The organism is Litoreibacter meonggei (genome assembly GCF_003663885.1).
In the GTDB taxonomy this organism is placed as follows: Bacteria; Pseudomonadota; Alphaproteobacteria; order Rhodobacterales; family Rhodobacteraceae; genus Litoreibacter; species Litoreibacter meonggei.
Map to the genome: position 1 here is coordinate 1 of NZ_RCCE01000005.1, position 54,399 is coordinate 54,399.

General features: G+C 58.5%; 58 protein-coding genes and 1 tRNA gene (1 of these 59 only partly in view). 25 read left to right on the top strand and 34 right to left on the bottom strand.

Annotation, left to right across the window (positions count from 1 at the left end; genetic code table 11):
• Nucleotides 1-75: 75 nt before the first annotated feature.
• A tRNA-Gln gene (locus BCF46_RS13935) sits at nucleotides 76-150 on the bottom strand.
• A gap of 92 nt (nucleotides 151-242) precedes the next feature.
• On the opposite strand from BCF46_RS13935, the gene BCF46_RS13940 reads away from it, so the two are divergent.
• A complete protein-coding gene (locus BCF46_RS13940; RefSeq protein ID WP_121025447.1) occupies nucleotides 243-1,418 on the top strand; it encodes a BaiN/RdsA family NAD(P)/FAD-dependent oxidoreductase in 1,176 nt (391 codons plus the stop codon).
• Nucleotide 1,419: 1 nt separating this feature from the next.
• On the opposite strand, the gene kdsA is transcribed toward BCF46_RS13940, so the two are convergent.
• From kdsA to BCF46_RS13970, 6 genes are all read right to left on the bottom strand, one after another.
• On the bottom strand, nucleotides 1,420-2,253 hold the full coding sequence (gene kdsA / locus BCF46_RS13945; RefSeq protein WP_121025450.1) for a 3-deoxy-8-phosphooctulonate synthase: 834 nt from the start codon (nucleotides 2,251-2,253) through the stop codon (nucleotides 1,420-1,422).
• A gap of 4 nt (nucleotides 2,254-2,257) precedes the next feature.
• Complete coding sequence (locus BCF46_RS13950) at nucleotides 2,258-3,856, bottom strand: KpsE/RkpR family capsule polysaccharide export protein (RefSeq protein ID WP_342768433.1); 1,599 nt, start codon at nucleotides 3,854-3,856, stop codon at nucleotides 2,258-2,260.
• A gap of 52 nt (nucleotides 3,857-3,908) precedes the next feature.
• On the bottom strand, nucleotides 3,909-4,568 hold the full coding sequence (locus BCF46_RS13955; RefSeq protein WP_121025456.1) for an ABC transporter ATP-binding protein: 660 nt from the start codon (nucleotides 4,566-4,568) through the stop codon (nucleotides 3,909-3,911).
• Nucleotides 4,569-4,771: 203 nt separating this feature from the next.
• A complete protein-coding gene (locus BCF46_RS13960; protein WP_121025459.1) occupies nucleotides 4,772-6,070 on the bottom strand; it encodes a Na+/H+ antiporter NhaA in 1,299 nt (432 codons plus the stop codon).
• A 65-nt stretch (nucleotides 6,071-6,135) separates the two neighbouring features.
• A complete protein-coding gene (locus BCF46_RS13965; RefSeq protein ID WP_121025463.1) occupies nucleotides 6,136-7,158 on the bottom strand; it encodes a permease in 1,023 nt (340 codons plus the stop codon).
• On the bottom strand, nucleotides 7,151-7,483 hold the full coding sequence (locus BCF46_RS13970; protein ID WP_121026544.1) for an ArsR/SmtB family transcription factor: 333 nt from the start codon (nucleotides 7,481-7,483) through the stop codon (nucleotides 7,151-7,153). Before BCF46_RS13970 ends, BCF46_RS13965 begins: the two co-directional genes overlap by 8 nt.
• A 64-nt stretch (nucleotides 7,484-7,547) precedes the next feature.
• Here BCF46_RS13970 and BCF46_RS13975 point away from each other — a divergent pair, with 64 nt between their 5' ends.
• Both BCF46_RS13975 and BCF46_RS13980 read left to right on the top strand, forming a co-directional pair.
• Nucleotides 7,548-8,144 (top strand): uracil-DNA glycosylase family protein, encoded by a 597-nt coding sequence (locus BCF46_RS13975; RefSeq protein ID WP_121025466.1) that lies wholly within the window; start codon nucleotides 7,548-7,550, stop codon nucleotides 8,142-8,144.
• A complete protein-coding gene (locus BCF46_RS13980) occupies nucleotides 8,141-8,920 on the top strand; it encodes an SseB family protein (protein WP_121025469.1) in 780 nt (259 codons plus the stop codon). The genes BCF46_RS13975 and BCF46_RS13980 overlap by 4 nt, the downstream gene beginning before the upstream one ends.
• Nucleotides 8,921-8,922: 2 nt before the next feature.
• On the opposite strand, the gene BCF46_RS13985 is transcribed toward BCF46_RS13980, so the two are convergent.
• The 6 genes from BCF46_RS13985 to BCF46_RS14010 are packed head-to-tail and all read right to left on the bottom strand — an operon-like array spanning nucleotide 8,923 to nucleotide 15,523.
• Nucleotides 8,923-9,855 (bottom strand): 2-hydroxyacid dehydrogenase, encoded by a 933-nt coding sequence (locus BCF46_RS13985; protein ID WP_121025472.1) that lies wholly within the window; start codon nucleotides 9,853-9,855, stop codon nucleotides 8,923-8,925.
• Nucleotides 9,856-9,861: 6 nt separating this feature from the next.
• Complete coding sequence (gene rodA / locus BCF46_RS13990) at nucleotides 9,862-11,001, bottom strand: rod shape-determining protein RodA (RefSeq protein ID WP_121025475.1); 1,140 nt, start codon at nucleotides 10,999-11,001, stop codon at nucleotides 9,862-9,864.
• Nucleotides 10,998-12,941: a penicillin-binding protein 2 gene (mrdA, locus tag BCF46_RS13995; RefSeq protein WP_121025478.1), complete on the bottom strand. Its 1,944-nt coding sequence runs from the start codon at nucleotides 12,939-12,941 to the stop codon at nucleotides 10,998-11,000. The genes rodA and mrdA overlap by 4 nt, the downstream gene beginning before the upstream one ends.
• Nucleotides 12,938-13,537 (bottom strand): hypothetical protein, encoded by a 600-nt coding sequence (locus tag BCF46_RS14000; RefSeq protein WP_121025481.1) that lies wholly within the window; start codon nucleotides 13,535-13,537, stop codon nucleotides 12,938-12,940. The genes mrdA and BCF46_RS14000 overlap by 4 nt, the downstream gene beginning before the upstream one ends.
• A complete protein-coding gene (gene mreC / locus BCF46_RS14005) occupies nucleotides 13,530-14,435 on the bottom strand; it encodes a rod shape-determining protein MreC (protein ID WP_121025484.1) in 906 nt (301 codons plus the stop codon). The genes BCF46_RS14000 and mreC overlap by 8 nt, the downstream gene beginning before the upstream one ends.
• A 47-nt stretch (nucleotides 14,436-14,482) precedes the next feature.
• The gene (locus BCF46_RS14010; RefSeq protein ID WP_121025487.1) at nucleotides 14,483-15,523 is read right to left on the bottom strand and encodes a rod shape-determining protein; all 1,041 of its coding nucleotides are present in this window, start codon (nucleotides 15,521-15,523) and stop codon (nucleotides 14,483-14,485) included.
• A gap of 155 nt (nucleotides 15,524-15,678) precedes the next feature.
• Between BCF46_RS14010 and BCF46_RS14015 the strand changes: the two genes are divergently transcribed.
• Complete coding sequence (locus tag BCF46_RS14015; protein WP_121025490.1) at nucleotides 15,679-16,455, top strand: 23S rRNA (adenine(2030)-N(6))-methyltransferase RlmJ; 777 nt, start codon at nucleotides 15,679-15,681, stop codon at nucleotides 16,453-16,455.
• Between the two features lie 135 nt (nucleotides 16,456-16,590).
• On the opposite strand, the gene BCF46_RS14020 is transcribed toward BCF46_RS14015, so the two are convergent.
• Nucleotides 16,591-18,147 (bottom strand): 2-isopropylmalate synthase, encoded by a 1,557-nt coding sequence (locus BCF46_RS14020; protein ID WP_121025493.1) that lies wholly within the window; start codon nucleotides 18,145-18,147, stop codon nucleotides 16,591-16,593.
• Between the two features lie 12 nt (nucleotides 18,148-18,159).
• On the bottom strand, nucleotides 18,160-18,513 hold the full coding sequence (locus BCF46_RS14025; protein ID WP_121025496.1) for a cupin domain-containing protein: 354 nt from the start codon (nucleotides 18,511-18,513) through the stop codon (nucleotides 18,160-18,162).
• Between the two features lie 199 nt (nucleotides 18,514-18,712).
• Between BCF46_RS14025 and BCF46_RS14030 the strand changes: the two genes are divergently transcribed.
• The 6 genes from BCF46_RS14030 to BCF46_RS14055 all read left to right on the top strand — a co-directional run bounded on the left by BCF46_RS14030 (nucleotide 18,713) and on the right by BCF46_RS14055 (nucleotide 23,943).
• Nucleotides 18,713-19,378: an SDR family NAD(P)-dependent oxidoreductase gene (locus tag BCF46_RS14030; protein WP_121025499.1), complete on the top strand. Its 666-nt coding sequence runs from the start codon at nucleotides 18,713-18,715 to the stop codon at nucleotides 19,376-19,378.
• Nucleotides 19,372-20,901, top strand: a complete 1,530-nt coding sequence (locus BCF46_RS14035) for a cryptochrome/photolyase family protein (protein WP_121025502.1) — start codon at nucleotides 19,372-19,374, stop codon at nucleotides 20,899-20,901. The genes BCF46_RS14030 and BCF46_RS14035 overlap by 7 nt, the downstream gene beginning before the upstream one ends.
• A 229-nt stretch (nucleotides 20,902-21,130) precedes the next feature.
• Nucleotides 21,131-21,334 carry a hypothetical protein gene (locus BCF46_RS14040; RefSeq protein WP_121025505.1) on the top strand — a complete coding sequence of 68 codons (204 nt, stop codon included), beginning with the start codon at nucleotides 21,131-21,133 and terminating at the stop codon, nucleotides 21,332-21,334.
• Nucleotides 21,335-21,496: 162 nt separating this feature from the next.
• Nucleotides 21,497-21,865, top strand: a complete 369-nt coding sequence (locus BCF46_RS14045) for a hypothetical protein (protein WP_121025507.1) — start codon at nucleotides 21,497-21,499, stop codon at nucleotides 21,863-21,865.
• 54 nt (nucleotides 21,866-21,919) lie between these two features.
• On the top strand, nucleotides 21,920-22,579 hold the full coding sequence (locus tag BCF46_RS14050; RefSeq protein ID WP_121025510.1) for a response regulator transcription factor: 660 nt from the start codon (nucleotides 21,920-21,922) through the stop codon (nucleotides 22,577-22,579).
• Nucleotides 22,579-23,943: a sensor histidine kinase gene (locus BCF46_RS14055; protein ID WP_121025513.1), complete on the top strand. Its 1,365-nt coding sequence runs from the start codon at nucleotides 22,579-22,581 to the stop codon at nucleotides 23,941-23,943. The genes BCF46_RS14050 and BCF46_RS14055 overlap by 1 nt, the downstream gene beginning before the upstream one ends.
• On the opposite strand, the gene BCF46_RS14060 is transcribed toward BCF46_RS14055, so the two are convergent.
• Nucleotides 23,940-25,355 (bottom strand): MORN repeat-containing protein, encoded by a 1,416-nt coding sequence (locus BCF46_RS14060; RefSeq protein WP_121025516.1) that lies wholly within the window; start codon nucleotides 25,353-25,355, stop codon nucleotides 23,940-23,942. The genes BCF46_RS14055 and BCF46_RS14060 overlap by 4 nt on opposite strands.
• 156 nt (nucleotides 25,356-25,511) lie before the next feature.
• On the opposite strand from BCF46_RS14060, the gene BCF46_RS14065 reads away from it, so the two are divergent.
• Nucleotides 25,512-27,170 (top strand): NAD+ synthase, encoded by a 1,659-nt coding sequence (locus BCF46_RS14065; RefSeq protein ID WP_121025519.1) that lies wholly within the window; start codon nucleotides 25,512-25,514, stop codon nucleotides 27,168-27,170.
• 64 nt (nucleotides 27,171-27,234) lie between these two features.
• Nucleotides 27,235-28,035 carry a CE1 family esterase gene (locus BCF46_RS14070; RefSeq protein ID WP_121025522.1) on the top strand — a complete coding sequence of 267 codons (801 nt, stop codon included), beginning with the start codon at nucleotides 27,235-27,237 and terminating at the stop codon, nucleotides 28,033-28,035.
• Nucleotides 28,036-28,048: 13 nt separating this feature from the next.
• Here BCF46_RS14070 and BCF46_RS14075 read toward each other — a convergent pair whose 3' ends face one another.
• Both BCF46_RS14075 and BCF46_RS14080 read right to left on the bottom strand, forming a co-directional pair.
• Nucleotides 28,049-29,140, bottom strand: a complete 1,092-nt coding sequence (locus BCF46_RS14075; protein WP_121025525.1) for a PAS domain-containing protein — start codon at nucleotides 29,138-29,140, stop codon at nucleotides 28,049-28,051.
• 122 nt (nucleotides 29,141-29,262) lie between these two features.
• Entirely contained in the window at nucleotides 29,263-30,177 is a 915-nt protein-coding gene (locus BCF46_RS14080; protein WP_121025528.1) for an MBL fold metallo-hydrolase, read from the bottom strand.
• 147 nt (nucleotides 30,178-30,324) lie between these two features.
• Between BCF46_RS14080 and gltX the strand changes: the two genes are divergently transcribed.
• Nucleotides 30,325-31,650, top strand: coding sequence for a glutamate--tRNA ligase (gene gltX, locus BCF46_RS14085; protein WP_121026547.1), 1,326 nt, complete (start codon nucleotides 30,325-30,327; stop codon nucleotides 31,648-31,650).
• Between the two features lie 212 nt (nucleotides 31,651-31,862).
• On the opposite strand, the gene BCF46_RS14090 is transcribed toward gltX, so the two are convergent.
• From BCF46_RS14090 to BCF46_RS14105, 4 genes are all read right to left on the bottom strand, one after another.
• A complete protein-coding gene (locus BCF46_RS14090) occupies nucleotides 31,863-32,306 on the bottom strand; it encodes a GAF domain-containing protein (RefSeq protein ID WP_121025530.1) in 444 nt (147 codons plus the stop codon).
• Complete coding sequence (locus tag BCF46_RS14095; protein ID WP_121025533.1) at nucleotides 32,303-33,895, bottom strand: ABC transporter substrate-binding protein; 1,593 nt, start codon at nucleotides 33,893-33,895, stop codon at nucleotides 32,303-32,305. Before BCF46_RS14095 ends, BCF46_RS14090 begins: the two co-directional genes overlap by 4 nt.
• 82 nt (nucleotides 33,896-33,977) lie before the next feature.
• Nucleotides 33,978-34,139, bottom strand: a complete 162-nt coding sequence (locus tag BCF46_RS19870; protein ID WP_211332823.1) for a hypothetical protein — start codon at nucleotides 34,137-34,139, stop codon at nucleotides 33,978-33,980.
• Nucleotides 34,140-34,417: 278 nt separating this feature from the next.
• Nucleotides 34,418-34,975: a TlpA disulfide reductase family protein gene (locus tag BCF46_RS14105; RefSeq protein WP_121025536.1), complete on the bottom strand. Its 558-nt coding sequence runs from the start codon at nucleotides 34,973-34,975 to the stop codon at nucleotides 34,418-34,420.
• Nucleotides 34,976-35,000: 25 nt separating this feature from the next.
• Here BCF46_RS14105 and argH point away from each other — a divergent pair, with 25 nt between their 5' ends.
• The 4 genes from argH to BCF46_RS14125 all read left to right on the top strand — a co-directional run bounded on the left by argH (nucleotide 35,001) and on the right by BCF46_RS14125 (nucleotide 38,190).
• Nucleotides 35,001-36,401, top strand: a complete 1,401-nt coding sequence (gene argH, locus BCF46_RS14110; protein WP_121025540.1) for an argininosuccinate lyase — start codon at nucleotides 35,001-35,003, stop codon at nucleotides 36,399-36,401.
• A complete protein-coding gene (locus tag BCF46_RS14115) occupies nucleotides 36,398-36,547 on the top strand; it encodes an argininosuccinate lyase (RefSeq protein ID WP_121025543.1) in 150 nt (49 codons plus the stop codon). The genes argH and BCF46_RS14115 overlap by 4 nt, the downstream gene beginning before the upstream one ends.
• A gap of 124 nt (nucleotides 36,548-36,671) precedes the next feature.
• Nucleotides 36,672-37,142 (top strand): transcription elongation factor GreA, encoded by a 471-nt coding sequence (greA, locus tag BCF46_RS14120; protein WP_121026550.1) that lies wholly within the window; start codon nucleotides 36,672-36,674, stop codon nucleotides 37,140-37,142.
• A gap of 25 nt (nucleotides 37,143-37,167) precedes the next feature.
• Entirely contained in the window at nucleotides 37,168-38,190 is a 1,023-nt protein-coding gene (locus BCF46_RS14125) for a hypothetical protein (protein ID WP_121025546.1), read from the top strand.
• A gap of 83 nt (nucleotides 38,191-38,273) precedes the next feature.
• Here BCF46_RS14125 and BCF46_RS14130 read toward each other — a convergent pair whose 3' ends face one another.
• Genes BCF46_RS14130 through fdhD form a run of 5 tightly spaced genes read right to left on the bottom strand, consistent with a single transcriptional unit; the run spans nucleotide 38,274 to nucleotide 42,910 of the window.
• A complete protein-coding gene (locus BCF46_RS14130) occupies nucleotides 38,274-38,855 on the bottom strand; it encodes a GNAT family N-acetyltransferase (RefSeq protein WP_121025549.1) in 582 nt (193 codons plus the stop codon).
• Entirely contained in the window at nucleotides 38,855-40,942 is a 2,088-nt protein-coding gene (locus tag BCF46_RS14135; protein WP_121025552.1) for a molybdopterin-binding protein, read from the bottom strand. Before BCF46_RS14135 ends, BCF46_RS14130 begins: the two co-directional genes overlap by 1 nt.
• Nucleotides 40,939-41,430, bottom strand: a complete 492-nt coding sequence (mobB, locus tag BCF46_RS14140) for a molybdopterin-guanine dinucleotide biosynthesis protein B (RefSeq protein ID WP_121025555.1) — start codon at nucleotides 41,428-41,430, stop codon at nucleotides 40,939-40,941. The genes BCF46_RS14135 and mobB overlap by 4 nt, the downstream gene beginning before the upstream one ends.
• Nucleotides 41,427-42,029, bottom strand: coding sequence for a molybdenum cofactor guanylyltransferase MobA (gene mobA / locus BCF46_RS14145; protein ID WP_121025557.1), 603 nt, complete (start codon nucleotides 42,027-42,029; stop codon nucleotides 41,427-41,429). Before mobA ends, mobB begins: the two co-directional genes overlap by 4 nt.
• Nucleotides 42,026-42,910, bottom strand: a complete 885-nt coding sequence (gene fdhD, locus BCF46_RS14150) for a formate dehydrogenase accessory sulfurtransferase FdhD (RefSeq protein ID WP_121025560.1) — start codon at nucleotides 42,908-42,910, stop codon at nucleotides 42,026-42,028. Before fdhD ends, mobA begins: the two co-directional genes overlap by 4 nt.
• A 58-nt stretch (nucleotides 42,911-42,968) precedes the next feature.
• Between fdhD and BCF46_RS14155 the strand changes: the two genes are divergently transcribed.
• Entirely contained in the window at nucleotides 42,969-43,667 is a 699-nt protein-coding gene (locus BCF46_RS14155) for an AzlC family ABC transporter permease (RefSeq protein WP_121025564.1), read from the top strand.
• Complete coding sequence (locus BCF46_RS14160) at nucleotides 43,664-43,993, top strand: AzlD domain-containing protein (RefSeq protein ID WP_121025566.1); 330 nt, start codon at nucleotides 43,664-43,666, stop codon at nucleotides 43,991-43,993. Before BCF46_RS14155 ends, BCF46_RS14160 begins: the two co-directional genes overlap by 4 nt.
• On the opposite strand, the gene BCF46_RS14165 is transcribed toward BCF46_RS14160, so the two are convergent.
• Both BCF46_RS14165 and BCF46_RS14170 read right to left on the bottom strand, forming a co-directional pair.
• Nucleotides 43,990-44,550, bottom strand: coding sequence for an NYN domain-containing protein (locus tag BCF46_RS14165; protein WP_121025569.1), 561 nt, complete (start codon nucleotides 44,548-44,550; stop codon nucleotides 43,990-43,992). The genes BCF46_RS14160 and BCF46_RS14165 overlap by 4 nt on opposite strands.
• A 10-nt stretch (nucleotides 44,551-44,560) precedes the next feature.
• Entirely contained in the window at nucleotides 44,561-45,022 is a 462-nt protein-coding gene (locus BCF46_RS14170; RefSeq protein ID WP_121025572.1) for an Lrp/AsnC family transcriptional regulator, read from the bottom strand.
• 136 nt (nucleotides 45,023-45,158) lie between these two features.
• Between BCF46_RS14170 and ald the strand changes: the two genes are divergently transcribed.
• The gene (ald, locus tag BCF46_RS14175; RefSeq protein ID WP_121025574.1) at nucleotides 45,159-46,277 is read left to right on the top strand and encodes an alanine dehydrogenase; all 1,119 of its coding nucleotides are present in this window, start codon (nucleotides 45,159-45,161) and stop codon (nucleotides 46,275-46,277) included.
• 60 nt (nucleotides 46,278-46,337) lie between these two features.
• Here the strand turns inward: ald and mscL are convergent, their stop codons facing one another.
• On the bottom strand, nucleotides 46,338-46,769 hold the full coding sequence (gene mscL / locus BCF46_RS14180; RefSeq protein ID WP_121025577.1) for a large conductance mechanosensitive channel protein MscL: 432 nt from the start codon (nucleotides 46,767-46,769) through the stop codon (nucleotides 46,338-46,340).
• Between the two features lie 153 nt (nucleotides 46,770-46,922).
• On the opposite strand from mscL, the gene BCF46_RS14185 reads away from it, so the two are divergent.
• Entirely contained in the window at nucleotides 46,923-47,621 is a 699-nt protein-coding gene (locus tag BCF46_RS14185; protein ID WP_121025580.1) for a glutathione S-transferase family protein, read from the top strand.
• 264 nt (nucleotides 47,622-47,885) lie between these two features.
• Here BCF46_RS14185 and BCF46_RS14190 read toward each other — a convergent pair whose 3' ends face one another.
• A complete protein-coding gene (locus BCF46_RS14190) occupies nucleotides 47,886-48,335 on the bottom strand; it encodes a YtoQ family protein (RefSeq protein WP_121025583.1) in 450 nt (149 codons plus the stop codon).
• 37 nt (nucleotides 48,336-48,372) lie between these two features.
• Nucleotides 48,373-50,763, bottom strand: coding sequence for a phenylalanine--tRNA ligase subunit beta (gene pheT, locus BCF46_RS14195; RefSeq protein WP_121025586.1), 2,391 nt, complete (start codon nucleotides 50,761-50,763; stop codon nucleotides 48,373-48,375).
• 219 nt (nucleotides 50,764-50,982) lie between these two features.
• Here pheT and BCF46_RS14200 point away from each other — a divergent pair, with 219 nt between their 5' ends.
• On the top strand, nucleotides 50,983-51,177 hold the full coding sequence (locus tag BCF46_RS14200; protein WP_121025589.1) for a hypothetical protein: 195 nt from the start codon (nucleotides 50,983-50,985) through the stop codon (nucleotides 51,175-51,177).
• A gap of 96 nt (nucleotides 51,178-51,273) precedes the next feature.
• Nucleotides 51,274-51,939: a hypothetical protein gene (locus BCF46_RS14205; protein ID WP_121025592.1), complete on the top strand. Its 666-nt coding sequence runs from the start codon at nucleotides 51,274-51,276 to the stop codon at nucleotides 51,937-51,939.
• Here BCF46_RS14205 and BCF46_RS14210 read toward each other — a convergent pair.
• Together BCF46_RS14210 and pheS are read right to left on the bottom strand one after the other, a co-directional pair.
• Nucleotides 51,909-52,301, bottom strand: coding sequence for a hypothetical protein (locus tag BCF46_RS14210; RefSeq protein ID WP_121025595.1), 393 nt, complete (start codon nucleotides 52,299-52,301; stop codon nucleotides 51,909-51,911). The two genes, BCF46_RS14205 and BCF46_RS14210, sit on opposite strands and share 31 nt — an antisense overlap.
• A gap of 1 nt (nucleotide 52,302) precedes the next feature.
• Entirely contained in the window at nucleotides 52,303-53,376 is a 1,074-nt protein-coding gene (gene pheS, locus BCF46_RS14215; protein WP_121025598.1) for a phenylalanine--tRNA ligase subunit alpha, read from the bottom strand.
• Between the two features lie 219 nt (nucleotides 53,377-53,595).
• Between pheS and BCF46_RS14220 the strand changes: the two genes are divergently transcribed.
• Together BCF46_RS14220 and BCF46_RS14225 are read left to right on the top strand one after the other, a co-directional pair.
• Nucleotides 53,596-53,805 (top strand): hypothetical protein, encoded by a 210-nt coding sequence (locus BCF46_RS14220; protein ID WP_121025601.1) that lies wholly within the window; start codon nucleotides 53,596-53,598, stop codon nucleotides 53,803-53,805.
• A gap of 21 nt (nucleotides 53,806-53,826) precedes the next feature.
• Nucleotides 53,827-54,399: the 5' portion of an OmpA family protein gene (locus tag BCF46_RS14225; protein ID WP_121025604.1), read on the top strand. Its footprint extends 225 nt past the window's final position; only the first 573 of its 798 coding nucleotides appear in the window; the start codon lies at nucleotides 53,827-53,829; its stop codon lies off the right edge, out of view.

A 54,399-nucleotide genomic window follows, 5' to 3' on the forward strand; every position in this document is an offset into this window, starting at 1 on the left:
ACGTGGGGCATTCCTTGGGGCACTTTCAGCCCAACGATGGCCCGGAGGCCTGTTGTTCTATTGCTCAGAGGAGGTTGGCTGGGATGGTAGGATTCGAACCTACGATCTACTGTACCAAAAACAGTTGCCCTACCGCTAGGCCACATCCCAATACCGAACTGTGATTTAATGCGCCTTTCTCCATGCTGCAACCCCAAAATCGCGACTTGTGGCAATGCTGAGTGCCGTTTAAGTCCGACCTCATGGATGCACAGGTCGTAATTATTGGCGCTGGGGCCGCGGGCATGATGTGCGCGATCGAAGCGGGCCAGCGTGGACGGTCAGTTTTGCTTTTGGATCACGCCAAAGCAGCGGGCGAGAAGATTCGCATATCTGGCGGTGGCCGCTGCAACTTCACTAATCTCGACATTCAACCAGACCGTTTCTTATCACGAAACCCGCGCTTCGCATTGTCGGCGTTGAAGCGATACACGCAGTGGGATTTTATCGCGATGGTCGATGCTGCTGGCATCCCATGGCACGAAAAGACCTTGGGGCAACTTTTCTGCGATCGGTCCGCAAAGGACATCATCGCCATGCTGCTCGACCACATGGAAAAAGCCGGAGTTTGCGTGAAACTGGGCGTTTCGGTTACGTCAGTCGCGCGCAAGCACGAAGGCTTTAAAATCGAAACCTCGTCTGGTCCGCTTCAATGCGAAAGCCTGGTGATTGCCAGCGGCGGGAAATCAATTCCCAAAATGGGGGCGTCCGGCTTCGGTTATCGCGTAGCCGAGCAGTACGGCTTGTCGATCGTCGAAACCCGACCAGCACTGGTCCCTTTGACGTTCGCGGAGCAGGAACTGGAGCAAACGCGCCCTCTCACGGGGACTTCCGTGCAAGCCAATGTTTCATGCGGCGCAGCTAATTTCAGCGAAGGGCTTTTATTTACACATCGCGGGCTATCTGGTCCGTCCATCCTCCAGATCTCGTCGTATTGGCGAGAGGGTGATACGTTAAACGTCAACCTCGCGGCTCCCGCCAACGTCGCGGAAGAGCTGAAAGCCATGCGATCAGAGTCGGGACGCGTTTCCATCAAGAATGCGCTGGCGCGGGTAATCCCTGAAAAGCTTGCCACCATCGTGATCGCCGAGACCGGACTAACCGGTAACTTAGCGGATCAGAACAACGCGGCGTTGGAGGTATTGGCCCAGCGGGTTCACCGCTGGCAAATCAAGCCCGTTGGGTCAGAAGGCTACCGCACTGCGGAAGTCACGCTAGGCGGGGTCGATACTGATGCTCTCGACGCCAAAACGATGCAGGCCAAAGACGCGCCCGGCCTTTATTTCATCGGCGAGGTCGTCGATGTTACCGGCTGGTTAGGCGGTTACAACTTTCAATGGGCGTGGTCGTCAGGTTGGGCCGCAGGGCAGGCCGTCTAGCTTAGATCCTGCATGGATCAGCCTTCGCCAACGCGTCGAATTGCATCAAGCTTTTGATCAACGCGGGCATTTGATCCAGCGGGATCATATTCGGCCCATCAGATGGTGCACGATCAGGGTCTTCGTGGGTCTCGATGAACACACCGGCAACCCCCAGAGACACCGCGGCACGAGCCATCACCGGGGCAAACTCGCGTTGTCCACCGGTAGAGCCGCCCTGCCCGCCTGGTTGCTGCACCGAATGGGTTGCATCCATAATCACAGGATAGCCCGTCTTCGCCATCGTTGGCAGCGACCGGAAATCAGCGACCAAAGCGTTGTACCCAAAAGAGGCCCCGCGCTCGGTCAGCAGAATGTTTTCGTTGCCCGTACTCTCCACCTTGGAGATGACATTGGGCATATCCCACGGGGCCAAAAACTGACCCTTCTTGATATTCACAACAGCACCCGTTTCACCAGCGGCAACGAGCAGATCCGTCTGGCGGCACAAAAATGCAGGAATCTGCATGACGTCAACGGCTTGTGCCACCGCAGCGCAATGCTCGGGCGAATGCACGTCGGTTAGGGTGGGGCAACCAATTTCGGCCCGGACCTCATCCATCACACGAAGCCCTTCGTCGATACCAAGACCGCGCATTCCAGATAGCGACGTTCGGTTGGCTTTATCATAGCTGGCCTTGAACACATAACCCGCACCTGCGTCGGCACAGGCTTTTGCCATCGCTTCGGCAATCATCAGGGCGTGATCGAGGCTCTCCAACTGACACGGACCAGCAATGAGGGTTAGGGGCAGGTCATTGCTACATTCAAGGGCGCCGATATGGATAGTTTTCATAGGGTTATACCTGTTCACGAAGGATGGAAGCCGTTAGCGAGACCATCAAGTAAATGCCTGCGAAGATCAAGAACGCCAGAATAGTGTTCTCGAACGAGCGCGGATAGGTCGGCTCATCAGGAGCCACAGGACTGACGCTTACAGACAAGTAGCGGACCTGACGATTAGCTTCGAGGCGCGCCGCTTCGAACTGGGCTTCAGCAGCGGCGAGGAATTCTTGCCGCATCGCCAAGTCCCCTTGTGCCACCATCAACTCGCCCGAGATACGCGCCAGAGACCCGGTATTTGCGTTGCTTTCGGTCAGCTGCCCACGGTACTCAGCGATCAGCTTTTGAAGCTCCGCGATCTTATTTTCCGATGCGCCAACCTTGGCGTTATTTGGTCGTGGATTTGCAAGAAACTGCTGCAACGAAATCCGTTCTGTCAGCAATTCAGTTTCTAATTGGGTGATTTGGCCAAAGATCGCTGCCACTTCACTGCCAGGATCCAGCACACCGCGCTTCTCTTGAAGCTCCACGATACGGTCCTGCGCCGCGCGCATTTTCGCCTCGGCATCGATGCGACTTTCCTCTGCGCCAGACATCTGGTCTTTGCGCAGTTCAGTTGTCTGCGCGTCCACGCGCTCTTCGGCATAGTCGATCAACTTTTCAGAAAAGCGCGCCGAGGTCTCAGCGTCAGCTGCGCTAACTTCCATCTTGATCACACCCTCGGCCGGGTCATAGCCGATCCGAACATGCTTTTGAAAAAGCGAGTAGGCAGCCTCGTTGGAGCTATCAAGCTCTATGCGCTGCAACGCATCAATGTTCGGCTGAGAGAAGTGGGCTTTGAAACCCTCGTCGGCATCAAGACGCAACATAGCTTCCCGGGACTGTAAAAAACCCTGAGCCTGAATGCTGTCTTGAGAATTGGCGAGCCCGGTTCCCGAGAATAACCCACCAAGCTGGCCACCACCCGCGCCGTCGGACGTCTGGATGACGAACTCAGATTTGGTCGCATACATCGGCGTCGCAACGACATAGTAATAATAACCCGCCACAAAAGTCGGCAAGAGCACGAAAACCATCATGCGAATGGCCAGCAACGTCGCGCGGCGGCGGCGGCGTTTGGCAATGTCGCGCTGGATTGCCATGATTTCCGTTGCGCGGCGGTCTTCCGAAATCACTTCGGTCGATGGCAAGGACGGCTTGGCAGTGACAGTGGACGGAAGCTGCGCTTTAGTTTCAGATCCAGCGCCGTCGCCCTTCGGCACCACCAGTTCCAGCATGTTGGAGCGCTTAAAGGGATCGACCCCTTTCTCGCGCAGCAGACGCACAGCATCATAGTCAGATACAGGCGCAAGCCCCTGCTTTTGCGCCACGCGGCGTGCCATGCGAAGTTGGCGTCCCGTCAATCCCTCGCGGCGAATGGCGTCAATCACCTCAGCAGGGTTTTGCGGTTTGGCCTGCGTTTGTGTTTCCGGCTCTGCCTGAGTCTTGGCTTGAGGGCGGAAATCTTGACCACCAAAACCGTCATCGGTCGTCGTGGCGAACATCATCTCTTCTTTTTGCAAAACGTCGGCAACCGCCGCGTTAGTGCTCTCGGGCGCTACGGCGACTTTTGGCATAGCCGGGCGCGCCGAGGAAGACGGGCTTTCGCTACGCCGCAGGCGATACTTTTTAGCTTTGGGTTTCGTAGTCATACATTCGCTTCGCTTCTTCCAATGTGTCGAACATGATCAGCTTGCCTCGGCTTAGCACCGCTGCGGATCGACAGAATTTTTCCAGCGTTTCAGCTTGGTGCGATACCACGATCACCGTGGCTTTTTTCAATCGGTCTTTCAGAATCGAGCCCGCTTTACGGTTGAACTCTACATCCGTCGTGGCAGGCATCCCCTCGTCAATGAGGTAAATATCAAACTCCAGTGCCAGCATCAGCGCAAAAGTGAACCGCGCCTTCATGCCTTGGCTATAAGTTCCGACCGGCATGTCGAAATATTCCTCAAGTCCGCACAAATAGCGGCAAAACGCTTCGATGTAGTCAGGGTCCAGCGAATACAGTTTCGCAATATAGCGAGCGTTTTCTCGAGCGGTATGTTTGGGCACAACGCCCCCCATAAAACCCAGCGGAAACGATATGCGCGAGGTGCGTACAATCTCGCCCTCATCGGGCTTCTCTAGGCCCGCCATCATATTCACGATCGTCGTCTTGCCGGTGCCGTTGGGCGCCAGAATTCCGATGGAGTGGCCCAGTTCCACGCGAAACGACGCGCGATCAAGTATCACCTTGCGCTGCGTGCCCGTCCAGAAGGACTTGCTGACGTTTTGAAACTCAATCATCTCCGGGGAAACCCCCTACCTCATATAGCCCGCATGTCCCCTGCGGATCGTTGGGCGCATTCTAGGCACCCGTTATGGCCGTGACTATGTCTTAACAGGCCACTGCCTTTCAACGCTATAACAGTAAATACGGGATGAATCAGGCAAGACAGCACAAATAAATGCGCCGTCTTGCCAAACAATCACAGTGTGTCAGGCCGCGATCAGCCGTTCTGCTTTTCCACACGGCACAGCTTACCCGCCAAAATCGAGACGCCCGCCGCCGCAAAGGAGAACAATGCACCCATCTTGGCCGCATCCTGCACAGGACCGGAATCGAACGCCACGGAAGCAACGAACAGCGAAACGGTAAAGCCGATCGCCGCCACACAGCCGATCACCACAAGGTCAATAATCCGCATACCTTGCGGAATGCCCAGCCCCAGCGGCTTCGCAGCGATCCAGCCGAAAATCAGGATGCCCACGGGTTTCCCGATCATCAATCCAGCCAGAACCAACCAGGTCGCATCGCCCATGGCGTTAAACTCCACACCCGCATTGAGCAGGCCGAAGAAGAACAAGATGATCTCCACAGGGTGCTTCAGCGCATGCTCGAACTGGTTGAGAAGGTCTGTCAGATACTGCTCCGCCTCCGAGAAGATACCAAACGCGCGGTCGGCGTGCGGTATGGTCGGCACGATTGGCAGTAAGCCCAACGCGGGGTGCAAACCACTTTCCGCGAAGCCATACCAGCTTAGACAGGCCGCAATCAGGTAGGGGACAAAGTGCAACTTCGTGCGAACAAAGGTCGACACGGGACGCGCCTGATTGCCTCGGTCCAGCTTGCGCGGCAGCCAGTTGGCCAACACAAATACGCCAATGGCGGCGGCCGCCGAAAGCAGCAGCCACTCCGGCGCCAACTCGCCCGACGGGTAGAAGATCGCCAGAATGACCAACCCTGCGGCGTCATCCGCTATCGCCAGAAGCAACAAAAAGCGGACAGCAGGGTGGCCCGCGCCGAAGACCATCCGGCCCACAAGATAGCTGAATGCGATGTCCGTGGCCGTCGGAATTGCCCAGCCATTGGCAACCGCGTTGTAGGTGTCGGAGCCCATGAAATAGGCTAGTCCAAGATACACCGCGATAGGTCCGAACATGCCACCCGCCGTTGCAAACAAGGGCGTTGCGGCCTTCTTGCCGCGTAAGGAGCCGTTCTTCAGGATCACGGCTTCCCAGACTTCCTTCGCGGCAATCGCAAAGAACAAGGCCATTAGCATGTCATTCACAAGGTAGTGCAGGCTCAAAACCTTGGTGATGTCACCGACCTCGTATTTCTCGAACCCATCGCCGTAAGATTTCGCCCAATACGAGTAATCCAGTCCGATCCAGTCGTTGAACCACAACGGATGCTCGACAAAATGGTGATAAGCATGCGGGTCTGTATTTGCCCAAAACAGCGCGATAACGGCACCAACGACCAACAACAAAGAGTAGTTGGTGACGAAATTCCAGACGCGATACATGCCGCTCCCCCGCGCTTAAGCTCATAACGCGGAGTTAAAGCAATCGAAGTCGCGGGGCAATCAACTCAGGCGACCACATTCCAGATCAATCCCGCGGTGACACTGCCGATAAATGCAAAGCCCAGATAGGCGGCAAAAACCCGCGGTTTGACCAAGGCCCACACCGCGATTGCGGCGGGGATACAGCTGACACCTCCGGCAAGCATGAAGGACATCGCGGCCCCGTTGCTCATACCTTGTGTCAAAAGCGCGTCAACCAACGGAACCGCCGCGTAGCCGTTCAGATAGGCGGGCGCGCCAACCAAGGCCCCCAAGATGACTGGGCCAACGCCAGAGCCGCCCAGAACCGAGGACACCATGCTCGCCGGAACATATTGAAGCATGATGTTCTCAAGCAGGTAGGCCAAGAACAACCACTTCGCCAGAAACGCCACGTTCTCTATCGCCGCAGACTTAAAGACCTCCACGCGCTTGGGCTCCTGCCAGAACCGCCAGTTCGGCGTGCCTTTGAACGGCGAACCACACCCACAACCGCCTTGCGTGACCCCACGCAACGGGTCGGCAAACAGCGCAGTTTTGGCAAGCGTCATAGTGGCGAACCCGCCAAACATCCCCAAACCGACCGCCGACAGTGTTTTAGCCACCGCAAAGTCGAAGCCCAGCGTGCCGGATGTGATCAAGAACATGGCGGGGTCCATCAATGGCGACGCCAGCCAGAACGCCATCACTGCGGACAATGGCACCCCCGCCACAAGCAGGGCGGCGATGAACGGGATCACCTCGCACGAGCAAAATGGGGCCAGCCCGCCAAGGGCGGCTGCCAGGAAAATCATCCGCGACTCACGCCCCTTAAAGGCTTCGGCCACCATTGCTTCAGCACCTGTCGCCTTAAGGTAGCCAATCGCCAGAACCGCGAAGATGATGAAGATCGCGGTGTGACCCATCGCCTCAAATGTGCCTGTCAGAATAGGCAGCCCCTGCGGACGATCGAGCAGGAAAACAAGCGCGAGAATGACTGCACTGGTCATCCAGACCTTGGAAACCTTGCTCCAAAATGCCGGTGTCGGGGATTGGGTCAGATCAGCCATGTTCGTGGTCCTCAAGATCGGCGCAACATTCCGCCAGCAAAAAGTCGTTCAATCGTTTGAACGTTGCATAATCCGCCATCGCGCAGATGATCGAGCGCCCTTGCTTGGTCTGTTTGATCAACCCTGCTTGCGCCAGTATCTTCAAATGGTGCGTCAGGTTCGCGCCGCTCAGGTCGGTCGCGGCACCCAGCGCGCCAATGTTCATCCCCTTGTCACCCGCCCGCGTCAGCGTGCGCAGTAAGGACAGACGTTGCTCGGAGCCAAGGGCAGCGTAAGCGCTGGCGGCTTGAACAAGGGACAGATTCGGATCATCAAATGTTTTCATATTTCTATGATTATAGAATAATAAATCATTCGCAATCATTTTCTGCTCCCCTATGATCTGCCTCATGCCAATCTCCACCCTCAAACGCGACCTCTCGGCCTGCCAAATCTGCAAGGACCGCTTTGCGGCAACCCACACTGCGCACGCCCCCCGCCCCGTGGTTTGGTTCGAGAAATCTGCGCGCATCCTCATTGCCGGTCAGGCCCCCGGCGCGCGGGTTCATGAAAGTGGCAAGCCCTTTACAGACCCGTCAGGGGACCGTTTGCGCGACTGGATGGACGTCGATGATGCCACCTTCTACGACCGCTCCCGCGTCGCAATCCTCCCCATGGCCTTCTGCTTCCCCGGCTACACCGCGAAAGGCGCCGATCTGCCACCCCCGCCCATCTGCGCGAAGACGTGGCGCGCACCAATCCTTGCGCAACTGCCGGACATCCGCCTGACCCTGCTCATCGGTGGCTATGCGCAAAAGTACCATTTGGGCAAAACCACACCGAGCGTTACCGAGACCGTCACCAGCTGGCGCGAGCATGCGTCCGCGATTATCCCCTTGCCGCATCCCTCGTGGCGCAATACCGCATGGATCAAACGAAACCCGTGGTTCGAGACCGAGCTTCTGCCCGTCCTCAAATCCCGCGTGAAAGAGGTGCTTGCCCCATGAACACTCCGCTTGATCTGGCCCACATCGCCATGGACGCCGCCCCCGATGACGACACCGCCCGCTTGCGCTTCTACGAACGCATGGGCGATTCCGAATTGTTTGTGTTGCTGGAAAGCGAGGCTGAGGGCGACAAAATCACGCCGCAGATTTTCGAGGTGGAGGACGCATCCTATATTCTCGCTTTCGACCGCGAGGAACGCTTGGCCGAGTTCGCGGAAGGCTCGGCCCCCTATGTCGGCCTGTCAGGCCGCGCCTTGGCGCAAATGTTGGCAGGTCAAAACTTTGGGCTTGGAATGAACCTCGGCGTGGCCCCGTCCTCCATCCTGATCCCGCCCTCTGCCGTGGACTGGCTGCACGAAACGCTGTCGCACGCCCCCTCCGAGGCCGCCGAAACGCCAACCGAGATCACTCCGCCAAAGGGCTTACCTGACAGTTTGGTCACGGCCATCGACATGAAGCTCGCCACGGCAGCAGGCCTCGCCCAATGCGCCTACTTGGCTGGGGTGACCTACGCCAGCGGGCAGCGGTCGCATATATTGGCTTTCGTCGGCGCAGAACCCGCCGCCGAAGGTGCATTGGCACGTGCTGCAAATGAAGCCTTGGTTTTCTCGGGCATTGAAGCAGGCGCGTTAGACGTGGCTTTTTTCGACGCCAGCCACGCAATTATTGGCGCTCTCGAAGCTCAGGCACTGCGATTTGATTTGCCACAACCGATCCAACCCACCGAACGCCCTGCCCCCGGAAGCGATCCATCCAAGCCGCCAAAACTCATCTAGCGTCAATATCCAGCCGCGCGGTCCACAACGTGCAGCAAAGGTTCCTCGCCTTCACCACGCCGAATGTTTTCCGCAATAACTTCCGAGGCCGTCGTGGCCTTCGTCTCCGCCGCGATATGCGGCGTCACGGTCACCTTAGGATGCGCCCAGAACGGATGCTCGTTGGGCAAAGGCTCCACACGAAACACGTCCAAAGTCGCATGCGCCAACTGCCCGCTATCCAGCGCTGCAATCAGCGCGTCGTCGTCAATCAAAGGCCCCCGCCCGGGATTCACGATGAAACTGCCTCGCCGCATCAACCCGATGCTTCGCGCATTCAATACGTTCTCGGTCGCTGGGGTGTCAGGCAACAACAAGGCCACCATATCCGCATCGGACAACGCGTCATCCAACCCGTCTGCTCCGTGGTGACAGGTCACCCCCTCAACATCCTTGGGGCTTCGCGCCCAGCCATGCACCTCGAAATTCAACCGAGCCAAGGCCTGCGCACAAGCGGCCCCCAGCGCGCCCAGCCCCAGCACACAAACCTTGCGATCCCGCGCCAAAGGCGCAGCAGTTCCAGCGCGCCAAACACCGTCCTGCCCCGACAAAAACTTGTCCATCCCAAGGTGATACCTCAGCACATGGCCGGTGACCCATTCTACCATGCTTTCCGTCAGGCCATGATCCACCATCCGGCACAGCGGCACCTTTAACGTCGGGTTGTCCACCATGGTCTCAACACCCGCCCAAAGGCTCAATACGGCCTTCAACTTCGTGAACGGCGTAAAATCAGTCACCGGTCCGTTGGGCGCATAAACGATGTAGTCCACATCCGCAGGGTCGGACTCCGTGCCCAGCTGCGCATCAATGCCCGCCTTGGCGAACGCGGCACGCAGCGGTGCTTCGTATTCAGCCCAGCTTTTTGGCTGTGCGGAGAACAGTACTTTGATCATCGAAATCTACCTTGGTCTGTGAACATGGGCGCTTTGCATCAGGCCAAATGCCAGCAACAAAACGATCATCGCGGAGCCACCATAGCTCACCATTGGCAGTGGCACACCCACGACAGGGGCCAGCCCCATGACCATCGACATATTCACTGCAAAAAACAAAAAGAACGTCAGCCCGATGCCCATGGTCAGTAAGGACGCAAACCTGTCCTTGTTGTTAAGAGCCGAGATCACACAGAACACCAGCACCAGCACATAGAGGCTCAACAACGATATGCCGCCGATGAAGCCGAACTCCTCGGCCAGAGTCGTGAAGATAAAATCGGTATGCTTTTCAGGCAGGAAGTTCAGGCGCGATTGCGTGCCTTGCATATAGCCCCGCCCCGTCCACCCGCCAGAGCCCAGCGCGATCTTGGATTGGGTGATATGATACCCAGCACCCAGTGGGTCGGACGCGGGGTCAATGAACGTATCAATCCGTCGGTATTGGTAGTCCTTAATGAGCTGCCATTCCGTCCCGCGGCTTTTGAAAACCGCTCCCACCAATCCAGCGGCACCGCCGACGACGGCAGCGAAATATGCCCAATGAACCCCTGCAAGAAACATCAGACCGCCACCGCCAAATACCAAAAGCAACGCAGTTCCTAGGTCCGGCTGGCGTAGTGTCAGAAATACTGGGACCGCGATTATCAGAACAGGAATAAGCACCCAAAACGGGCGCGATATTTTCTTGATATCCACCCAGTCGTAATAGGCGGCAAGGAACATGATAAGGGTAATCTTGGTCAACTCGGATGGCTGCAAGCGCATGAAGCCAACGTCGATCCAGCGCTGCGCCCCCATGCCGGTCGACCCGAAAAACTCAACCGCCAAAAGTAACAGCACAGATACCGCGTAGGCGGCACCGGCAATATTTCGCAGAAACCAAACGGGAATCATTGCAACGCTGATCATCAAGAAAAGACCCAACGCGAAACGCTTCATCTGCGGCTCGGCCCATGGCATCATCGAGCCGCCTGCCACGGAATACAGCATCAGGAAACCCACGCTTGCGATTGCAGTTAGCAGAACAACCACGGGCCAGTTCAGATACAAAATCTTGGACAGCCCACTTGGAACTGATTTTACGTTGTATTCAAGATAACTCATGCTTGAGAGTCCGGTGCCTGTGGCTCGTAGGGGTTCCAAATCCGCAGCTTTTTCAAAGCCGAGCTGACGCGCCCGCGCTGCGCACTTGGATACGCAGACAATGGTGGCATGCCGCCTGTTTGCGCAGCCAGCATTACATCGCGCGCAATCGGAGCCGCGGATGTCGAACCGCCGCCGCCATGTTCAACGACAACCGACACCGCATATTTAGGTGCGTCAGCTGGCGCGAAACCAACATACAAGGCGTGGTCGCGCCGCTCCCATGGCAGGTCGGCGTTGCGGAAAACGCCGCGTGCCCGTTCCGCCTTGGTAATGTTGCGCACCTGACTGGTGCCGGTTTTGCCGGCCATACGCAGAGACTTTTCCGCAATGCGAGTGCCGTAACCAGTTCCGCCGCTCTCGTTTGCCACTGCAAACATGCCGCCTTGCACATGAGCCATCATTGCGTCGCTCAAACCCAAAGATTCACCCGCGCCCGACGCGGTCTCGACCCCGTCGATAGATTTCACCAATCTCGGAGAGACCGCACGGTTGGTCGCCAATCGCGCCGCCATCACTGCAAGCTGCAAGGGTGATGCCAGCACAAAACCTTGGCCAATCGCCGCATTAAGGCTATCGCCGATGACCCAATCGTTATCGCGGTTTTCCCTTTTCCAAGCCTTAGTTGGCATCAAGCCAGACGCAACGGCTGACATCGGAACGTCATGCCGTTCCCCCAATCCCAGCCGACGTGCCATCGCGGAGATCTTCTCGATCCCAACCCGCTGCGCCAAATCGTAATAGTACACGTCGCAAGACTGCTTCAGCGAGTTGCGTAGGTTAATGTGCCCATGTCCACCGCGCTTCCAACAGTGAAAGCGACGGTTAGCGACCTCGGCATAGCCACCGCACCAGATCGTCTCTTCGGGGTCAATTTCGTCCGCTTCCAAGGCCGCCAGCGCCGTGACCATCTTGAAAGTAGAACCGGGCGGGTACGTCCCCTGAACAGCCTTGTTGGCCAGTGGGCGATACTTGTTGTTGGTCAACTCACCGTAATCTTTCACTGAGATGCCACGCACAAAAAGGTTCGGATCAAAGGCAGGTGCAGAGCCAATCGCCACCAGATCGCCGGTTTCGACTTCAATCACCACCGCAGCGGCGCTTTCGCCTTCAAGCCGCGCTTGCACAAAATTCTGCAACTCGGCGTTGATCGTCAACTGGACATTCGCGCCCTTCTGGCTTTCGTCACGCCCCAACTCGCGCATCACACGACCGATAGCATTCACTTCAACCCGCTTGGTGCCCGCCTTGCCGCGCAGGTTATGCTCCAGCTTGTTCTCGGAGCCCGTCTTGCCGATCTGGAATTTCGGGATTTGCAGCAGCGGGTCCTTGTCTTCGATACGGCTAAGATCATAGTCGCTCACCGGTCCCACATAGCCGACGATATGAGCGAAATCGGCACCACGCGGGTAAATGCGACTCAACCCGACATCCGGCGTTATCCCCGGCAAAGCAGGCGCGTTCACTGCCACTTGGCTCAGGTCTTCCCATGACAGCCGGTCTGCAATGGTCACCGGAACCAGACGCGAACGCTTCCGCAATTCCTCGCGGGCGCGCTCCATGTCCTCGTTGGTCATTGGGATAAGGTGGGCGAGATCGCGCAGAACCTGCTCGGGATCGTCCACCTCGTCGCGCACCATGGTCACACGGTAGTTCTGCTCATTACCGGCAAGAAGTAACCCGTTGCGGTCAAATATTTGCCCGCGCGCAGGCGGCAGCAGGCGAATGCTGATCCGGTTTTCTTCGGCCAACAGTCTGAACTGGTCGGCCTGCTCCACTTGAAGGTGACGCATCCGCAACCCAAGAACGCCAGCAAACGCCAACATCCCGCCGCCCATGACCAAGCCACGACGGCTGAGAATTGCGGCGCTTTCCTCGGTGTCTTTTGGGGAACGTCTCATCCGATAACCCCGTCGCTGTCCAACTCACGGACCCCTGCCCGCTTCACTCTTAGTATAAAGTGGGTCACCGCAATCACAAAGGGGTAGGCAATCGCCGTCGTCAAAATGTGAAGCAAGGTCACGCCGAAACCGGGATGCGGCACGGCAAAGATCAGATGAAGCACTCCGTTCACAGTCACGGCTGCGGTAAACGCGCCAATCACAAGTGCAACTTCCAAGGGCAACGACACCTCGTTGCTCGCGTTGGTTTGGCGACGCAGGAACTCGTAGGCGATTAACGATACTGCAGGCCATAGGCCCAACGGCCGCAGATATAATACATCCGCCAGAAGATGAACAAACACGATCAAAACGACCGGCGCCCAGCGCGGGCGGCGCATCAAAAAGGCGGCAGTCAGGCAAAACAACCAATCCGGCCCGGGCAGGCTGAAATACCGGCTTCCCTCTTGTATCAACTCACCGCTTACAGGGTCGATCAATTGCACAACCGCCGGGGCCGTATTTAACGGCAAGAGTTGCCCGAAAATGATCACGCCGCAAACAAACAAGAACAGCGTACGATACTGGAAGCGGCGCCATGTAATAGGATCAACCATCTGTCCCCTCCGTGGTTGGCTCCGCCTCGCTCAGCACTTCGTCTTCGGCGATCAGACCACCCACAGTTTCAATCGCCGTCGAATGCGGCGTGCGCAGCACTCGGAGGAATTCCAATCGGCCATAGTCGGCGGCCAGCTTGACCCGCAGGCGGCGGTCAGGGCCAAGCGCAATTTGCCCGACAAGTACGTCCGCCGGGAACACCTTCCCGTCGCCAGAGGTTACAACCCGATCCCCCGGGCGCACATCTTCGACATTCTCGACAATATCCACCGGCGGGGCGAGCGTGTTGTCCCCCACCAAAAGCGCCTTCTGCCCAGAGGGTTGAATGGTCACAGGCACACGACTGTTGGTATCGGTCAGCAGGATCACGCGGCTTGTCTTTTCACCGACACCAGCAATGCGCCCCACAAGCCCCAACCCGTCCATCGTCGCCCAGCCATCCTGAATCCCGTCGCGCGCCCCCACATTCAGCAAAACGGATCGCCGGAACGGCGAGCCATTATCCGTCAGCACCACCCCAGTCACAAAGGTCAGCTGTGCGTTCAGGCGCACCTTGTTCAAATCCAGTAGCCGCGCGTTTTCCTGCTCCAGCTGAATTGCCGCCTCGCGCCACGATTTCATGCTTTGCAACTCGCGCCGAAGCTCTTGATTCTGCTCGTAGATGCGGGCGTAGGATTGGAAGTCATCAAACATGCGACTTACCCGCGTCACAGGCACCAAGGCCCAATCAAACGACGGCACCACCTTGTCGACTATGGCCGAGCGGAACCGCTCCATCCGCGGGTTATCTATTCGCCACAGCCCGAAGATCGCCAGCAAGACAACAACCAAGACCCCGATCAGCACACGTCTGACGGGGCGGGCATATTCCTCTTGTCCGCGTCGGTCGATCGCCATGGGTTTGGTCCAAACTGCGGGATTGGCCGCCACGCGGCCAGATAGGGTTAACTATCGTAATCTATCACGTGGCGCAGTTGTTTTTCATATTCAAGGGCTTTGCCCGTGCCAAGCGCCACACAGTTCAAGCTCTCATCCGCCACCGAAATGGCCAATCCGGTCTGCTCGCGCAGTGCCAAATCAAGCTCTCCCAACAGCGCACCACCACCGGTTAGCATAACGCCACGGTCCACGATATCCGCGGCCAAATCGGGAGGCGTCGCTTCAAGCGCGGTCATCACCGCTTCGCAAATCTGTTGTACAGGTTCGGCCAAAGCCTCTGCCACCTGCGCTTGGTTAATCTCGGTTTCCTTTGGTACACCGTTCAACAGATCGCGCCCGCGAATTTGCATAGAAGAACCTCGCCCGTCATCCGGCATCCGCGCGGTTCCGATGGAAGTCTTGATCCGTTCCGCAGTGCTTTCGCCTACCAAAATGTTCTGGTGTCGGCGCAGGTATGAAATCAGCGCCTCATCCATGCGGTCACCGCCAACCCGCACCGAACGTGCATAAACAATGTCGCCCAGCGACAGCACCGCCACCTCGGTTGTCCCGCCGCCAATATCCACAACCATGGAGCCGGTCGGGTCGGTGATTGGCATACCCGCCCCGATGGCCGCAGCAATCGGTTCTGCAATCAAGCCCGCCTTGCGCGCACCCGCACCCAACACCGATTGGCGGATGGCGCGTTTCTCAACAGGCGTCGCGCCATGCGGCACACACACAATGATCTTCGGCTTCGTAAAAGTAGAGCGGCGGTGCACCTTGCGGATGAAGTGCTTGATCATCTCTTCCGCGGTGTCGAAATCCGCAATCACACCTTCGCGCATGGGGCGGATCGCCTCGATCGAGCCGGGCGTGCGCCCCAGCATCAGCTTCGCGTCCTCGCCCACAGCCAAAACTTCTCGGCGCCCGTTCTTGGTGTGATATGCCACAACCGATGGCTCGTTCAGGACAATTCCCTTGCCTTTGACGTAGACCAGCGTGTTCGCCGTGCCGAGGTCGATGGCCATGTCAGATGAAAACAGACCCGAAAAGATACCAGCCATGTAAGTAGTGCCCCAAGCGTTCAGAATTAGCCCGCCGACTCAGCGGTCCGCAGGGAAGATTGGCGACTTATAGGCGGGCCGCGCGCCGGTTGAAAGCCATCTGCAGGGTCATATCAGCACTATTCCGCCTCTCTATAGCACGTTAGAAGCGCGGCATGCTGTCCTACCAACACATCTATCACGCGGGAAATCCCGCCGACGTCCACAAACACGCGCTGCTTTGCGCGATACTGTCTTACATGACGCGCAAGGACAAACCGCTCAGCTATCTCGAATCCCATGCGGGACGCGCGCTCTATGACCTGTCCTCTGCCGAAGCCTTGAAAACTGGTGAAGCAGCGGCCGGGATAGCAGCTCTGACGGGCAAAATCTCACCCGACCATCCCTACATCAAAGCGCTCGAGGAACTACGCGAGCAACACGGGGATACCGCCTACGCTGGCTCTCCAATGCTGGCCGCTTTGTCCCTACGCCCGACCGACAAACTGCATCTGGCCGAACTGCATCCGCAAGAATATCAGGCCCTGCGCGACGCCATGCGCCCCCATAATGCCAAATGCTACAAGCAAGACGGCTTCGAGATGATCCAAGCCGTCTGTCCGCCAGAGCCACGTCGCGGGCTGTTGCTCATCGACCCTAGCTATGAGGTGAAATCAGACTACGACCTCATCCCGAGCCAAGTCGCCAAACTGCATCGCAAATGGAATGTCGGGGTGATCGCGCTCTGGTACCCAATTCTGACGTCAGGCGCGCACAGCATAATGATCCAAGCCCTAAAGTCTCAAAATCTGCCCGATGTGCTACATCACGAAGTCGCCTTCCCTCCCGTGCGCGACGGCCACCGGATGATAGGCTCGGGCATGTTCATCGTGAACGCACCATACGGATTGGCCGATGAGGCCGAAACCCTAAGCCAACTCTTCGAAAGCTGAAGTTTCATCTTGGCAAAAATATTCTCGCCGAAGGCAAGCAGACAGGCACCGCATCGGTAACGTCACACCCCGAGGGCTTACGCCCGCCACGCGCTCCAAAAATGAAGCGCGCCGCAGGCGCTCATTGAGATCAAGTTAGCTTACGTCTTTGTAGGACACTTCAGCCAGGTCACCGCCGGACTTTTCGCGTCGCACCACAAGCCGGTTCAACGCATCCACATAGGCCTTCACCGACGCAACGACCGTATCCACATCAGCTGATTGACCCGTTGCGATTTTGCCATCTTCTTCCAGCCGCACCGACACCGTCGCTTGCGCATCAGTGCCCTCGGTCACCGCCGCCACTTGGTAGACCTGCAAGCGTGCTTTGTGGGGAAACAACTCCTTCACCGCATTGAAGGCCGCGTCCACAGGCCCATCTCCGGTCGCGGTCACCGACGATGCTTCGCCGCCGATCTCCAGCGTCATTTCGGCGGATTTCTCCAGCCCCATGCCACAAGAGACCTTCAACGCCGTCAGCTTGATATGATCCGCTTCCGCATCGCCAGTTTGCATCAGCGCAATCAGATCGTCGTCATAGACCTCTTTCTTTTGGTCGGCCAATTCCTTGAACCGCACGAAGACGTCCTTCAACTGGTTGTCGCCAAGCTCGAACCCCAGATCCGACAGTTTGGAGCGCAGCGCTGCTCGCCCCGAATGCTTGCCCATGACAATGTTCGTCTCGGTCAAGCCCACATCTTCAGGGCGCATGATCTCGAACGTCTCGGCATTTTTCAGCATACCGTCTTGGTGAATACCGGACTCATGCGCAAAGGCGTTCTTGCCGACGATGGCCTTGTTGAACTGCACCGCAAAGCCCGACACGGACGCCACCCGGCGCGAAATGTTCATCAGCTTGGTGCTGTCGATGCCCGTCTGGTACGGCATAATGTCATTGCGCACTTTCAGCGCCATCACGACCTCTTCCAGCGCAGTATTCCCAGCGCGTTCGCCCAAGCCGTTGATGGTGCATTCAACCTGACGCGCACCGGCTTCGACAGCGGCCAAAGAGTTGGCCGTCGCCATGCCCAAATCGTTATGACAGTGGGTCGCAAAAATGATCTCGTCCGCCCCCGGCACTCGCTCCAGCAGCATCTGGATCAGCGCCGCACTTTCACGCGGCGCGGTATAGCCAACAGTGTCTGGAATGTTGATTGTCGTCGCCCCTGCCTTGATCGCGATCTCCACCGTCCGGCACAAGTAATCCTCTTCCGTGCGCGTGGCATCCATCGGCGACCACTGCACGTTGTCACACAGGTTGCGTGCATGGCTAACGGTCTCGTGGATGCGCTCCGCCATCTCGTCCATGTTCAGGTTCGGGATGGCGCGGTGCAGCGGTGAGGTGCCGATAAACGTGTGGATACGCGGCCGCTTTGCGTGTTTCACAGCCTCCCAGCAGCGATCGATGTCCTTGAAGTTGGCGCGTGCCAGCCCGCAAATAACCGAATTCTTAGCTTGCTCGGATATCGCCTTCACCGCGGCGAAGTCGCCTTCCGAAGCAATCGGAAAACCTGCCTCGATAATATCGACACCCATTTCGTCCAGCAGGCCCGCAATCTCCAGCTTCTCGGCATGGCTCATGGTGGCACCGGGCGACTGCTCGCCGTCGCGCAAGGTGGTGTCGAAGATGAATACTTTGTCTTGTTCGCTCATGATCTCGTTCTCTCAAATACGTGGTTTCGCGGCGGCAGTCTCTGCATCGCCAGTGTTAGGAAGCCCTTGCGGCTCGATCAGCAGCACCTTGGCCTCGGCCTCGGCGCGGGGACGGTGGACAACACCTTTGGGAACAACGCACAGCTCCCCCGGTCCCATAGTGACACTCTCGCCGCCTTCACGGTCGAGGGTCACCTCGCCCTCCAGCACCAGAAAGAAGTCGTCGCTGTCGTCATGTTTGTGAAACGGGAACGCGCCCTGAAATTTAACGACCATAATGTCATTGCCATTATAGTCGGCCACCACCTGCGGGTCCCAATGGGACGAGAACAGGCTCAGCTTTTGTTCAAGATTGACCTTCTGCACGGGGTCACTCCTTAGCTATTCGGTTTTTTGGGAATGTCCGGTGCTGGCACTACTGAGCGGCACGCACCGGAAAGGCACGCTCAGCGCAGGCTAAGAAGTAGGATATGTGCGTCAATGCTCATGAGACGGATCATACGAACCCCGACGAAAAAGGAAAGCCGCAATTTGACTTGCGACGCGGGACCGTTACCTCTGCCCTATGACAAGAACACTCATCATCGGCGCGTCGGGCGGCATCGGAGCCGCGCTGTCGCAGATCGCACAAGCCCGTGGCCACGACGTGACAGGACTGTCTCGCAGTCAAGACGGCTTGGACATCACGGAAGAGGCCTCGATTGAACGGACGTTTAAAAATCTAAGTGGGAGCTACGACCTGATCATCTGCGCCACCGGCGCCTTGGTCATAGACGGCAACGAGCCGGAAAAGTCGGTGAACGCCCTCAACGCACAAAGCCTGACCTTGCAGTTCCAAACCAACGCCATAGGTCCGGCCCTTGTCCTCAAACACGCAATCCAGCTCCTGCCAAAAGACCGCCCCGCAACCTTCGCCGCGCTGTCGGCGCGCGTTGGTTCCATCGGTGACAATAAGATCGGCGGTTGGCACAGCTACCGTGCCGCCAAGGCCGCGTTGAACCAACTGATCCACGGTGCATCTATCGAACTGGCCCGCAGCCACAAGCAAGCCACTTGCGTCTGCCTGCACCCCGGCACGGTGGAAACCGACTTCACCGCCAAATACGCCGCGCGCCACAAGACTGTGCCCGCGTCGAAAGCTGCCGAAAACCTGCTAAGCGTCCTCGACGGCCTAACACCTTCCGACAGCGGCAAGTTCTTCGACTATTCCGGCGCGAAGGTGCCATGGTGACACGTCTCGTTCTGGTGCTGGGCGACCAGCTTTCCCCCAACCTGACCGCGCTGCAAAAGGCCGAAAAAGACACCGACATCATCGTCATGGCCGAAGTCGCGGACGAGGCGTCCTACGTCCCCCACCACCCCAAGAAGATCGCCTTCATCTTCGCTGCCATGCGCAAATTCGCAGACGCGTTACGAGGCGATGGCTGGCAGGTCGACTACACCAAGCTCGATGATCCCGACAACGCAGGCTCCATCACCGGCGAGCTTTTGCGCCGCGCCGAACAGCACGACGCCTCTGGCGTGATCGCCACCGAACCCGGCGAATGGCGGCTGATCGAGGCGCTGCAAGAGATGCCGCTTAAGCTGCACATGATCGCCGACACCCACTTCATCGCCTCCCATAAGGAATTCGAGGACTGGGCGGAGGGTCGCAAAGAGTTGCGCATGGAGTGGTTCTACCGCGATATGCGCCGCAAGACCGGCTTACTGATGGATGGCGACAAACCGGTCGAGGGCAAGTGGAACTTCGACCACGACAACCGCAAACCCGCCCCTGATGATGTCGACTTCAACGGCCCCATGCAATTTACGCCGGATGACACGGTGGAGGAGGTGCTCGATCTGGTCGAGACACGCTTCGGCGACAATTTCGGCACCCTCCGCCCGTTCTGGTTCGCAACCGACACTGGGCAGGCGCGCAGGCAGCTGACGCATTGGGTCAAGCACGCCCTGCCCAAGTTTGGCGACTTTCAGGACGCGATGCTGAACGACAACCGCTTCCTCTATCACTCGATCATCAGCTTCTACATCAACGCGGGCCTTCTGGACCCCCTCGAGGTCTGCCAGCAGGTAGAGCAGGCTTACAAAGACGGCCACGCCCCAATCAACGCCGCCGAGGGCTTCATCCGCCAGATCATCGGCTGGCGCGAATACATGCGTGGTATCTATTTCCTTGAGGGGCCGGACTATACCTCGCGCAATGTGCTCAAACACACGCGCTCCCTGCCGTCCTTCTTCTGGGACGCTGACACGCGCATGAATTGTATCTCCAAAACCGTCACCCAAACCCGTGACGAAGCCTACGCCCACCATATCCAGCGCCTGATGGTCACCGGCAATTTCGCGCTGCTTGCAGGCATCGATCCGCACGAGGTCCACGAATGGTATCTGGCGGTCTATGCCGACGCTTATGAATGGGTGGAGGCCCCGAACGTCATCGGCATGAGCCAGTTTGCCGATGGCGGCATCGTCGGCTCGAAACCATACGTGTCGTCGGGTGCCTATATCGACCGCATGTCCGACTACTGCAAAAGCTGCGCCTATAAGGTGAAAGACAAAACCGGACCGGACGCCTGCCCGTTCAATCTGCTCTATTGGGATTTCCTGATCCGCCACCGCGACAGGTTCGCCAACAATCCGCGCATGGGAAACATGTACCGCACTTGGGACCGCATGGATGATCCGCGCAAGGCTGCGGTATTAGAGGACGCGCAGGCGTTCCTTTCGCGGATGGGATCGGGCGAATCCATCTGAAATAAGGCATTTGTTTGTTAATGAAACGCCGGAATTCAGGCGATTCGAAGAGGTTTTCGCGGCAATCTCAATTGTAAAATACCTCTAACTATATGTTTTTAAATAGTTTTTAAACATTAACCGAACATGAACACGGGGTTCGTGCTTCATTCAACACCGATGCATCATAACCAACTGCATGGAAGGTCAACCAAGACGGCCAGACAGCAACGAAACGAAGGAATACGCCATGACCGGATCATTTGCCGAGAAAGCCCGTACCCGCCGCATTGTAGCCCTCCAGGCAATGCAGGCCGATCGCGCTGGTGTTGCCCCTAAAGCTGTGAACCTCTGCACGGCTAAAACCAAGACCAAGACCTCGCGCTTCCCGCCCATTGATAAGGTGCTGGCCGCGCTCACTTCTCAGGACTCTCTGCGGCTAATGGCTGCCTGAGAAGACGCCAAGGATTACGTATCCCTCCAAGGTAATCGTATCCCTCAAACGAAAAAGGCCGCCTCCTCTGGGCGGCCTTTTTCATGTCGGCCAGCCACTCGAATTACTTCATCTGCGTGTCATTCACTCTACGTTCATCTTCGCTCTGCTATGAGTCGTTCTATGTTCAAAAGTGTCCTGTTCTTCTGTGTTGTTACCCTCGGTTTTGCCCACCCGTCCCTTGCGTCCTCTGCGTGGGAGATGGGGCAGTCTGAACTTCGTCAGATTGCCGGATCTGGGAAAACCGTAAGCTTGAAAACAACACTGAGTTCAGTTTCCAATTCCCTCCACGCCAAAGTCGTTGAAGCGCGCGCTTTCAACGCCGGTGGCGTTTACTATCGCCTCGTCCTGAAACGATCCAATGGCATGCTGGTTAGCGTCATCATCGACGCCCAAACCGGCCGCCAGGTGCCCTCCAAGTCACTCGTGGGTCGTCAAGTCGCAGAAGCAGCCTCGCCGCAACGCACAACAAGGCCGCACGACACGAAATAGATTTTCCACGTTTAAGCCACAAACCCGTCAAAATCCGCTGATAGTCCCGCAAGCATGAGAGTATTGCTTGCAGAAGATGACGTGACGCTTGCGTCACAGGTGAAGACCTTGCTGACCGCCGAAGGGCGCGTCGTCGATGTCGCCCATGATGGCGAGGAAGCGGGCTTCCTCGGGTCGACCGAACCCTATGACATGATCATCCTCGACCTTGGCTTGCCAACGCGCGACGGAATTTCCATTCTGAAAGAATGGCGTGCCGAGGGACTGGACACACCGGTTCTAATTCTGACTGCCCGCGACGGCTGGACCGATCGCGTCGATGGTCTTGATGCCGGCGCTGATGACTATATGACGAAACCGTTCCACATGCCAGAGCTCGCCGCGCGCGTGCGCGCCATGCTGCGTCGCAAGTCCGGTCGCACCAATCCGCTGTTCGAAAAAGACGGCGTGGCTTTTGATACCCGCAACGCCAAGGTCACTTTGGGCGGCGTCCCGGTGGACCTCACGTCGCAAGAAGTCGCTGTTCTCTCCTACTTGATCCACAATGCGGGCCGCCTGATCTCGCGTACCGAGTTAAGCGAACATATCTACGAATACGACGGCGATCGCGACAGCAACACGATTGCCGTATTCATCACCCGTCTGCGCAAGAAGCTGGGGCCTGAGTTCATCCAGACCATCCGTGGGCGCGGCTACATGGTAGACGCAGCCTGATGCTGTCCCTGCGCCGCAGGGCTATGATCGGCGGCGCTCTGTCCGCCATGGCGTCCATTCTGGTGGGTGCGTTCGTGCTTCTGAGTTCTATCGAAGACAACGTGCTGGACCGTTTCGATCGCGCACTTGCCGACCGTCATTCGCAACTCGTTGTGGCCTTGAGCAGCACATCAGACGCGCCCGATAAGCTGTCAGAGCGCATTTATGATCCTGCCTACGCTACCCCATTCTCGGGCCGTTACTGGCAAATTACATCGCCTGACGGGCAGATTTACACGTCCAACTCTATGTTTGACGCGTCTATGAAGGAACCGTCTGGCAACCCAAAATCCTTGACGGTCCGCTCGATTATGGGGCCGGAAGCAGAGCCAATCCGAAGTATATTCCAGCAAATCACCTTGGAGGACGGCAGCATCTGGGGCGTTAGTGTCGCTGAAAGCCTGACCGCCCTCACTGCCGAGCGCCAGCAAACACGGCGCTCGCTGCTACTGGCCTTTGTCTTGGTAGGCCTGCTGGGGCTCGCAGGCGCCATTCTTCAAACAACAACCATCCTGCACCCGCTCGACAAGCTACGCCGTGACGTGGCCAAGCGTTGGGAACAGGACGAAGACCTGACCACAACCGATTACCCTGAAGAGGTCGCGCCGCTGGTCGATGACATTAACGAATTGCTGGCCCGCAACCGCGACATCATCGCCCGCGCCCGCCGCCAAGCCGCCGATCTGGCCCATGCACTGAAAACCCCAACAGCCATTCTGCGCAACGAGTTGGCGTTGCTAGCCGCGCAAAATCACGACATGGAGGCGTCCCTCGATGCCTTGGACCGTGTCGACGCGCAACTTGGCCGCTCGCTGGCCCGCATGCGCGCTGCAAATAGCGGGGCTGCGGCCAACATTCGCACCGATTTATCCAATTCGGTCGCCCGCTTCACACGCCTGTTCAAATCCATGGCCGAGCGTGATGGCAAGTTCATGAACACGTCCTGCGCCCCGTCCCTTAGCATTCGCATGGATCAGCAGGACATTGAGGAAGTCATAGGTAACCTGCTCGATAACGCCCTCAAGTGGTGCAGTTCGGAAATTTCACTGACGGCGAAGAAATGGAAAAACGGCGTCGAAATCCTCATTGAGGACGACGGCCCCGGCATTCCCCAAGGCCAGGAGCGTCAAGCCCTGAAATCCGGCGGGCGTCTAGACAGCTCCAAGCCCGGTACCGGCCTCGGTCTCGCCATCGCGATTGACCTGCTGCAAGCCTACGGCGCCGAGTTAAACCTAGAAAAATCTTCCACGTTCGGTGGCCTTGCAGTGCGCATATTCATCCCAGGGAACTTGCGCCCGGTGACACCACAAAAAGAAGCCGCCTAGTTTTCCGCTGCCGGTGCGGCCTCGACCACATCCGGCTTGATTAGCAGACCGCCTTTCCAAATGCCACTCGCCACTTCGCCCGTGGCATATGTCAAAACACCTCGCCCTTCACGTTTACCACCCGCGAATTCCCCCTCATACACATCACCGGTGTTGTAGGTAGCCACGCCGGTCCCATGCATCTGGCCGTCTTTCCATTGGCCCGCATAGTTAAACCCATCCGTGGTCGTCAGGTTGCCTGTGCCGGACCGTCTGCCCTCAGCAAACCCGCCCTCATAAATCATTCCGTTGGGGAACGTGGTTTTGCCTTGGCCCTGTTTTTGCCCGGCAACCCACTGACCTTCATACACTTTGCCATCCGGGAAGGTCATCTTACCCTGCCCCTCGTTGCGCGCGTTACGAAATTCGCCCTCGTAGGTCACACCACTGGGATAGGTCGCGATGCCCGCCCCCTCGATCACACCTTTCACCCAGCCGCCCTCATACGTGGCGCCATCGGGATATGTAATTTTGCCCTGCCCGTCAGCCAGATCATCGCGCAACTGCCCGACATAGACCGAACCATCCGGGTAGGTCACCGAGCCATCCCCCTCAACGCGACCATCGACCCATTGGCCCGTATAGGCAAAACCGTCCGCACGTTGGGATGTGCCTTGACCATGGCGTTGATCCGCCTTGAAGCCTCCCTCGTACACGTCGCCATTGGCGTATTCCATCCGGCCTTGCCCGTCGCGCGCGCCCGCTTTCAGCGAACCGGCATACACGTCACCATTGGCGTGACGCCGGGTGCCCTCGCCCTCCATCTGTCCGGCGACCCAGCCACCTTCGTAAACCAGCCCGTCCGGCATCTCCAGCTTGCCATTGCCCTGCCGCATGCCACCCGCCATTTCGCCATCATATGTCGCACCGTCCGGGTATGTGATCTTGCCACGCCCGTCCTTTACGCCACCGACCCACTGACCTTCGTAGCGATAGCCATTGGGATTCACCATCAGGCCAGTTCCGTGGTGCTGTGCATTCAAAAACTCGCCCTCATAGCGGACGCCGTTCGCGTAAATGGCTATGCCACGACCTGTGATCTTGCTATCTACCCAGTCACCTTCATAGGTGCCACCGTCGGCAAAGATGATCTTGCCGAAGCCGCTCGGCTTGCCATCTTTGAACTGCCCTTCATAAAGCGACCCATCGGGGAATCGCGCGGTCCCCTGACCGCTGATCTCACCATTCACCCAGTTGCCGGAATACTCGTAGCCGTTCGGCAGGGTGAAAATCCCCTGTCCATGGCGTTTGCCCTCTTTGAAGGCTCCGGTGTAGACACCACCGTCTTCATATTGCTTGGTGCCTGTATCCTGTGCCGCGGCAGGAAACACGGCAAGGCTTAGGCAAAACAGGGAAACAACGCTCAGGCGCATATGACGACACTCCAACGGACGATTTCGGCGGAGCCTAGTGGAGCGTCAATCCCCTGACAAGCGACGCAGACACGACTTTGGCTCCTTTTAGCGCGCCCTCTTTCCCTCCGGCGCGGGTCTGCTAAATGTTGCTTCGTTGATCGAAGGACACATCTCATGAGCGACACGTTCCGCCTTACACTTGCGCAGCTAAACCCAACTGTGGGCGATCTCGCGGGCAATGCCGCCAAAGCCCGCGACGCGTGGCGGCAGGGCAAAGATGCGGGCGCACAAATGGTCGCGCTGCCTGAGATGTTCATCTCAGGCTATCAGGTGCAGGATCTGGTGCTGAAACCCGCCTTTACCAAAGACGCAATGGCGACCGTGGATCAACTGGCCCTGGATTGCGCCGATGGCCCTGCGGTAGGTGTCGGCCACCCGATCTTCATCGACGGGGCACTCTACAACGCCTATTCGATCCTCGAGGGCGGCAAGGTCAAAGCCCGCACTCTCAAGCACGAGCTACCAAACACCCACGTGTTCGACGAACACCGCCTCTACACCAAAGGCCCGCTGGGCGGCCCTTACTCCATCGACCCGCTGCGCATCGGCACGCCAATCTGCGAGGACGCATGGCACGAAGATGTCTCCGAGACCCTCACCGAGTCCGGTGCCGAAATTCTGCTGGTGCCAAACGGCTCGCCGTATTTCAGGGGCAAGCACGACATCCGCCTCAGCCACATGGTGGCCCGCGTGGTCGAAAACGATCTGCCACTGGTCTACCTCAACATGGTTGGCGGCCAAGACGATCAGGTCTTCGACGGTGGCTCTTTCGTGCTGAACCGCGGCGGCAAGCTGGCGTTGCAAATGCCCGCTTTTGACGAGGCTATCGCCCATGTCGACTTCATCCGCGAAGATCATGGCTGGACCGCCGTTGAGGGCGAGAAAACGGCGCTGCCCGACGATTACGAACAAGACTACCGTGTGATGGTTGAAGCGCTGCGCGACTACATGCGCAAGACCGGCTTCAAGCAGGTGCTGCTTGGCATGTCCGGCGGCATCGACAGCGGCTTGGTCGCGACAATCGCCGCTGACGCGCTTGGCCCAGAAAACGTCCGCTGCGTGATGCTGCCATCTGAATACACGTCGGAACATTCGCTCGAAGACGCCTCCGAGGCCGCGCGTCTGCTTGGCACCCGCATCGACACGCTTCCAATCGCTGGTGCCCGCGCCGCTGTGACCGAGGCCCTCGCGCCGCTGTTCGAAGGCACCAAAGAAGACCTGACCGAGGAAAACATCCAGTCCCGTCTGCGCGGCGTGTTGCTGATGGCGCTGTCCAACAAATTCGGGGAAATGCTGCTGACGACAGGCAATAAATCCGAAGTCGCGGTGGGCTACGCCACGATCTACGGCGATATGGCAGGCGGCTATAACCCGATCAAAGATCTTTACAAAATGCGGGTCTTCGAGACCTGCCGCTGGCGCAACGCCAACCACCGCCCGTGGATGATGGGGCCGGACGGCACCGTGATTCCGCAACGCATCATCGACAAACCGCCCTCGGCAGAACTGCGCCCCGATCAAAAGGACGAGGACAGCTTGCCGCCCTACGAGGTGCTGGATGATATTCTGGAGCGTCTTGTGGACCGCGACCAATCCGTGGCCGAAGTCGTCGCCGCGGGCCATGACCGCGCGGTGGTCAAAAAGATCGAACACCTGATCTACATCAGCGAATACAAGCGCTTCCAATCCGCACCGGGCGCGCGCCTAACTGAAAGCGCCTTTTGGCTCGACCGTCGCTATCCCATCGTCAACCGCTGGCGTGATGACAGCTAATACAAATCCGGCGCAACGGGTTTGTGATTTGTACAAATCGCAATAGTCCGTCACTTCATAGGACATGAAGTATCTAGCAATAGTCGCAACACTGCTCGGCGCCCCCGCCTTCGCCTGCGGGCCGGATACCGACTGCAAAATCAACGATCGCACCTACCGTGTGGCGATGCCGGACGGTCATGACGGGACAACTCCTGTTGGCGCCATTGTGTTCTCGCACGGATACCGAGGCTCCGCCGCTGGCCTGATGCGCAACCGCAATCTGCGCCGCGCGATATCGAACATGGGTCTGGCATTTATTGCCCTGAAGTCCAAGGAAGACGATTGGGTCTTGCCAAACTCACCGCGCCACATGGACAGCGATGGCTCGGATGAGTTCGACTATGTCGACGCCGTTGTGGCCGATGCCACCAAACGCCATTCCATTGATACAAACCGGATGGTCGCCGCAGGCTTCTCTGCCGGCGGGATGATGACCTGGAACCTCGCTTGCGCCCGGTCCGACCTGTTTGCAGGGTTCGTGCCGATCTCCGGCACCTTCTGGCAAAGACCGCCCAGCTCCTGTGTGGGACCCGTGGCCAATATCATCCACATCCACGGCGACAGCGACCCGACCGTGCCTCTAAACGGGCGACCAATCCTGAACACCCATCAGGGGCGCGTATCGGACGCACTGGAGATGTACCGCGACTATGGCGGCTTCAAACAAGCCAATCCGACCAGAACCAATCAACTCTCCTGCAAGAATAGCGTTAACCGCGACGGCGACGTTCTGAATTTTTGCATGTTTGAGGGCGGCCATAGTTTTCGCAGCGAATACTTACGCTACGCGTGGGAGGTTTTTGAGAAAGCGGGGCGGCTTTAGGTCGGAACGCTTCCTATCCTGCCAGAACATCTGGCAATATTTGCGTGTTGGCATGCATATGACCAGGCAAGGTCACCCGAACGGTCGCTCCGTCGTTAAGGCAAGACGTAGTTGTTAACGCACCACCGTGTTCCTTCACGAGCGTGGCCGCAGTAGCCATATCGCCGACCCACTCGGCACCACTTTGATCAAACGCGCTGTCATCGCTGATGGTAAAGACCAAAACATCTTTGCTCTGTGTATCTACCGTCACTTCAATTGTGCTCACAGCGCGATGGGTGGCTTGTTCAAGCAGGCACCTCAACACAACCTGTGTCACGGCCCAATCCCCCTCTATCGGATGGCATGGCAAGGTCATTGTGATCCGGCTTTCCGGATCAACCAGCGCCGCGATATCGCGGCACATATGCGCCAGATCAATCTGCACAAACTCCAACGGACTGTCGCGCAAGTGACTGGTGCTTTGCAGGACATCGTCCAACTCCGTGATAGCATCCATGACAATCGTTTGAATGGTATCCATGTGTTTCGCCTTGCCGTCACCCAGATCAAGGAAACCATCGCGCAGCATATCGAGATGCGCCAAGACAGATCGTAGTGGCGACTTGGAATCGAGCATCGAATTCGTGGCAAAGGCCCTGATTTTCTCGGCTGCCGCCCTTTGTGTGCTAAGCTGTTGTGTCAGATCAATCTCGTGCAGATTGGCCTCGGTAACATCCACCGCAACGCCAAGAATTTGCGTGACTGGCCCGCCAGCGCCTGCACCAAAGATCGGTGACAGTGTTGTCCGCCACCATCGCGGCCCTGACGGTAATTCCAGAATTTCTTCGTATGACTCGATCTGACCACTCACGCGGCACCGCTCGTAATTGGCGACAACCGTGTCGGCGAGCCTTTGCGGCAATACGTCATGCGGAGCCCTACCGATCAGCGCCGCACCGTCGATCCCGGTTTCCCGTTCATGCTGGCCGCTGATATGGCTAAAGCGAAATTTCCCCAACTCATCGGCGCCCGCAACGACATCCAGCAGAAACGACGGCAACCCGATCATCTCCATCACATGTTTGATCTGTGGCGACCCAATCCAACGTAGCTTATTCGACATCGTACCCTCACTCGCTTCGTGATCAGACTACGATCGGTGAGGTTTATAGTTTCATAACATCAGAGATGACCGCAGAAGCAAGTCCGTCACAATTGAGCTAAATCGGTTTGGGTCGCACCGCGCTAAAGCATCATCTGATAACTCATCGGGACGTATTCGAATCCATCGTCCTTTGTGGCGACATAACCCATCGCAGGGAACGGCATGTGGTAACCGACCATTGCCACGCGGTCGGCGGCCAGCATTCCCAAAACCTTGCGACGTGACGCGGCTGCTTCGGCCTTGTCCATGTCGAAACGCACTTCCCAATCGGGTTTCGCCAGCGACCAGACCGGGTGGTTCGCCAGATCGGCGATCAACATCAACTGCGCGCCGTTGCTCTCGATCATGTAGCCCATGTGACCTGGTGTGTGACCGGCTGCCATCACCGACGTGATACCCGACGCCACCGACGCGCCGTCGTCGATCATCGTCATCTTTTCGGACAACGGCGCGACCTTGGAATTAAAGCCCTTGTTGTCGGCTTTGGACCAATAGTTATGCTCTACCGCACCAGTCGTGTACGACGCGTTTTTGAACGTCTCGCCATTGTCGCCCATCAACCCGCCGATATGGTCGCCATGCATGTGGGTGATCACGACTTTATCCACCTGATCTGTCGTATACCCGGCGGCCTCAACGGCGGCGGTGATGCCCTGTGCGTTCTGGCCAGTGTCAAACAAGATCAGCTCGGAGCCGGTGTGAATTAACGTCGGTGTAAAGAAAAACTGGACCTTGTCGGCAGGCAGGAACGCGTCCTGGGACACGTTGGCAAATTCCTCACGGCTGACATTCAGCCCGAATATTTTCTGAGGGTCATCCAGAGCAAGGGTTCCGGCCAGCAAGGTGGTCACCTCGAAACCACCCAGCTTCACGCGGCGGGACTTGGCGATGTCCATACCTTTCATGTCGCCTTTGGCAGCAGTGGATTGTGGCAGGGCGGCGGCCAGCGGCAGGCTCGCCCCAAGGGATAATGCGGCACGTCGGGTCAGTTTCATAGCAGGAACTCCTCTGTTGGATAGCATTGGTATCACAAAACAGTGCTTTGCGCGCTAACGCCAATCAATAGGCGGTGAACACGCGCAGATATGGACAAATGCGAGCCGTTGTGGTTCACGAACGGCAACCCGAAAAGGACCGCCCTCATGACCGTTACTCGCTTCGCCCCATCGCCCACTGGCTACATCCATGTTGGCAACCTGCGCACTGCACTGTTCAACTACCTGATCGCACGCAAGGCGGGCGGCCAGTTTATCTTGCGGCTCGACGACACCGATCCTGTGCGCTCGACGCAGGAATACGCGGATGGCATCAAGGTTGATCTGGACTGGCTCGGTATCGAATGGGACCGCGTCGAGACGCAATCTTCCCGCCTTGACCGCTATATGGCCGCAGCTGACGACCTGCGTGAGAAAGGCCGTTTCTACGAGGCCTTCGAAACCCCGACCGAGCTGGACCTGAAGCGCAAAAAGCAGCTGAACATGGGCAACCCGCCGGTCTATGACCGCGCGGCCTTGACCCTCTCCGACGACGAGAAAGCCGCCCTGCGCGCCGAGCGTGGCGACGGCGTCTGGCGCTTCAAGCTGGACCAGCAGCGTATCGAGTGGGCTGACGGCATTGTCGGCGATATCTCCATCGACGCGGCGTCTGTGTCCGATCCCGTACTGATCCGTGGCGACGGGCAGGTGCTCTACACGCTGGCCTCTGTGGTCGACGACACCGAAATGGGCATCACCCATGTCGTGCGCGGCTCTGACCACGTGACCAACACGGCGACTCAAATCCAGATCATTCAGGCCCTTGGCGGCACCGTTCCCAGCTTCGCCCACCATTCGCTATTGACCGGCCCGCAGGGCGAGGCTCTGTCCAAACGTCTTGGCACCCTTTCCCTGCGCGATCTGCGCGAAGCAGGCGTCGAGCCGATGGCGCTGCTGTCACACATGGCGCGCCTTGGCTCCTCCGACCCGATCGAGCTGCGCACCTCAATGGACGAACTGGTCGAGGGTTTCGACTTGAGCCACTTCGGCGCGGCACCCACCAAATTTGATGAACAAGATTTGTATCCGCTGACCGCGCGCTATCTGCACGCCCAAACCACGTCGGAGGTCAAATCTGACCTAGACGCGCTGCTCATCCCTGCGGATCAGCAAGACGCCTTCTGGAATGTCGCCCGCGAAAACATCACCACCCGCAAAGACATCGCGGGTTGGTGGGATCTATGCGTGAACGGCGCCGACCCCGTAATCGACGACGAAGACAAGGATTTCGTGGCCGAGGCTTTGACCATGCTGCCTGACGGCCCCTACACCGACGACAGCTGGTCCGAGTGGACGGCTGCGGTGAAAGAGGCCACGGGCCGAAAAGGTCGCGGGTTGTTCATGCCATTGCGCAAGGCGCTGACGGGGATGAACCACGGGCCGGATATGGGGTCGCTGATGCCATTGCTGCAAAAGATCAAAGCGAAGCGCTAAAAAGCTCACGTCTCCGCCAACGTGATCAACGAAGCGGCCTGTTCCACCGTATGAAGTTAATCTGCTGAAAGGCTAAATACTGACGTAGAACGCTTTGTCGCCCACCGATATCTCCGATAGAAATATTCGATGAGTTTTTGTCAGGTTGGGCTCGCGCTAGCACCCTAACCTTGGAATCTGCCGTATGGGAAACTACCATATGGGAAACTGCCTCAGAGTACGCATTGCCCCATCGCCCAAATTAGATCGTCGCGATGCTGCTCAACGGCCGCGATACAGCGGTCCATGGTCTGCGGCGCGAAGTAATGCTCTTTGTCGAGAATGTTGACTGTCCCTATGACCTCTTTCACGCAAATGGGTATATTTAGCGCAGCGCGACATCCAAGGCTTTCAATCAAGGCATGATCCGGGAAATAGATTGCAAACTCCGCAACGGTGTTGGCGACGAAAACCTCACCGCGGTCTACGACTTGTTCGGTCCACTCCCCTTGCGACATCGATTTGGTCCCTGACACCGGATAAGCGTCAGGGTGGGATGTGTAGACCCGCCGCGCAAGACCGGCGGCGCGGTCCAGCACCGTCACGGTGAATAACCGCCCCCCGGTTTGCGCGTGCAAGGCGCAGTAGATTTCCTCGGGGGACGGTTGATGGGTCATTCCTTTTCGACCAGACGGTAGAAGACATAGTCAGAGGTGGCACCGTTGACGAACCCTTTGATGTTGTCCCGCATGGCGACCTGCTTGATCGCCTGGAACATGATGACGAACGGCGCTTCGGCCTGGGTCTCTTTCTGAAGCTCCAGATACATGCCGAGCCGCTTGTCCGCGTCCTGCTCACCCAAGGCTGCCATGGTTTTGGCGTTCATCTCTGCAGGTGGCATCCACGCGTTGCGCCAAGTCGTGGTGGAGGCGTATTTGTCGTCGGAGTTATCCTTGTTGAACGCAAATGCCTTGGCGTTGGAATGCGGGTCCATGAAGTCAGGCCCCCAATACAGCAACATCGCCTCATGGGTTCGCGCGCGGTATTTGGTGATGACCTGCGCGCCTGTGCCTGCGATGATTTCGAGGTTGATCCCGCCCGCCGCAAATGAGGCTTGAATCGCCTGCGCCATTTCCACGAAAGTCGGGGCCGATATGACATCCATCGTGACGTTGATCGGCGTCTCCACCCCGGCATCCTTCAGGATTTGTTTGGCTTTTTCGGGGTCGTAGCTGAACGGAGTGTCGGTTAACGCACCCGGAAAACCATCCGGCCAAAATGCCTGATGCACCTTCATCTGACCCTTGAGCATGCCATTGGCCATACCTTGATAATCCACCAGATAACGTGCGGCTTCCCATACGGCGGGATCGGTCAGACTGTCGGTTTTCTGATTGAACGACACCCAATGCACGGCGGCTTGCGGATAGGTCTCTACACGCACGCCGTCAGCCCCCTGAAGGCCCGCGATCTGATCCGGCTCAAGGTCCTTGGCCATATCGATATCGCCCGCTTCGAGTTGCAGTCGTTGCGTCGCGCCTTCGGGGTTGTGCTGAATGACGACCCGGTCCATTGACGGACCGCCCTGATAATAATCGGGGTTGGCATTGAGCGACAGGATATCGGCAGGACGATAGGTGCCCAAGCTGAATGGCCCGGTGCCCGCAGAGTTCTTGTTCATCCACGCATGGCCCATATCGCCGTCAACCTCGTTGGCCATGACGGTTTGCATGTCCACAACCGATGCCGGACGGGCGGCCAGTACGTTCAAAACGAAAGATGGCGCGAAGTCGCCCTGATACCGCACGGTGACCGTATTGCCTTCGGCGGTGACCATCTCGGCGATGTTGTCAGCGGTCCAGCCCAACTGGGTCAGGATGAAGGATGGTGCCTTATCAAGGGCGACGACGCGGGTCCATGATCCGACCACGTCCTCGGCACGCAACGGATTGCCGGAGTGGAATTTAACTCCGTCGCGCAAGGTGAATATGACAGTCTTGGTGGCGGCATCGATTGTCCATTCGGTGGCCAACGCCGGGGCCAACACAGTCGTGTCGGTCGCGTCGTAACGCACCAACGTGTCATAAGTATTGGCAACATATTCACCAGAGCTGAATTCGTATGCCGAGGCTGGATCAATCGTGACAATGTCGTCGATATTTTGCGCCACCACCAGCATGTTATCTGGCGTTGCGGCTGTCACCGGCGAAAGCGCCAAGGCGCTTGCCAGAAGTCCAGCAATAAGCGTTGTCTTTACGTTTAGCATGTCGTCCCCCTAGTGGTTGGTGACCTCGAATAGAGGTCTGCAGCACCTGCTGCGAATATAAATTTTTGGCCTAAATTGTACGCTAGGCCTCTACATCTAGGATTTCAACAATCTCGCCGCCCTTCATGACAGCAAGCCGGTCGCATATGCGACCCTCCGCGGACAGATCGTGCGACACAATCAGATAGATGAACTCGCGTTCGCGCGCAGCTCGGCGCATCCGACGAGAGAACCTGCTGCTCATGCGCGCGCGCTAAAGCGTGACCGGCAAGCACCTTTCACTAAAACTGGGTGAAGACTGGAAAGGGCCTTGTTTACCTCAGGCGGACCATCGATTTTCAAGATCGGGCGCCGTGGCTAGGATAGCAAGCTAGCGGGCAGTCGCGGCAGATTCAGCAAGGGTTGAATTGGACTTAAAGCAGACCTTGCCCGCGCGAGTCGCGAATGGGGGTTTTGCCCCCTACGAACGCTGGTCAGTTGCGAACGTAGCGGCAAAGCCAACCCGTCCCGTCCGCACAGCGCCTAGCTACCGCTCATCCATCCGCGCAGCATTGTCTGCGCGGTGGGGCTGTCCCATTCGGCATCGCCGCTAAACCGGGCAACTTCGCGTCCATCCGGCCCGATCAGAACCGTCAGTGGCAAACTGCTGCCGCCAATGTCTTTCATAAGCGCCATTTTGGGATCAAACAGCTTCGGCAAATGGGTAATCCCCTTTTTCACAAAAAACTTATCCACCGCAGGCCGCGCGTTACGTCCGGTGGCAATGGTCACCACCTCGAACTTCGCTCCACCAAGGGCTGCGTCCAGACGATCCAGAGACGGCATCTCCTTGACGCAGGGGGCGCACCACAAGGCCCAGAAGTTCAGCAACACATACTTGCCGCGATAGTCAGACAGTTTAACAGCCTTGCCATTGGCATCGGTCACAGCAGTTTTAGGCACCGCACGCGACTCCCCGTGCAGCTGCAAACTGGCCAAGTCGCCCTCCGCAAGCGTGAACAGCGCATCAGTGCCAGCGACCGCAGGGTTTGCACCCGCCGCAAGGCCCGCGTATAGCACCAAGAGCTTCAAAAACCGCATTTCATTACTCCAAAGAGCCAGTCCCATGACCGACCAGAAAAAAGACGCATCCAACGCCATGTGGGGCGGGCGCTTCGCCGCCGGTCCAGACGCCATCATGGAAGCCATCAACGCCTCCATAGGGTTTGACCAGCGCTTCGCCCGTCAAGATATCGAGGGCTCCCGCGCCCATGCCGCCATGTTGGGCGCCAAAGACATCATTACGGGTAACGATGCCGACGCGATCAGGGAAGGGCTCCTCACGGTCTTGTCAGAGATTGAGACCGGAAAGTTTCAGTTTTCGGCCGCCTTGGAAGACATTCACATGAACGTGGAGGCCCGCCTGCGCGACGTCATCGGCGAACCGGCTGGCCGTTTGCACACCGGACGGTCCCGCAATGACCAGGTGGCGCTCGATTTCCGCCTATGGGTGCGTGATCAAGTGGACGCCGCTATCGAGGGCATCGAAGCGTTGCAAATGTCCCTTCTGGCGCAGGCCGAAGCCGGTGCGGACTGGGTCATGCCGGGCTTCACCCACCTGCAAACCGCGCAACCTGTAACATGGGGCCACCACATGCTGGCCTATGTCGAGATGCTGGGCCGCGATGTGTCGCGTTTCACCGATGCCCGCGTCCGGATGAACGAATCGCCCTTGGGCGCGGCGGCGCTCGCAGGCACGTCCTTCGACATCGACCGCCACATGACCGCCGAGGCGCTTGGTTTCGACCGTCCATCCGCCAACTCACTGGACGCCGTGGCCGACCGCGACTTCGTGCTCGATTTTCTCAACGCGGCCTCGATCTGCGCCATGCACCTGTCACGCCTGTCCGAAGAGCTGGTGATCTGGTCCTCCGCACAGTTCCGCTTTGTCACACTGAGCGACCGTTTCTCCACCGGCTCCTCCATCATGCCGCAAAAGAAGAACCCCGACGCCGCCGAACTAATCCGCGCCAAAATCGGCCGCATCTACGGCGCAAACACCGCGCTGATGATCGTGATGAAGGGGCTTCCCATGACCTATTCCAAGGACATGCAGGAAGACAAAGAGATGACCTTCGACGCCGCTGACAGCCTGATGCTGGCGCTGGCCGCCATGACCGGTATGGTCGCCGACATGACCGCCAACACGCCGGAGCTGGAAAAAGCCGCCGCGTCCGGCTTCTCCACCGCGACCGATCTGGCCGACTGGCTGGTGCGCACCCTTGATATGCCGTTCCGCGAGGCCCATCATGTGACAGGTGCGCTGGTGAAGCTGGCCGAGGACAAGGGCTGTGACCTGCCCGATCTCAGCCTTGCCGACATGACCGGTGTGCATGCCAAGATCACCCGCGACGTGTTCGACGTTCTGGGTGTTCACAACTCGGTTGCCAGCCGCACCAGCTATGGCGGCACGGCACCGGATAACGTGCGCGCGCAAGTCGCGCTGTGGAAGGAGAAGCTGGCATGAAATACGCAATTGCATTTGCCACGGCAGCCATGTTGACTGCCTGCGGCATCGACGGCGAGCCAAGCGCGCCGGACTCCGCAGCCAAGAACACGACTGGCATTACCATCACCGGACGTGCCGAGGCTGGTGTCAGCAAGAAATGGTAGCGACCGGCTCAACCGGCCAAAATAGGCGATCCCCCGCCGCACCTACCGCTTGCAAATGGACAGCGGCACAGGTGAAGTGAATAAAGGGCGCGAACAGCGCGCCACGCAAACGGTAAGTGAGACAATGGAAAAGATCCCAATGACCCCGAAGGGGCTCAAGGCGCTCAACGATGAGCTGAAGAACCTCAAGGTGGTGGAACGCCCGGCTATCATTCAGGCTATCGCCGAAGCACGTGAGCATGGCGATCTGTCTGAAAACGCCGAATACCACTCTGCCAAGGAGAAGCAGTCCTTCATCGAGGGCCGTATCAAGGAGCTCGAAGGGATGATTAGTCTTGCTCAGGTGATCGACCCCGCCACATTGTCTGGAGCCATCAAATTTGGTGCAACAGTCAAGCTGGTGGACGAGGACACCGAGGAAGAGAAAATCTACCAGATTGTGGGCGAACAAGAAGCCGACATTCATAATGGCCTGCTCAACATCGCGTCGCCTCTGGCCCGCGCCTTGATCGGCAAGGACGAAGGCGACAGCGTCGAGGTGAAAACTCCCGGCGGGACCAAAGACTACGAGATTTTGGAAATCAAATACGCCTGACGACGGCGGCAGAGACAACATAGACATGCAAGACCAGCAACCTGAAATCATCACGGACAAGCCCTTGGAGCTGGGGGTTTACGCACGCCCGGATCGCGGGCTGGCGGCGGCGGATATTATCGCGCTCGCCCTGTCCGCTTTATGGTTGGTGTCGGTCGGCATCTACTTTCTGGCCCTGTCTCCCGCCGAGGAAACAACGCGCGGCGGCTTCATTGTGGCCATGCTGGCTATTTTCCTGCCCATCGCGCTGATCTGGATCGGGGCCACTGTCGTAAAGACCGCGCGCGTGATGCGCGAAGAGGCATCGCGCCTGCAATCGGCCATTGACGCCATGCGTCAGGCCTATGTCAGCCAAGCGCAAACCTCCGGCATGGGCATTAAACCCGCGGTGGAGCGCAAGCTGGACGAGATCGCGTCGGCCACCAAGCAGACGCAAAACGCCATGGCGACCTTCGCCACGTCACGTCAGTCCGTGGTCGAGCAATCACCGTCACAGCCGGCCTTGATCAAACCCGGCGTCAGTGCCGACAGCCAGCCCGCGCTGGCCCTTGGCACCCCGTCTGAAGCGATGAGTCCGCCGCTATCCGCTGATGACTTCATCGGCGCCCTCAACTTCCCTGAGGACGAGAACGACATGGAGGGCTTTCGCCAGTTGCGCCGCGCCTTGGCGGATCACGAAAGCTCAAAACTGGTGCGGGCATCTCAGGATGTTCTGACCCTGCTCAGCCAAGACGGTATCTACATGGATGACCTGACACCCGACCGCTCCCGCCCGGAATTGTGGCGTGCGTTTGCGACGGGCGAACGGGGCCCTGCGGTCGCGGGCATTGGCGGCGTGCACGACCGCTCGTCACTGGCGCTTGCCTCTGGACGTATGCGCTCGGATCCGGTGTTCCGCGACGCCGTGCACCACTTCCTGCGCCAGTTCGACAAAACTTTCGCCCGCTTCGCGGAAGGGGCCAGCGATCAGCACATTACCAAGCTGGCCGACACACGCACCGCGCGCTGCTTCATGCTGCTCGGGCGCGTTACCGGCACGTTCGATTAACCAATCGTTAGGGTTAACGTACCCGCCCTCCGTTTCATCTTGGCCGCAAATATTCCCCCCGGAGGGTCGCGATCCCAAGCTGATCAACCTCCAACGCGACGCACCATAGTTGTGGCTTTGCGAAAGCCGAACACGCGATGTAGCGGCCAAGCGTCCACTTCACCGCATGGCTCGAAACCTTGCCGCTCATACAGCGCCCGCGCACGTGGATTGGTGTCAATGACATCCAGCCGAACCTCATGACATCCGGCGGCGTCAGCATACGCGACTATGGCATCCAGCAACGCGGTCCCCACCCCTTTGCCACGCGCGGCCTCGTCAACGAAAATCCCGTCCATCAGCAGTTGCCCGTCTGCCAGATTTCGCTCCAATTGATCCAGCAGCAGCCCCCGCCACAGGCCACCAAATCCACCATAAATCGGTGTCAGGTCCGACAGAGCACCGCCAACCAAGCCGCCTTCAACTGTCTTGAAACCCGCAATGCCCAACAGCCGCTCCTCTTCCACGGCGCAGATCGCAAAACGCGGCTGCAGCACGCTGGAAATAAACCGCAGCGCTTTGTCTTCCGGCCCCAGCACCCGCCCCAGCTTGCCGGAGAACGCGCCCCAAAACAGGCATGCAACATGGTCGCGCTGCGCCTCGTCGAACCCGCGTATGATCTGCATTACAACCCGAAGCTCCCATAGGGGAGGTAGCGCACCAAATCGCCGCGCACGATCTCAGCGGCGCCGTCTGGCAACTCCACCAGCCCGTCCGACCAACTCAATCCCGAGATACGCCCCGATCCTTCCGAGGCGAACACTTCGACCCCGTCAGGCCCCATCCGCGCGCGAAGATATTCCCGCCGGCCGGGTTTCTTGCGCTTCTCGAAGGCTGCCGGAACCATGAACCCCTGCGGTGCGGCCCAACCCGCCCCAGCCAGCTTCAAACAAGCAGGCCGCGCGAAGATCAACGCACATACAAAAGCAGCGACCGGATTTCCCGGCAAACCGAACACCGGCACACCTTGCCACAAAGCCAATGCCAGCGGTCGCCCCGGTTTCAGCGCAATGCGCCACGCCTGCAAATTTCCCTGCTCGCGCAACAGCGCCGAGACGTGATCCTCGTCCCCCGCCGATGCTCCGCCAGAGGTCAAGATCACGTCACATCCCGCCGCAGCCTCATCCAACCGCGACTTCAAGGCTGCACGGTCGTCGGGCACATGACCGAGGTCCACCGCCTCGAAGCCCCAAGCCTGCGCAAGCTGCAACAGCATCGGGCGGTTGGCATCATAGGTGCGGTCGGACGGGGCATCCTGCGACGGCTCCACCAATTCATCGCCGGTGGACAGAACGCCCACGCGCAACCGCTCGAACACCGGCACGCGATCGACACCAAGTGCCGCCAACAGCCCCGCGTCCTGCGCGCGCAGCACATGGCCCGCATCAAACACCTGATCCCCCGCAACCACATCCTCGCCCGCCTTACGGGTATTCGCGCGGGGGCGGACAGGGCCGCGGAAAGCCACATGGGTGGCCGTCACGCTGCAATCTTCTTCCAATACGACCGTGTCGACCCCATCGGGCAGAATTGCGCCCGTAAGCACGCGTATGGCCGAGCCGTAGGGCACTGCTCCCTCATATGCGCCACCCGCTGCCGCACGCCCCGACAGCAGGGGCAATACCTGATCGCCTTCGCCCGCCGCGCCATGTGCAAACCCGTAGCCATCCACCGCCGAGTTCGGCGCAGGCGGGTTCGAGCGTCTAGCGGTGATAACCTCTGCCACAACACGCCCGACCACCCGCGTGTGAGACACCTGCTCGACACCAACGACACGGCTCACCGCTGCTTCTAACCGCGCCAGGGCGTCATCCACCGGCGTCCAGTCCACCCCTGCAGGCAATGCAAAGCAGTCGTCCCGCAACTTCGGAGGTTTCGGCAGGTCTGTCGGTCTCATCGCAGCCTCCAATAGGTCCTCCGCGCCCACGCCCAATATCCAGCCTTCGGCACCAGCCCCTTCCCCCTTCTTCAGGGCATGCTCCAAGGTGCCTTGCGCATCCATCGCCGCCATTGCATTCGCCACCGCTCGCACCTGCCCCGCGTCTTTGATCTTATCGGTCGGGAATGACTTCGCCAAAAGCGACGGCCAAATCTCTACAAATGCGACGGCCCTGTCCAAAGCTTCGAACGGCCAGACCGCCGCGCCAAACCTGCGGCGCAGTCGCGTCAGCACAGGCAAGCCCATCATCACCTGAGAGCCAACTGATCCTGCACCGGACAATTGCCAACACGAGAAGCTTCCCTTTGCAAGTTTCTCCACAGCACGGCGTTCGGCAAAGTCGCCATTCGTTCGCGACAACCCCTTGCGCGGTAAGTGATCAATGTCGCGCTTTAACCCGTTGCCCCAGAACGGGCCAATATCCGGCAGATTGGCATTGATCGCCCCCGCCACATCAAACCTGTTGTTAGATTTAGGCACATCTTCAATCCGGGCCTCAAACCAGTCCCACAGCGCCAACGCGTCCTCATCCCCCGTTAGGTGCTTTGCAAACCCTGCAGGGTAGCCAAAAGGAAAGTCGAAACCTACGCAAACCCGCTTGCCAGCTTCCGTCTCTAGCCGCGTCGCCAGCCAGTCTTCCGCAAGTTGCCGGTTGCGCAAATAGACCGGTTCCTCCCCCGCGACACAGGCCCAGATCGCATCTGCTTTTGGCGTCGCTCCACGATCATTCCCACCCGACCAGTCAACCGCGATATATGTGTCGAACAGGTTCACAAGCCGACGCGGGCCAGTATGAAATCGGCAATAGCGGCAGTGTCGTCCAAGTGCAGTACGGGAACCGACACCTCCGGCGCGCTGTCCGAGGCCACGGCGACGATCGTCTCATCCCCCGGTGCAATCAACGGCTGCCCCGTAGCCGCACGGTGCGCTTCGATCTTGTCATGCCCTTCGCGCTTGTAGCCCTCGATCAAAACCAGATCGACGGGGTCAAGCTTGCCCAGAAGGTCAGCCAATGACGGCTCCTCCGCCCCGCGCAGTTCGGACATCACCGCCCAGCGATTACGTGATGCAAGGATCACTTGAGACGCACCAGCTTCGCGGTGGCGGTAGCTGTCTTTGCCTTTGTGGTCCACATCGAACATATGATGCGCGTGCTTGAGCGTGGACACGGTGAAACCAAGCCCGGTGATCTCGGCAACCAGCCGTTCCATCAACCCCGTCTTGCCAGAATTCTTCCAACCCGTGACGCCAAAAACCCTCATAGCAAACCTTCTGCACGTGCCATGTCTTCTGGCGTGTTCACATTGAAAAACGGATCAAACGGTGTGGCGGGAAATTCGGCCATGGCTGTCCCATGTTTGTCCGTCCAAGCCACCACCTTGCGCACGCCATCCGCCAACGCCACACGCAAATCATCGCGCAATTCCACGGGCCACAATCCAAACGTCGGATGCCGCGCCATTCCGCGTTCAGGGTCCGGCGTCGCGGCCAACACGATCGGCGCTTCTTCTGAGGCCAGCATCAAGCGCGGCACCAGATCGCAGGGGAAGAATGGCGTGTCTGCTGCTGCGGTCACGATATGGCTATGCCCCCGCGCTGCCGCCCAATCCATGCCTGCCAGCACCCCCGCCAAGGGTCCGGGAAACTCGGCCACGCTGTCCGCGATCACAGGAAAACCGAAAGGCTCAAACCGCGCCACATCGCCATTGGCGTTCAACGCAACCTCCGCCACCTGAGGCTCCAGCCGCGCAATGACACGCGCTAGCAACGTCTCGCCGCCGAGCGTCAGCAACCCCTTGTCGCCGCCGCCCATGCGCCGCGACTGGCCGCCTGCCAGAATAATCCCTGCTGGTTGCTTCATGCTGCCCCCTTCCGGCCCGACTTTTTCGGCTCGTCAGACACTTTCGACAAGTCCGCATCCCAGACCAGACGCTCCTCGCCGGATAAGCACACAAACCTTTGCCCGCGCATCCGGCCTATCAAGGTTAGCCCCACCTGCTGCGCAATCTCCACGCCCCACGCGGTGAAGCCGGAGCGCGACACCAGCACCGGAATGCCCATCAGCGCCGTCTTGATCACCATCTCCGAGGTCAGCCGCCCAGTGGTATAGAGCACCTTATCGGCAGCCGAGGCCCCCTCCAGCGCCATCCAGCCGGAGACCTTATCCACCGCATTGTGGCGACCCACATCTTCCATATAGACCAGCGGGCGGTCGCCTTGGCACAACACGGTGCCATGGATCGCACCTGCGGTCAGGTACAGCGACGGGACCGTGTTGATGGTCTTCGCCAAAGCATAAAGGTCGGAGGTCCGCACCGGTGTGGCGGGTAATGTTAACCCCTCCAGCCCCTCCATCATGTCACCGAATACCGTCCCTACAGCGCAGCCGGAGGTGCGGGTTTTCTTCGCCAGCTTTTCCTCGTGATCGGTCACCACGGCGGTGCGCACAACAACGGTGGCAATCTCGTCATCGTAGTCGATGCCCGTGACTTCATCCTCCGGCCTGATCATCCCCTGATTGCGCAAGAACCCCAGCGCCAGATATTCGGGGTAATCGCCAATGGTCATCGCGGTGACGATTTCGCGAGCGTTGAGGTAAATCGTCAAAGGCCGTTCCTCGACCACACGGATCTCGGTCTCGCGGCCCTCGTGATCCGTCCCCGTCACGGCGCGGGTCAGCCCCGGACGGTCGGGATCAGGGGCCAGAAGCCAGCCGTGATCCGATGTATCACCATTTGCCATTTGAACCCTCTCCCAAGGCGCATTAGCACTGTTCAGACCGCAACCTTAGAGGCAGAGCATGTCCCCTTCCACCACCAAATCCGCCCTCTTGCGTGGGGTACGCGCCAGCCTGCCATTCATCATCGTGATCATTCCCTTTGCGATGCTCTTCGGGGTGGCGGCGACGGAGGCCGGACTGCCCATCGCCCAAGTCATGGGCTTCACCGTGCTCGTCATTGCTGGCGCATCGCAGTTTACCGCACTTCAGTTCATGATCGACAACGCGCCGGTGCTGGTCATTCTTGCATCCGCCCTCGCGGTGAACCTACGCATGGCGATGTATTCGGCAGCGATCACGCCTTATCTTGGCGATCAGCCTTTGTGGAAACGCGCCTTGCTCAGCTACATTCTGGTGGACCAGACCTACAATCTTGCGATCATCGACTACGAGCAACGGCCGGACCAGACCGTTGCCCAGCGCACAGCGTTCTTTTTCGGCTGCGCCTTGCCAATTGTGCCGCTGTGGATTGGCTTCACATGGGTGGGCGCCGCCTTGGGCGGGCAAATTCCGCCGGAATACGGGCTCGACTTCGCGCTGCCCATTGCCTTCCTTGCCATGGTCGCCCCCGCCTTGCGAACGCTGGCTCATATTGCCGCCGCGGTCACGTCGGTGGTTCTGGCGCTGATGTTGGGGTTCATCCCGCTGAATCTTGGCCTGCTAATGGCCGCGGTCATCGCCATGATGGTCGGCGCCGAGGTTGAAAGGCGGATGGCATGAATTACTCTGACGCAACTGTTTGGTGGATCATCGCAGCACTTGGCGTGGGCACCTTCCTGATCCGCTTCTCGTTCCTTGGCCTTATCGGATCACGCCCGATGCCGCCTTGGGTGCTGCGCCACTTGCGCTATACATCCGTGGCAATCCTGCCCGGATTGGTGGCACCGTTGGTGGTGTTTCCCGCTGCAACCGACGGAGTACCGGATATTGCACGATTATTGGCCGCAACGGTCACGATCGTGATCGGCTACAAGACCAAAGGTGTGGTCCGCGCGATGCTTGGCGGGGCAATCACGCTATTCGTGGTTCAGTTCTTACTCGGTTAACGCGTCTTCCGGCGGCGCGGCTTCTGCGCGCGCTGTCGGGATCCGTCAAAATCCAACCATAGTTTGCCGTTGTGATAGCCGCCGTGGATCAGATGCCCGCGTTTGCGCACCTCGGGGAAATCCTTCGCCCAGTCGCGAAAGAAATCATTGGTAACGATCTGCGCGCCCAGATCACGTGCGGCGGTTAGCAGGTACGGGTCCGCCTGAGTACCTTTGGGCACGACCATCACCTGATCCCCCCTGAGCCCAAGCATCCCGGCAAATTCACGGTCGTGTTTATACCCATCCACCAGCAGGTAACCTGCGTTAGCGTCAAACATCACCCCCGGCGTGTAGCCTTTGGACAAAAGAAGGCGCACCACCTCTTGAACTGTCTGTATTTTCGGCGTTTCGCCATCCCAATACATCACGTTCGAGCCATCAACGAGAATGCGGTTTTGCGGCTGTCGGGGTTCGGGTTGATACTCCTCTTCCTCGACAGGGTGCGATCCACCCTTCAACATCCATGCGACGATCACCCAAAAGAAGACCGCGACACCAATCATTAAGTACAGCATCAGGTAGATCTCACACAGGCAAAGCTGTCGTCTTGAACACCGTGCGCAGGGCAAAACTCGATTGCATCTGCGCCACCCCCGGCAGTCGCGCCAGCGCGCGGCGGTGGATGGCGGCAAAGCCTTCGGTGTCTTCGGCCACCACCTTCAGCAGATAGTCCGCCGTGCCCGCCATCAAATGGCACTCCAATACTTCGGGGATTTTGGCCACCTCCCGCTCGAATGCGTCCAGAACCTCGTCCGCCTGACCACTTAGGGTGATCTCTACGAACACAGTTGTCGGTCGCCCCACTTTGCGCGGGTCCAGCATCGCCACATAGTCGCGAATGATGCCCTCTTTTTCCAACCGCTGCACACGGCGATGGCAGGCCGAGGCCGACAGGTTCACCTTTTCCGAAAGGTCGGCATTCGACATGCGGCCGGATTTTTGCAGCACCCGCAGGATGCGCGCATCCGTGTCGTCATATGATGCCATATCGAAGATTCCTCTCACCAAAAGGGTGTTTATCGTATGAAACGTGCTCTAGCGACCATTCACAAGGGACAAATTGCGAAAACCTGCATCCTCAGGCGCTGTAATGTCATCACAAGGCTCAGAGGAGGAACTAGCCATGATTATCGGGTGTCCGAAAGAAATCAAACCACAAGAGTTTCGCGTCGGCGTGACGCCAAACGCCGCGCGGGAAGCCGTGGCCCATGGCCATACTGTTATGATCGAGGCCGGCGCAGGCTTAGGCGCAGGTTTTGACGACGCTGCCTATATCGACGCGGGCGCGCAGATCGAGGCGACGGCAAAAGACATCTTTGCCAAGGCCGACATGATCGTGAAGGTGAAGGAACCACAACCTGGCGAGCGTAAAATGCTGCGTGATGGCCAGTTGCTGTTTACCTACCTGCACCTTGCTCCAGACCCCGAGCAGACCAAAGACCTGATGGACTCCGGATGCACCGCGATTGCTTACGAGACCGTGACCGATAAAAACGGCGGCCTGCCCTTGCTTGCCCCTATGTCGGAAGTCGCAGGGCGTCTTGCCCCGCAGGTGGGCGCTTGGACCTTGCAAAAAGCCAATGGCGGGCGCGGAGTCTTGATGGGTGGGGTTCCCGGTGTCGGGCCCGCACGCGTCATGGTAATCGGTGGCGGTGTCGTCGGCACCCACGCGGCCAAGATCGCGGCTGGCATGGGCGCTGATGTGACCGTGCTCGACCGGTCGCTGCCGCGCATGCGCTACCTTGACGATGTGTTCGGCGGACAGTTCAAAACGCAATACGCGTCCACGGGCAACATTGCAGAGCTGGCTATGGAAGCAGACATGGTCATCGGCGCGGTGCTGATCCCCGGCGCTGCGGCCCCCAAGCTGATCACCCGCGAGCAATTGTCCACCATGAAGCCCGGCGCGGCATTGGTGGACGTGGCGATCGACCAAGGCGGTTGCTTCGAGACGTCCAAGGCCACAACCCATGCGGACCCTGTCTATGATGTCGATGGCATCATGCATTACTGCGTCGCCAACATGCCGGGTGCGGTTGCACGCACCTCGACCATCGCGCTCGGCAATGCGACGATGCCGTTCATGCTGGCATTGGCCGACAAAGGCTGGAAGCAGGCTTGCGAGGACGATCCCCACCTGCTGAACGGCCTGAACGTCCACGCGGGGCAGCTGACATATTATGCAGTCGGCAAGGCGCTTGGAATTGACGTGCTGTCGCCGCAGCTGGCACTTAAATCCTGACACCAAAAAAAGGCCCGCCGGATCACCGGCGGGCCTTCACACTTTAGTTAAGTGTAGACCTTACTTCTTCTTCAGCGCGACTAGGATGTCGGCCAACAGCTCTTCTTGTGTTGGGCCTGCTGGCTCTTCTGGTGCCGCCTCTTCAGCCTCGGCATTGGCTTCTTTGACCTTGTTGACGTAGCGCACCAACATGAACACCACGAACGCGATGATCAGGAAGTTGATGATCGCCATGATGAACGAACCAATGGCAAATACGGCAGCGCCGGATTCACGCGCAGCTTCCAGCGTGGCACCTTCAGGTACATCACCAGACAGAACCCAATAGGAGTTCGTGAAGTCGATCCCGCCCATGAACAGGCCAATGATCGGGTTGATAAGGTCGGCAACAAGCGAGCCTACGATCGCGGTGAAAGCCGCACCGATGATGATACCAACAGCCATGTCCATGACATTGCCCTTGGCGATAAAGTCTTTGAATTCGTTTAGCATGGTTTCATTCGTCCCTTGTTCGTATTACGTGCGCCTGATTTTTTTATGTGCGCATCTGTATAGGTGCATAGCATTTTTACGCACCAAACCACCCCTTTTTTAGATGATTGTTTCCATTAGGTTAAGGGGGAAACAAGTAACTGGATACTCACAATGATCGCCCTCAAAGACTTCCCCATCACCAAACGCTGGCCTGCGGAAAACCCTGACCGCTTGCAGCTCTATTCCTTCCCGACCCCGAACGGCGTGAAGGTCTCCATTGCTCTTGAGGAGCTTGGCATCCCCTACGAGGCACATTTAGTCACCCTTTCGGACGCCGACGTCAAAAGTCCCGAATTCCTATCGTTGAACCCCAACAACAAGATCCCCGCCATCATTGATCCCAACGGACCGGACGGGCAGCCGATTGGCTTGTTCGAAAGCGGGGCCATCCTGCTCTACCTCGCGAACAAGACCGGTAAGCTCGCGGGGCGCAATGACGCGGAGAAGGCCAAAGTCACCCAATGGCTGATGTTCCAGATGGGCGGCCTTGGCCCCATGCTGGGCCAGCTTGGCTTTTTCTCCAAGTTCGCGGGCTCGGAATGGGAAGATAAGCGCCCGCAGCAACGCTACATTGACGAAGCCAAGCGGCTTCTGGCGGTTTTAGACAACGAACTTGAAGACAAGGACTGGATCGCTGGCGAATACTCTATCGCCGACATCGCGATAGCGCCTTGGCTTCGTGCGCTGGAGTTCTACGGCACACGAGAGATTGTCGGCTGGGAAAGTCACAAGAACCTTGTGGCCTACCTTGACCGGTTCCTGGCGCGTCCCGCGGTACAAGTCGGGCTGGTCACCCCCGCACGCGACTAGGGCTGCGCGCGCACGGTTATCAAAACGTAAACCGGGGCGGGGTAGAACCCGCCTCGTCTAGACAGCATACGGCCAATTGGGCTTCCCGCACTATGGAGGCCACCTTGATCACCGGTGAACGGGGGCACAAACCCCCAATAAGGTGCGGATGTAAAACTCCGTCCAGCGCGACCAAAACGGCGGCGCCGCCTCCTTGCAACATACACTACCGAGATACAGCCAACCGCGCCGCCCGAACTGGGCCGCGCGGCGTTGGCGCTTGTCTTACGCGGGCAGTTTACCCGTTAGCACGTAGCGCAGGATATCCGCGACCTTCGCGGGATCATCGGTCACTGCCAAGGCAGCCGCATCCACTTCCTTCAGCGGATGCTGATGCTCCGCTCCATGGACAACGATCAGTGACTTGCCGAGTGCGGCTGCAAAGCCCGCATCGAACGCCGCATTCCACTGCTTATATTTCTCACCAAAACGTACGACCACCACGTCAGCATCGGTGATCCCCTTACGCGTGCGGATCGCGTTGACCATCGCGCCCTTGTGGTCGTGCCAGTATTTCTGGTCCTCAGCTCCAAGAATGGCGACGCCACAATCGTCCGAGGCATCATGGTCCGTCACCGGCGCATCAAAGCTGACATCCAGCCCCTTGCAGCCCTCGATGATCTGCTCGCGCCAATCCGTGTGGATCTCGCCTGATAGGTAAACCTTTAGCGTCATGATCTGCGTCCTTCTCCAGTTGATTGGTATCTGCACGCTATCCGCGCAACACACCGCCCGTGGCCTTCGAGACCTTCTCTACGATCTTGGCGCTAACCGCCTCGATATCCTCATCTTTCAGGGTCTTGTCGGTCGGTTGCATGCGCACTGTGATGGCTAGGGATTTCTTTCCTTCCCCGAGTGAGCCGCCAATGAACTCATCAAAGACACGCACATTCTCAATCAGCGCTTTATCAGCACCGGCGGCGGCGTTAACCAAAGTCAGGGCCTCCACCTGCGCCTCTACCACAAAGGCGAAGTCACGCTCTACCGCTTGCAAATCTTGCAAGGTCAGTGCGGCGCGCGTGGCGGTTTTTGACTTCGGGAACGGAATTTCAGCAGGCCACAGGGTAAATGCCATGGCAGGCCCCTTAATGTCGTAAGCCGCAAGTATTTTCGGGTGAACTTCACCGAACACGCCCAACACCTTTTTCGGGCCAAGACAGATTTTGCCGTGGCGACCGGGATGCCATGTGTCGTCCGCCCCGCGCAGGATCTGCACTTTGGCAGGTGCCCCCATTGCGGATAATGCCGCCTCGGCGTCAGCCTTCACGTCATACACATCAACGGCACGGCGGGTGCCATGCACATCCTTGGGGCCTGTTTGGCCAACTAAAAGACCACTTGCCAGCAGGTGTTGTTCCGTTGGCTCGCCGCCACTGAAGGCGGTTCCAACCTCAAACAGGGCCATGTCGCTATAGCCGCGCGCTTGATTGCGCGCCGCCGCCTGCAGCAGACCGGGTAGCAGCGCAGGGCGCAGGTGGGACATTTCCGAGCTAATCGGGTTTTCCAGCTTGGTCGCATCGGTGCCGCCACCGAACAATTCGGAGGATTTGACGTCGATAAAGGAGTAGTGAACGCACTCGTTGTACCCCAGCGCCGCAATCGTGCGCCGCGCGATCTGTTCGCGCTTTTGCATCGGTGTCAGGATCGGCTTGGGGATGCCAGCATCCACACGCGGCAGCGGGCGGCCTTCCAGCTTGGTCAGCGACGCGATGCGGGCGACCTCTTCCACCAGATCAGCCTCGCCCATCACGTCGGGCCGCCATGACGGCACTTGCGCCATGTCGCCATCCAACACGAAGCCCAAAGCTTCTAATGAGGCGCGTTGGGTTGCAGCGGGAATCTCCATGCCCACCAGCGACTGTACGCGGTCGGTGTCCAGCTTGTAGGCGCGGGAGTGGTCGGGCATCGCACCCGCCATCACGACCTCGGATGCCTCACCACCACACAGGTCCATGATCATCCGGGTCGCGTGCTCAATACCGATCGGAGTCCATTCGGGGTCGATCCCCCGCTCGAACCGGTACCGCGCGTCGGAGTTGATCTTTAGCTTGCGCCCGGTATGCGCGGTGCGGATCGGATCGAAGAACGCGGCTTCAAGGAACACGTCAGTGGTGGTCTCGTCACAGCTGGAATTCAAGCCGCCCATAATGCCGCCAAGGCTTTCGATACCGCTATCGTCGGAGATCACGGTCATACCCTCTTCGAGCGTGTATTCCTTGTCATCCAGCGCCGCGAACTGCTCGCCACCGTTCGACAGGTGCACGCGCAAATCACCCTTCACCTTGTTCGCATCGAACACGTGCAGCGGGCGGTTGCGGTCATAGGTGAAGAAGTTGGTAATATCGACCAACGTCGAAATCGGGCGCAACCCGATGGCCTTCAACACGTCTTGCAACCACGCAGGGCTGGGGCCGTTCTTCACACCCTTGATGACGCGGCCATAAAAAACGGGGCAGGCGTCGGTGTCGTCGATAGTGACGTTGATCGGGCACGGGAAGGTGCCTTTGATCGGGTCGGTGTCACGCGCCTTCAACGTACCCAAGCCGCGCGCTGCCAGATCGCGGGCGATGCCGCGCACGCCCAAAGCGTCGGGGCGGTTCGGGGTAATGGCAATCTCGATAACCGTGTCGACCTTGGACGGGTCATGCTCCGCTAGCCAGTCGGTGAACTTCTGCCCGACCTCGCCGGAGGGCAGCTCAATGATGCCGTCATGCTCTTCCGACAGCTCCATTTCCCGCTCGGAACACATCATGCCGTAGCTTTCCACGCCACGGATTTTGCCGACGCCGATGGTGGTGTCGATGCCCGGCACGTAAACGCCCGGCTTGGCAACAACCACTTTGATCCCCTGCCGCGCATTGGGGGCGCCGCAGATGATCTGCAGCTCGCCCTCGTCGGTTTGCACCTGACACACCCGCAGTTTGTCGGCGTCGGGGTGCTTCTCGGCGGAATTAACGTAACCGATGGTAAAGGCGGACAGGCGCTCCGACGGGTTCTCGACCCCTTCGACCTCAAGGCCAAGATCGGTCAACGCATAAAGGATTTCATCAAGGCTGGCCTCGGTTTCGAGGTGATCCTTGAGCCAGGAGAGAGTGAATTTCATGCCGCGCGCCTTCGTCTATCTATACCAGTCAGAGCCGTTTGGCCCAGTTGGCCCCGTGCTACCCCATCAATAAGGCAAGTGAAAGTGCCACGGCGTTGATCACAGAATGCGCAGGCGTTGAGGATTGTGGCATCGAGCCATATTCTCGCCACATTTTGGATCCAATTTAGGCACAAGTGGGGCGTATAAGCGTGATTCTAAAGTTCTAAGGTAAATGTTATGCACTTTTTGTTCGACATCATGTCCTCGGTTTTCAAGCCGTCGATCGTCGCCCTGTCCATCGCGTTCGGGTTGGCGATTATTTCGTTCAACGACTCCCCGTATTCGGTGAAACAGAACTCCGTTGACCTGACCAACCTTGGCTGCCCCGCCTTCCTGAACGTTGTCTGCGGTCCCAATGGTGTCCTGCGCTAAGGCGCGGTTAATTGTTCCGGTCATAGGGTTTCAGCGCATCGTTTTCGTAAGGCATCGCTGATAGTTACCTTGGACTTAGATTTTCCTCCAATTTGCATGCTGCACATCGGCAAGACCGGTGGCAGCTATTTGCGTTCCGTGCTCAGGCACAACGAAGCCCGCTGGACACGCCCGCTGCATCTGCTTGGCCACGGCGCGACCCTGAACGGCACGGCAAAGCGGTTCGGTGCGGACCGGCAATTGGCGTTCGTCGTGCGTGATCCGTTGAGCCGGTTTTCATCCGCCTTCTACTCGCGCCAGCGGCAAGGCCGTCCGACCTACAACTCACAATGGAGTGCCGAGGAAGCCGCGGCATTCCATTGGTTCGAGACGGCGGAAGATTTGGCGATCGCCCTCACCTCGCCACAAGAACGCGAAAAATCTGCGGCGTTATTCACCTTTCACGCGATCCAACACTTGAAGGCTAATCTGCGTCACTATCTTGGCGGGGTGAACACGCTGCTGGCCGCGCAAGACAACATCGCAATCTGCGTGGACTTGCCCGATCTGGATGCACATCTGCCCAAGATTATGGCATGCCTTGGCGTCCCCGATCACGACATGCCGCCCAACCCCAAGACCCATAAAGCCCCCAACCCGATACCCAATTTAAGCCCACGTGCCGAGGCCGCCCTGCGCGCACATTGGGCCGAGGAATTTGAACTCTATGAAACCGCCTGCGACATCGCGCGTCAGTTAGGGTTTGGTCCTGCAGGCGCGTAACTGCGCGCATACCGCTTGGCCTCGCGGATGAGTTGCCTGCGCGAGCGCAGATAGCTGCGCGGAAGCGGCTTTCCTGACTGTTCAAGAATGCGCTCTCGAAGAACCGTCGCGAGCACCAGCGCCACCTCGGCCCTGCGATGCGGCAGGACGGGTCGAAACGGTTTAGCGGCGTAGAGCCCTGTGATCCACATGGCGCGGCGGAACTGCGCATAAAGTGCATCGGCATCCAACCCGGCGGTGGCGTCATACAATCGCTTACGCAAGCAGTAATCGCGGGTAACGCGTAGGCAATAATAGAGCGCAGCGAAGATGAAGGCCGTCACATAATGCAGGTTCAGCAGAGCCGCCCAGACGAGCGTCATTCTAGCGGCTGAGACCGCCCGCCAAGTTCGGCTGGTCCAGCGACGCAAAACCGTAGTGGCGCAACCAGCGCAGGTCTGAATCGAAGAACGCGCGCAGGTCGGGGATGCCGTATTTCAGCATCGCGATCCGGTCGATCCCCATGCCGAAGGCAAAGCCCTGATACTTGGACGGATCAATGCCACCCGCTTCCAGAACCTTTGGATGCACCATGCCGGATCCAAGGATTTCCAGCCAGTCGTCGCCCTCACCTACTTTCAGAACGCCGCCGTCCCAAGAACACCGTATGTCCACTTCGGCGGACGGTTCGGTAAACGGGAAATGCGACGCGCGGAAGCGTAGCTCGACATCATCAACCTCGAAGAAGGACTTCACAAATTCCTCCAGCACCCATTTCAGGTTCGCCATGGAAATGTCGGTGTCGATCGCCAAGCCTTCGACTTGGTGGAACATCGGTGTGTGGGTCTGGTCATAGTCGGCGCGGTATACACGGCCCGGACAAATAATGCGGATCGGCGCACCCTGCTCTTGCATGGAGCGTATCTGAACCGGTGAGGTATGCGTGCGCAACACATGCGGCGGGCGATTGTCGCCTTCATCGCGGTGCATGTAAAACGTGTCCATTTCGCCCCGCGCGGGGTGGTGGCTTGGAATGTTCAGCGCGTCAAAATTGTGCCAGTCGTCTTCAACCTGCGGGCCTTCGGCAACCGCGAAGCCCAGATCGGCGAATATGGCGGAGACCTCTTCGGTGACCTGACTGATCGGATGGATGGTGCCGGCGGGGCGGTTGCGCCCCGGCAAGGTCACGTCCAGCCATTCGGTACGCAGGCGGGCATCAAGGGCCGCGTCGGCCAATCCGGCCTTCTTCGCCGCAAGTGCCGAGTTCACCTCGTCTTTCAGCGCATTCAGTGCAGGGCCTGCCACTTGGCGCTCTTCCGGTGTCATCTTGCCCAGTTCGCGCATGCGCAAGCTGATCTCGCCTTTTTTGCCCAGTGCCGAAACCCGAAGGTCTTCCAGCGTGGACTCATCTGCCGCGTTGGCAATTTGGCTTAGGTATTTGGCTTTCAGATCGTCCATGACGGCCCCCGATTTGGTGTTACCGCCCTGCTAGCCGCCACATGGTCTGATTGCAAGTGGAGCGCGCTTGGAGGCTGAGGCGTGGCGTATTGGACTCAGGACGTGTGAAATGTTCGGAAATCACAAAACTCAGAGCAATTTCAGGTTCAAAACACCAAATAATGTGTGTAAGCATACATCGAATGCTGTCGAAAAGCGCAGCAATTGCTGGGGAAAGCAATGCAGGCCACGCTATACTCACACCGTCTCAAGACGGCGGTGCAACATATTGTTGTCGAGTTGGGATTGACCTTGTCGATTGATGACGAAACCTCTGAGGTCTCATTATCCGACAACGAGGCAACCATTCGCGAGACGGCGTCCTTGCTTGACGTTCAGATCATCATTCAAAAAGCAGAGAATGCGACGACGGTGACTTTTTATCGATAGTAGAGTTCATGGGTGAGTTAAATGGGACTATTCAGTACGATTAAGGCGGCAAAATACCGCGCCGAGGGGCTTAACCTCATGCAGGCATTTCAGGTAGACGCCAGCCTTGGTAAAAACGATTTCCAGCGAACTGTGGTGATCGCGGCTCTTGCTTTCATGCTTGTGTGCAGCCTCTCTTTCACCGCAATACAATCCGTCAACGCCACTCGTAGCATCCCCCAACAGAGGGCGGAGACACAGCAAGCCCCCGTCGAAGTCGAGAACCAGACGCCGGTGCTGAACATTGCAGCGAATACGCCGGAAACCGCGACGCCAGACGACCTTGTGATTCAAGCATCCTTGGTGGTCCCACCCGCACCGCAAGAGATAGCGCCGATCGCAGCGGCTGTTGCACCCGTCCAGACCGCAGCGCCAGCGCTTGAAACCCCGGCGGCACCAGAGGCGCTGGATTGCCTCGTGGAGTTGCGCCAGATCTCGCAGAACGCGACAATCCACTTCGACGTTGGCAGCGCGCAGCTAAGCGGCTCGGACTTGGTACGCCTGTCTCAACTCGGGCGAATGGCGAACGCCTGCCCCGAAGCCAAGATTCAGATT

Bases quoted from the DNA above. Each gene is read 5' to 3' on its own strand.
- BCF46_RS13940 (WP_121025447.1), top strand. From the start codon at position 243: ATGGATGCACAGGTCGTAATTATTGGCGCTGGGGCCGCGGGCATGATG.
- kdsA (WP_121025450.1), bottom strand. From the start codon at position 2,253: ATGAAAACTATCCATATCGGCGCCCTTGAATGTAGCAATGACCTGCCC.
- BCF46_RS13950 (WP_342768433.1), bottom strand. From the start codon at position 3,856: ATGCCAAAAGTCGCCGTAGCGCCCGAGAGCACTAACGCGGCGGTTGCC.
- BCF46_RS13955 (WP_121025456.1), bottom strand. From the start codon at position 4,568: ATGATTGAGTTTCAAAACGTCAGCAAGTCCTTCTGGACGGGCACGCAG.
- BCF46_RS13960 (WP_121025459.1), bottom strand. From the start codon at position 6,070: ATGTATCGCGTCTGGAATTTCGTCACCAACTACTCTTTGTTGTTGGTC.
- BCF46_RS13965 (WP_121025463.1), bottom strand. From the start codon at position 7,158: ATGGCTGATCTGACCCAATCCCCGACACCGGCATTTTGGAGCAAGGTT.
- BCF46_RS13970 (WP_121026544.1), bottom strand. From the start codon at position 7,483: ATGAAAACATTTGATGATCCGAATCTGTCCCTTGTTCAAGCCGCCAGC.
- BCF46_RS13975 (WP_121025466.1), top strand. From the start codon at position 7,548: ATGCCAATCTCCACCCTCAAACGCGACCTCTCGGCCTGCCAAATCTGC.
- BCF46_RS13980 (WP_121025469.1), top strand. From the start codon at position 8,141: ATGAACACTCCGCTTGATCTGGCCCACATCGCCATGGACGCCGCCCCC.
- BCF46_RS13985 (WP_121025472.1), bottom strand. From the start codon at position 9,855: ATGATCAAAGTACTGTTCTCCGCACAGCCAAAAAGCTGGGCTGAATAC.
- rodA (WP_121025475.1), bottom strand. From the start codon at position 11,001: ATGAGTTATCTTGAATACAACGTAAAATCAGTTCCAAGTGGGCTGTCC.
- mrdA (WP_121025478.1), bottom strand. From the start codon at position 12,941: ATGAGACGTTCCCCAAAAGACACCGAGGAAAGCGCCGCAATTCTCAGC.
- BCF46_RS14000 (WP_121025481.1), bottom strand. From the start codon at position 13,537: ATGGTTGATCCTATTACATGGCGCCGCTTCCAGTATCGTACGCTGTTC.
- mreC (WP_121025484.1), bottom strand. From the start codon at position 14,435: ATGGCGATCGACCGACGCGGACAAGAGGAATATGCCCGCCCCGTCAGA.
- BCF46_RS14010 (WP_121025487.1), bottom strand. From the start codon at position 15,523: ATGGCTGGTATCTTTTCGGGTCTGTTTTCATCTGACATGGCCATCGAC.
- BCF46_RS14015 (WP_121025490.1), top strand. From the start codon at position 15,679: ATGCTGTCCTACCAACACATCTATCACGCGGGAAATCCCGCCGACGTC.
- BCF46_RS14020 (WP_121025493.1), bottom strand. From the start codon at position 18,147: ATGAGCGAACAAGACAAAGTATTCATCTTCGACACCACCTTGCGCGAC.
- BCF46_RS14030 (WP_121025499.1), top strand. From the start codon at position 18,713: ATGACAAGAACACTCATCATCGGCGCGTCGGGCGGCATCGGAGCCGCG.
- BCF46_RS14035 (WP_121025502.1), top strand. From the start codon at position 19,372: ATGGTGACACGTCTCGTTCTGGTGCTGGGCGACCAGCTTTCCCCCAAC.
- BCF46_RS14040 (WP_121025505.1), top strand. From the start codon at position 21,131: ATGACCGGATCATTTGCCGAGAAAGCCCGTACCCGCCGCATTGTAGCC.
- BCF46_RS14045 (WP_121025507.1), top strand. From the start codon at position 21,497: ATGTTCAAAAGTGTCCTGTTCTTCTGTGTTGTTACCCTCGGTTTTGCC.
- BCF46_RS14050 (WP_121025510.1), top strand. From the start codon at position 21,920: ATGAGAGTATTGCTTGCAGAAGATGACGTGACGCTTGCGTCACAGGTG.
- BCF46_RS14055 (WP_121025513.1), top strand. From the start codon at position 22,579: ATGCTGTCCCTGCGCCGCAGGGCTATGATCGGCGGCGCTCTGTCCGCC.
- BCF46_RS14060 (WP_121025516.1), bottom strand. From the start codon at position 25,355: ATGCGCCTGAGCGTTGTTTCCCTGTTTTGCCTAAGCCTTGCCGTGTTT.
- BCF46_RS14065 (WP_121025519.1), top strand. From the start codon at position 25,512: ATGAGCGACACGTTCCGCCTTACACTTGCGCAGCTAAACCCAACTGTG.
- BCF46_RS14070 (WP_121025522.1), top strand. From the start codon at position 27,235: ATGAAGTATCTAGCAATAGTCGCAACACTGCTCGGCGCCCCCGCCTTC.
- BCF46_RS14075 (WP_121025525.1), bottom strand. From the start codon at position 29,140: ATGTCGAATAAGCTACGTTGGATTGGGTCGCCACAGATCAAACATGTG.
- BCF46_RS14080 (WP_121025528.1), bottom strand. From the start codon at position 30,177: ATGAAACTGACCCGACGTGCCGCATTATCCCTTGGGGCGAGCCTGCCG.
- gltX (WP_121026547.1), top strand. From the start codon at position 30,325: ATGACCGTTACTCGCTTCGCCCCATCGCCCACTGGCTACATCCATGTT.
- BCF46_RS14090 (WP_121025530.1), bottom strand. From the start codon at position 32,306: ATGACCCATCAACCGTCCCCCGAGGAAATCTACTGCGCCTTGCACGCG.
- BCF46_RS14095 (WP_121025533.1), bottom strand. From the start codon at position 33,895: ATGCTAAACGTAAAGACAACGCTTATTGCTGGACTTCTGGCAAGCGCC.
- BCF46_RS19870 (WP_211332823.1), bottom strand. From the start codon at position 34,139: ATGAGCAGCAGGTTCTCTCGTCGGATGCGCCGAGCTGCGCGCGAACGC.
- BCF46_RS14105 (WP_121025536.1), bottom strand. From the start codon at position 34,975: ATGCGGTTTTTGAAGCTCTTGGTGCTATACGCGGGCCTTGCGGCGGGT.
- argH (WP_121025540.1), top strand. From the start codon at position 35,001: ATGACCGACCAGAAAAAAGACGCATCCAACGCCATGTGGGGCGGGCGC.
- BCF46_RS14115 (WP_121025543.1), top strand. From the start codon at position 36,398: ATGAAATACGCAATTGCATTTGCCACGGCAGCCATGTTGACTGCCTGC.
- greA (WP_121026550.1), top strand. From the start codon at position 36,672: ATGGAAAAGATCCCAATGACCCCGAAGGGGCTCAAGGCGCTCAACGAT.
- BCF46_RS14125 (WP_121025546.1), top strand. From the start codon at position 37,168: ATGCAAGACCAGCAACCTGAAATCATCACGGACAAGCCCTTGGAGCTG.
- BCF46_RS14130 (WP_121025549.1), bottom strand. From the start codon at position 38,855: ATGCAGATCATACGCGGGTTCGACGAGGCGCAGCGCGACCATGTTGCA.
- mobB (WP_121025555.1), bottom strand. From the start codon at position 41,430: ATGAGGGTTTTTGGCGTCACGGGTTGGAAGAATTCTGGCAAGACGGGG.
- mobA (WP_121025557.1), bottom strand. From the start codon at position 42,029: ATGAAGCAACCAGCAGGGATTATTCTGGCAGGCGGCCAGTCGCGGCGC.
- fdhD (WP_121025560.1), bottom strand. From the start codon at position 42,910: ATGGCAAATGGTGATACATCGGATCACGGCTGGCTTCTGGCCCCTGAT.
- BCF46_RS14155 (WP_121025564.1), top strand. From the start codon at position 42,969: ATGTCCCCTTCCACCACCAAATCCGCCCTCTTGCGTGGGGTACGCGCC.
- BCF46_RS14160 (WP_121025566.1), top strand. From the start codon at position 43,664: ATGAATTACTCTGACGCAACTGTTTGGTGGATCATCGCAGCACTTGGC.
- BCF46_RS14165 (WP_121025569.1), bottom strand. From the start codon at position 44,550: ATGCTGTACTTAATGATTGGTGTCGCGGTCTTCTTTTGGGTGATCGTC.
- BCF46_RS14170 (WP_121025572.1), bottom strand. From the start codon at position 45,022: ATGGCATCATATGACGACACGGATGCGCGCATCCTGCGGGTGCTGCAA.
- ald (WP_121025574.1), top strand. From the start codon at position 45,159: ATGATTATCGGGTGTCCGAAAGAAATCAAACCACAAGAGTTTCGCGTC.
- mscL (WP_121025577.1), bottom strand. From the start codon at position 46,769: ATGCTAAACGAATTCAAAGACTTTATCGCCAAGGGCAATGTCATGGAC.
- BCF46_RS14185 (WP_121025580.1), top strand. From the start codon at position 46,923: ATGATCGCCCTCAAAGACTTCCCCATCACCAAACGCTGGCCTGCGGAA.
- BCF46_RS14190 (WP_121025583.1), bottom strand. From the start codon at position 48,335: ATGACGCTAAAGGTTTACCTATCAGGCGAGATCCACACGGATTGGCGC.
- pheT (WP_121025586.1), bottom strand. From the start codon at position 50,763: ATGAAATTCACTCTCTCCTGGCTCAAGGATCACCTCGAAACCGAGGCC.
- BCF46_RS14200 (WP_121025589.1), top strand. From the start codon at position 50,983: ATGCACTTTTTGTTCGACATCATGTCCTCGGTTTTCAAGCCGTCGATC.
- BCF46_RS14205 (WP_121025592.1), top strand. From the start codon at position 51,274: ATGCTGCACATCGGCAAGACCGGTGGCAGCTATTTGCGTTCCGTGCTC.
- BCF46_RS14210 (WP_121025595.1), bottom strand. From the start codon at position 52,301: ATGACGCTCGTCTGGGCGGCTCTGCTGAACCTGCATTATGTGACGGCC.
- pheS (WP_121025598.1), bottom strand. From the start codon at position 53,376: ATGGACGATCTGAAAGCCAAATACCTAAGCCAAATTGCCAACGCGGCA.
- BCF46_RS14220 (WP_121025601.1), top strand. From the start codon at position 53,596: ATGCAGGCCACGCTATACTCACACCGTCTCAAGACGGCGGTGCAACAT.